Here is a 56,706-nt window from a genome sequence, read left to right as displayed (position 1 = left end):
CTTTATTGCTCGACGCACCAGATGCCGCTTTTCCCCGGCACCGGCGCGAAGGACGAGACCGGGGCCGGTAATATCGTCAACGCGCCGCTCCTGGCGGGCGACGGCAGCCGCGAATTCCGCGAGGCGTTCACCACCCGCGTCCTGCCCGCGCTCGACGATTTTCGCCCGGACCTGATCATCATCTCCGCCGGTTTCGACGCGCACCACCGCGACCCGCTGGCGGAGATCAATCTGGACGAGGACGATTTCGACTGGGCGACGGGCAAGCTCATGGACCGGGCGGAGCGCTTTTCGGGAAACCGCCTCGTCAGCCTGCTCGAAGGCGGCTATGATCTTCTGGGCTTGTCTGGGTCCGCCGCAGCGCATATGACGCGCTTGATGAAAGGGTGAATCATGGCCGACGAAAACGCCAATGCCGACATTGCCGCGATGAGCTTCGAGCAGGCGCTGGAGCAATTGGAACGCATTGTGGAAGATCTGGAGCGGGGGGACGTGCCGCTCGACCAGTCCATCCGCATCTATGAGCGCGGCGAAGCCCTGAAAAAGCATTGCGACGCGCTGCTGAAGGCCGCCGAGGACAAGGTCGAGAAAATCCGTCTCGGGCGCGATGGCCAGCCCGTGGGGGTGGAGCCATTAGATAGTGAATAGTGAGATAGTGAGTAGTGAGATAGAAAATCATCTAATTCACTACTCACTACTCACTCTCTCATCCTCTCATAGAACGGATGAAAGAAATCGCTGAAGAAATAGGGCCCTGCGCCCCATAGCAGCGTCCAGGCGGCGGCGCCTATCGCATTGGCGATGAGGAAATGCGGCCAGGGCATTTTCATCGAACCCGCGACGATCCCGTTCAATTGCCGCAGCACGGGCACGAAGCGCGCGGTGGCGACGATATACGGCCCCTTTTTCGTGAAGACATTTTCGAATTCCTGCAGCCGCTCCGGCGTCAGCCGCACCAGATAGCCATAGCGGGCGATGAGCTTGACCCCGCCGAGATGGCCGATGAGATAGCCCGTGCTGTCGCCCAGCACCGCGCCGCAGAAGACCGCGATCAGCACATGATAGAGGTTGAGGTCGCCATGCAGCGCCAGCAGCGACGAGGCGATCAGCGCGCTTTCGCCGGGCAGCGGCGCGCCGAGCGATTCGAAATAGATGATGACGAACAGCGCAACCGCTCCATAGGCCACAAGGTAGGAATGGATGAGTTCCATTAATTCCTACAACTCCTACTTGTTTTAAACTCGCTCGACCGCGAGCGATGGGGAAGGAATTGCTGAACGAGAACCACTCACTCCCGTCAATAACGGCTCCTCCCGCACCGAGGTTCTCGTTTCCACGATCGTAAATCTCCGCTTCAGCCGATCGATGGGCCGCTCAAGGACATAAAAACTGATGGATGCGGCGATCATTGTCACAGTGAACACCAATGCCAGCACGGTAAAGTATGTGACGGTGGAGGGAGGTTCCGACGGTGACCGAAGTACCCAACCCGCCAATTCGAGCCTTTGTACAACTTGCCAGATAGCCCATACGTGAAACACATATAAGCCGTAGCTGATCTTTCCTAAATATAGGAAAGGTGTCAGACGCAGAATGGCGCCCAGGGGCGCACGAAGCGCAATGTCGATTAGAGCGGCGAGCATAACCGCCCCGGCTGGTTTCCCCAATATAATGCCTGGCATGCTCGTCGTGAATGGATATGGTAGGCGGAAATAGATCAACATGGCCCCGCCGGCTACCAGGGCCGAGATCGTCCAGTGCCAGCGCGGTTTGAATGTGGCCAGCGCTATTCCGACGAGGAAAGGCTCAGGGCTCAGAAATGACAAAGCCTGGAAGGCGAGTTGTCCAATTTGCAGCTTGAAAAAAACGAACCGCAGGGCGAGGCAATATATAAAGACTGCAGCAATAGCCCAAGCAAATTTGACCATGCCGATGCGCTTAAGGAGTATAAGCGCAGCCGGTATGAGAAGGTACACTTGAAACTCGACCGACAAAGTCCAGAAATGCCCGGTGTAGAGAACGGAATAACTAAATGTGGTCATTGCTAGAACGATGCTGTCGATAAGCAATAGTATAGATACGGCACGATAATATTCGGTGGTGCCATATATCACCACTGATCCGAGCACAAAAACAAACAGCAATGGGTAAATCCGCAACAAACGCCTAATAATAAAATCGCGGACGCTGATCCGCCCCCTTGCGTCCCACTCCTTCGGCAAGATCGTAAAAAACAGATAGGTTGAGATCACAAAAAAGAGATTGACACCAACCTCGCCCGCATAAATCGTAATTAGCTTCAAGGTGCTGGAAGTGGTCGTGACGGGAAAATGCGAAACCAGAACTAAAAGAAATGCGATGGCCCTGAGCCCATCAAGTTCTGGAAGATACAGCAACTTTGACATGTTGAAGCCCCCAGAGGTTAAAAATTTTGAAAATGCAACAGCTTTTTGCGCTTTGTTCGGTCTAAAAAACCTATGCACCATGACGATGCATAGGGTTGGAGGCACGATGTCGTCAGGCCCCGCCTAACTGAGGCTGCTACGGCCCGTTATGGCATGATAAATCCACAGCACCGCCACGGAGCCGAGCACGGCGACGATGAGGCTGTAGATGTTGAAGCCCGTGATGCCGGTTGCCCCGAAAAGGCTGAAGACCAGCCCCCCGACGATCGCTCCGAAGATGCCGAGCGCAATGTCCAGGAACATGCCCTGGCCGCTCTTGTTCACGATCTTGCTTCCGATGAATCCGGCAATGAGACCAAGTAGTATCCAGCTTAAGAAGCCCATGGGAATCCTCTCCTATGCGTATTCCTTAAATATATTTTCATACTACGAGGTATTTTGCAACAACACATACTTGCAAAACTGTATTTACTGGATGACTATAAGTAAATGGACGGGTATTTATTTTAAGGAGACATTCCCATGGGACTATTTGACGATGCCTCTGGCCAGGCGGTTCCCGGCGGCGGCCTCGCGAAGCCTCTGATGCTCGCCCTTGGCGCGCTTTTCGTCGGCAAGATGCTGAGCGGCGGCAGCAGCCAGGGTGCGGTGCAGGACACCTCGGCGCCAAGTGGCGGCGGCCTCAGCGGCCTTCTCGACAAGCTGAGCAATGCCGGGCATAGCGACAAGGTGAGCTCATGGGTCGGCAACGGCCCGAACCAGCCGATCGAGCCCACGCAGCTCGGGCAGGCCCTGGGTCCGCAGACCGTGAGCAACCTTGCCCAGCAGTCGGGGCTGAGCGAGGACGACGTGCTGTCGCAGCTTTCGCAGAACCTCCCCGGCATCATCGACAAGCTCACCGCCAACGGCCAGGTTCCGAGCGAGCAGGATCTCGCGAAGCTGCTGTAGGCAGAGCGCGGCTCCGCGAAAACGCGCCCTCCCTCCTCCTTGGGGGGAGGGTGGCCCGCAGGGTCGGGTGGGGGTGGTGACGTTTACACCACGGTCTTCAGCAAAAGCGCAGTCGTCACCACCCCCATCCGCCCGCTAACGCGGGCACCTTCCCCGTAAGGGGGAAGGGGACTTTCCTTCACGAAACACTCCGTCTCCATTCCAGTGACTTGCCCGCCCCGCATCCGCCTATAAAGTCGCCACATATCGGCGCGACAAGCGTCCTCAAACGAATGGCGGACAACCCTCATGAGCTTTTTCCCGGGCACCGATCCCGAGCCAGGCGACTCTCACGCGGTCGATTCCATCGAGACGCTGATCATCCCGCGCACCAGCGACATTGGCGGGCTCGAGGTGCGGCGCGCGCTTCCCACTGCCAAGCGGCGGCTGGTGGGACCGTTCATCTTCTTCGACCGCATGGGCCCGGCCTTGCTGCGCCCCGGCGCGGCCATCGACGTGCGCCCCCATCCGCATATTGGCCTTTCCACCGTCACCTACCTCTTCGACGGCCAGATCCGCCATCGCGACAGCCTGGGCACGCAGATGGTGATCGCGCCGGGCGATGTGAATATGATGACGGCGGGGCGGGGCATCGTCCATTCCGAGCGCTCGCCGGAGGAGCTTCGCGCCGGTCCGCTCTCCATCTCCGGCCTGCAGACATGGCTTGCCCTGCCGGACGCGCTGGAGGAGACGTCGCCCGCTTTCGACCACACTGTAGCCGCCAAGCTGCCGCAGATTCGGGACAAAAACGTTGAGGCACGCCTTATCATCGGCGCGTTGCATGGGGAAAAATCGCCGGTCACGCAATATAGCGACACGCTCTATGCCGATATCCGCATCGCGCCCGGCGGCCGTTTCGTCATCCCCAACGCAGCGGAGGAGCGCGCCATCTATATTCTCGACGGCGCGGTCGAAATTTCAGGCGAAACTTTCCAGTCCGACCGGCTTCTCGCCTTCCGCGCCGGCGATGAGATCATTATATCCGCTGCGGAGGACCATGCGGCGCATGTCATGCTCTTCGGCGGCGCTGCACTTTCCTCGAAGCGCTATATCTGGTGGAACTTCGTTTCCTCTTCGAAAGAGCGCATCGAGCAGGCCAAGGAAGAATGGCGCACCGGCCGTTTCGGCATCGTGCCGGGGGATGAGGAAGAGTTCATTCCGCTGCCGGAAAGTTGAGGGAGTAAGGGAGTAGGGAAGGGGACACATACTCCCCTTCCCTTACTCCCTTCTGCTTGCGACCTCGCCCCGATTGCGTTACGCCTGTCCTTGATCATGAGGAGATAACTGTGACGACGAGACCCGCAACGCCGCTGCTCGACCGCGCGCCGACGCCGGCCGATTTACGCAAGCTGCCTGAGAGCGATCTGCCGCAGCTGGCCGCCGAATTGCGCGCCGAGCTGATCGACGCGGTCTCGATCACCGGCGGGCATTTGGGCGCGGGCCTTGGAGTGGTGGAGTTGACGGTGGCGCTGCATCACGTCTTCGACACGCCGCATGACCGTATCATTTGGGATGTCGGTCATCAGGCCTATCCGCACAAGATCCTGACCGGGCGGCGCGATCGCATCCGCACGCTGCGCCAGGAGGGCGGGCTTTCGGGCTTCACCAAGCGCTCGGAGAGCGAATACGACCCCTTCGGCGCGGCCCATTCCTCCACCTCCATTTCCGCCGGGCTCGGCATGGCTGTCGCAAGCGGGCTGACGGGCGAGATGCGCAATGTCATCTCCGTCATCGGCGATGGGGCCATGTCGGCGGGCATGGCTTATGAGGCAATGAACAATGCCGGTGCGCTCGACGCGCGGCTGATCGTCATCCTCAATGACAACGACATGTCCATCGCCCCGCCCGTCGGCGGCATGAGCGCCTATCTCGCCCGCCTCGTCTCCGGCCCGACCTATCGTAGCCTGCGCGACACCGCCAAGCAGTTGACCCGCCGCCTGCCGAAATTCCTGCAGGAAAAGGCGCGGCTTTCGGAAGAATATGCGCGCGGCTTCTGGACGGGCGGCACGCTTTTCGAGGAGCTCGGCTTCTATTATGTCGGCCCCATCGACGGCCATAATCTCGAGCACCTGCTACCGGTATTGAAGAATGTTCGCGACACCGTGGACGGCCCGGTGCTAATCCATGTGGTGACGCAAAAGGGCAAGGGCTATGCCCCGGCGGAAGCCGCCGCCGACAAATATCATGGCGTCAATAAGTTCGACGTCATCACCGGCGCACAGGCCAAGGCCCCGGCCAATGCGCCGTCCTATACCAAAGTGTTCGCCACCAGCCTCATCGAGGAAGCCCGCCATGACGAGCGCATCGTCGCCATTACGGCGGCAATGCCTGGTGGTACCGGGCTGGACCTTTTCGGCGAGGTCTTCCCGGACCGCACCTTTGACGTAGGCATTGCGGAACAGCACGCCGTCACCTTCGCGGCAGGACTGGCGACCGAGGGGCTGAAGCCCTTCGCCGCGATCTACTCCACCTTCCTGCAACGCGGCTATGACCAGGTGGTCCATGACGTCTCGTTGCAGCAGCTGCCCGTGCGCTTCCCCATCGACCGCGCCGGGCTTGTCGGCGCCGATGGCGCGACCCATGCCGGCTCCTTCGACACCGGCTTCCTCGCTGCGCTGCCCGGTTTCGTGGTGATGGCTGCTTCCGACGAGGCGGAGCTGCGCCATATGGTGCGCACGGCGTCGGAATATGACGAGGGCCCGATCTCCTTCCGCTATCCGCGCGGCGAGGGCGTCGGCGTGGAAATGCCGGAACGCGGGCAGGTGCTGGAAATCGGCAAGGGCCGCATCGTCAAGGAAGGCACCAAGGTCGCGCTGCTCTCCTTCGGCACGCGCCTGCAGGAATGCCTTGATGCCGCCGAGGAACTGGACGCCGCGGGCCTTTCCACCACCGTTGCCGACGCGCGCTTCGCCAAGCCGCTGGATGAAGATTTGATCCGCCGCCTCGCCCGCGAGCACGAAGTGCTCATCACGGTGGAAGAGGGCGCCATCGGCGGCTTCGCCTCGCATGTGCTGCATTTCCTCGCCCATGACGGCCTCCTCGACGGCGGCCTGCGCGTGCGGCCCCTGACCCTACCTGATGTCTATATCGACCACGCCAAGCCCGAGGCGATGTACAAACGCGTCGGGCTGGATAGGGCCGGGATCGTGCAGGCGGTATTCGCGGCGCTGGGGCAGGATGTGGTGGCCGCGCCATCGCGGGCTTGAAGTTTGTAGTTATATTAACGTCCCTCGGCGGGACAGCGCCCCCCTCTGTCCTGCCGGACATCTCCCCCGCAAGGGGGGAGATTGGCTGGCACGGCTCTCCACGCTCATTCTGCAACGTCAGCGATTGGTGCCGGGCGTTCATGACGGCGTAATCTCCCCCCTTGCGGGGGAGATGCCCGGCAGGGCAGAGGGGGGCAACGTAGAGCGCCAGCGTTTCCATCAAAACATTCCCCGCTTGCTCTTCATCGCCCACTCCGTCATGAAGACGCGATGCACGACAACTCCAGTCCCTCCCGTCCCCGCCTCGACCAGCTCCTGGTGGATCGTGGCCTTTTCCCCACCCGCTCGCGGGCGCGGGACGCTATTGCGCGCGGTACGGTGAAAATTGACGGCAAGCCCGCCACCAAGCCCGGAATGCCAGTCGCCGCCGATGCCAAGGTCGAAGTCGATGATCCCGCGAGCGCTTATGTCTCGCGCGCGGCATTGAAGCTCATCGCCGGGCTCGACCATTTCGGCATTGATGTGAAAGGCCGCACGGCGCTCGATATCGGGGCTTCGACCGGTGGGTTCAGCCAGGTGCTGCTGGAGCGCGGCGCGGCGCATGTCGTTGCCGTCGATGTCGGCCACGATCAATTGCATGAGCGCCTGCGCAGCGACCCGGGCGTGACCAATCACGAGGGGCTGAACGCCCGCACGCTCGACCGAAGCCATCTCGCTGGCCGCAAGATCGATCTCGTCGTCTCCGACGTCAGCTTCATCTCGCTGAAACTGGCCCTGCCGCCCGCATTGGCTCTGGCCGAAGCGGGGAGCCACTGCGTCCTGCTCGTCAAGCCGCAATTCGAGGTGGGGCGCGAGGGCATCGGCAAGGGCGGCATTCTGCGCGACCCTGCGGATGGCGAGCGCGTGGCGGACGAATTGGCGGCTTGGCTGGAGACGTTGCCCGGCTGGCGCACTTTGGGCCTCTGCCCGTCACCCATCGAAGGCGGCGACGGCAACCGCGAATATCTTTTAGCAGGAATCAAAGACCAATGACGGTGCGGGTAACGATAGCGGCCATGGGCGCGGGTGGTGACGGCGTCGCCAATCTGCCGGACGGACAGGTCTTCGTGCCGTTCACGCTCCCCGGCGAAGTGGCGAACATCGCGCGCGAAAAGAATCGCGGCACGCTGATGGCGCTGCTCGAAGCCTCCCCCGAGCGCATCGCGCCCGCCTGCGCGTATTTCGAGGCATGCGGCGGCTGCGCGCTCCAGCATTGGCAGGCGCATGACTATCAGGCATGGAAGCGCGGGCTGGTAAATGATGCGCTCACCGGACGCAAGCTCACCTTCGAACTCGATCCGCTCGTTCCCTGCGCCCCGCAAACCCGCCGCCGCGCCGTCTTCGCCGCGCGCCGGACGGATGGCGGAATGCTGCTCGGCTTCAATCGCCACCAGAGCCATGAGATCATTAACATCGAAGAATGTCCGGTAACCGTACCCGCCATTACGGATCGGCTGGCTGACCTGCGCGAACTGGCTTCATTGATCGCGCCCGATGGAAAGCCTTTCCGCCTCACCGTGACGGCCACCGCATCCGGCCTCGACATCGCCGCCACCGGCAGCAAGCTGCCCGACGCCGCGCGGCGCAAGGCGCTGACATCCTTTATGATGGCCACAAAGCAAGTCCAGGAAAAGTGTGAAGCGGTTTTCCGTCCGGACTTGCGGCAAAATAATGTCTTTGCGAGGCTCACCTGCGAAGGCGAGATCGTCCTTGAGCCGAAAAAGCCGCTCGTCCATTTCGGCAAGGTCGCCGTCGAAGTGCCCCCCGGCGGCTTCCTTCAGGCGACGGCAGAAGCGGAAGACACGATGTCCGCGCTCGTCATGGGCCATCTTGCGAAGACGAAACGCGCCGCCGACCTCTTCTGCGGCTCGGGCACCTTCACGTTCCGCATGGCGGAAAAGATGGCCGTCCACGCGGTGGAAAGCGACGCCGCAGCCCTTGCCGCCCTCGACCGCGCCGCCCGCAACACGCAAGGCCTGAAGCCGGTCACGATGGAGCGCCGCGACCTCTTCCGCCGCCCGCTGACGGCAAAGGAACTCGCCCGCTTCGACGGCCTCGTCTTCGACCCGCCCCGCGCCGGCGCCGAGACGCAGGCCAAGGAAATCGCCAAGTCGAACATCGCGAAAGTCGTTGCCGTCTCCTGCAACCCCGTGACCCTCGCCCGCGATCTGGCCATTCTGACCCAAGGCGGCTACCGCATCGACCGGGTGACGCCCATCGACCAGTTTCTGTGGTCCTCGCATGTGGAAACGGTGGCGCTGCTGAGTAAGGGGCGGTAGGGGAGGGGCGGTTATACATAATTTGCGGGAAAATGTATAACCGTCTCAACCCCGTCCCGTACCGGCGAAATCCTCACCGAACCCCAGATCCCTCAACGCCTTGTTCTCTTGCCCTGCCGCCGCCGCAACCGCCTTGTGCAAAAGCGCGGCGCGGTCTTTATCGAGGCGATTCCGCCCGGCGGCCAGCCGGCGCTGCCAGCCGCTTCCGCGCTGCCAGGCCTCCATCCATGCGAAGCCGGTATCGAGCTCTTGCGAATTCAAATCGAGCGCCTCGATGAGCAGGCCCGCCTGCTCGGCATCCTTGCGCGCCTTGATCGAAGCCTCCTTGCCGCGGTCCGCCGAAACGATGAGCTTATGAACGGCATAACGTTCCGGTGCCGGAACGAGAACCGGAATGCCGCCCTTGTGCAGCAGGGCCGAACGGACTGGCCGGTGGATGAGAAAATCCATGAAACGCAAGGGCTGCGCCGCCGCGCCGCCAAGCGCGGGCATCATGGCGGGCTTGTCGGAATATTCGGCCTTGCCCGTATTCGGCGTCAGGAATTCGAGCCTGTAACCTCGCGCATTGACCAAGGCGGAGGAAAAGCGGGAGTCGCTTTGATGCGGCACCTCGCGAAAACTCTGATCCAGTTGACGCAGGGTTTCGAGGATCGGTGGGATGGAATCCTCCACAAACACCGAAATCGAATGAAATTGCGCGATGTCGAGATCGCCGGTCATGATCTGGGCGGAAGGAAGCCGCACACCAAGCAGTCCCGCATAGGTCTGGAAGGCGACGGTTCCCACAAGAACGGCTCTCAAGCGGAACAAGCCAGCTTTCCAAAGCAATTCCGCCAGATCGCCCGTAAGGGCATCCGGGCGGGGCAGTCCCATGCCCGTCAGGGCCGAGACGATCTGCCGCCGCTCCCGGAAATTCTCCCGTATGGCTTTGAAGTCCTCGACCCGCCTGGTGATGTCAGGATCATCGGCCGGACCCACATATTTCGACCATTTCTTGGGCTTATCGCCGCCACCGGCCCCGGTTTGATAGCCCATGTAATACCAATAGGCCCGGCCATTGCGCTTTACTTGAGAAAACGAGCCGTTCTCGGGGAATTGCGTGCTGAACGTCGCGTCCATGCTTTTCTGAAGCAGGTCGGCGAACAGGGTATGCGCCGCAAGCGAAAGCCGTTCCATGGGTGGCCTGTATATGTAAAACCGGAAATTACATATACAGCGCTTCATCACTTGCCGCAACGGCTGTATATGTAAATTCGGATTTTACATATACAAACCGTTACCGCCCGTTACAGACAGAACTCCGCGTTTCGTCAGTAACTCACACCGTCGTTCCGCCCACCGTCATCTGGTCGAGCCGCAGGTGCGGCTGGCCGACGCCGACGGGCACTTGCTGCCCGCCCTTGCCGCACATGCCCATTCCGCTGTCGAGCTTTGTGTCGTTGCCTATCATCGAGACGCGGTGCATGGCGTCGGGGCCGTTGCCGATCAGCATTGCGCCCTTCACCGGCGCGCCGATCTTGCCGTTTTCGATCATATAGGCTTCCGTGCAGCCGAACACGAATTTGCCCGAGGTGATATCCACCTGGCCGCCGCCGAAGGAGACGGCATAGATGCCCTTCTTCACCGAGGCAATGATTTCCTCCGGTGTCTTGTTGCCGGAGAGCATGTAGGTGTTGGTCATGCGCGGCATCGGCACATGGGCGTGGGACTCGCGCCGCCCGTTGCCGGTGGGCTTCATGCCCATCAGGCGTGCGTTCTGCCGGTCCTGCATGTAGCCGACCAGCTTGCCGTCCTCGATCAGCACGGTGCAATTGGTCGGCGTGCCCTCGTCATCGACGGTCAGCGAGCCGCGCCGTTCCGCGAGCGTGCCGTCATCGACGACCGTGACGCCCTTGGCCGCCACCTGCGTGCCGAGCAGACCGGCGAAGGCGGAAGTCTTTTTGCGGTTGAAATCGCCCTCCAGCCCATGGCCCACCGCCTCATGCAGCATGACGCCGGGCCAGCCATTGGCAAGCACGATGTCGAACGTGCCGGCGGGGGCGGGGATGGCTTCGAGATTGACCAGCGCCTGCCGCAGCGCCTCGTCGGCGGCATAGCGCCAGCTGTCGCTTGCGATGAATTCGCCGAAGGCCTTGCGCCCGCCCATGCTGTAGGAGCCGGATTCCTGCCGGTCGCCATGTCCCGCCACGACGGAAACGGAAAGCCGCACCAAGGGGCGGATGTCGCGCACGAAATGGCCGTCCGCGCGCAGGATCTCCACATGCTGCCACGAACCCGCGACCGAAACCGACACCTGGCGTACCTTCGGGTCTTTCGCGCGCAAATATGCGTCGATCTCCTGCAGCAGCTTCACCTTCGCCTCGAAGCTGGGGCTGCCGAGCGGGTTTTCGTCGCCATAAAGATGCAGGTTGGTGCCGGGGGGAGGGGCGGCATAGATGCCCGAATAGCCGGTCGCCACTGCCGAGGCCGCATCCGCCGCCCGTTTTAGCGCCGCATGCGAAAGCTCGCCGGAATGCGCATAGCCGACCGCCTCGCCCGCGACGGCGCGAAGCCCGAAACCCTGTTCCTGGTTGAAGGAGCCGTTCTTCAGCCGTCCATTGTCGAAGACGAGCGATTCGGCCTCGCGATATTCGACGAACAACTCGCCATCGTCGCTACGCTTGAGGCTATCGGCCACCGTCTTGCGGATTTCGTCCTGTGAGACGTCGAAACTGTCGATCAGGCTTTTCATGGGGCACATCCGTTCTTGTCGTTATGAACGGATGTAAGGTGTCAAGGCGGTGGGGGCAACCCACCATTTCCCTCCCCTTTGCGGGGAGGGTGGCCCGAAGGGTCGGGTGGGGGTGGTGACGCTTGCACTTCTGCTGAAGATCGTTGCGCAAACGTCACCACCCCCATCCGCCCGCTCTGCGGACACCTTCCCCGCAAGGGGGAAGGAGGGTGCAAACCTTAAGGCAGCTTGTCAAACCCTTCGCCAAACCCGTTCAGTTCCACGGGAATGCCGATGCCTTCCTCCGGCGTCTGGAAGACGATGAAAGTGGCGTTCTTGCCGGTGCGCAGGGTCTGGATCAACTGGTCCTCCAGGATCACCTCCGCGTAGCAGCCATCCTCGAAGCAGCGCACGAAATAGGCGCGCCCGATATCCTTGCCGTCGACATTGAGGCCGAGGCCGTTGGGCAAGAGCACGCCGAGCGGCGCGAGCACACGCAGGATGCGCGCCTTGTTGTCCGCCGTCTTCAGCACCACCACCGAGAGGCCCACTTCCGGACGGTCGGCGGCGACCACGTTCTGGATCAGCGCGCATTGCTCGCTCTTCGCGCCCGCCGGTGTGTCGCACAGGATCGACCACGCCCCATGCGTCGAGCGCATGGTGCCCTTCTGCTGCGGCGAGGCCGCCTGGGCCTGCTGATTCTGCTGGGCGAACGCGGTTGCCGGAACAAGCGCCGAAACAAGCGTGGCGGCAACAGCGAGACGCGAGACAAGGCTACGAAGGGTCATGAAAACTCCAGATCGAATCACATGGAACGTTAACGCGCTATGCCGGGGAAGAAAAGGGATCGCTTAATTGCTCCGTGCCGGGAAAACATGGCTGGATTATGGGCCGCTTCCCTTTCCCGCAAAGGAGGAGGAAACTTGGCTCTTCATGCAAATCTGTCCATAATGACGCGCATATCTATATCGGGAGTTCCGGCATGACTCATGTTCGCCTGACCGAATTTCGGAAAAACATCGCGTTTCACTTTGACAGCGTCATTGCCTCCCGCGCTCCGTTGGTCGTGACAAGGCAAGGGGCGGAAGCTGTCGTGGTGATCGCCCAAGGTGAATTTGAAAGCATGCAGGAAACATTGCATCTGCTCTCCACCCCCGCCAATACGGAACGCTTGAGAGAGGGCATCCGGCAGCTCGGTACTGAGTCGCCAATACAAAAAGACGCGCCTCTTTAATGGGCTGATCAGAATACGAAACGAGCCCGGGGCAGTGTCGTTTTCATTATCGATAAGGCAGTCTTCGCGATCGTACGCTGCCTCCATTGCCTTGATATAAAGCAAACGCGCAAAAATGCCGCATGGGATGATCTTCGCCTTCCTTGCGGTGTGGGATATTGTGTGGTTTGAACACGGGCGAGAACCGGGCAGCATTGTGACGCCCGGCCAAAGAATATGGAAGCAGGCCTGCAATCGGGAGAATCTTACGTGAATAAGAACATTGTCACGACGATGGGTGCTTTGGGGGGCGCTCTCGCGGTGCTCTTGTCCAGCCCGGCCGCGCATGCGGATCAGCCCCGGCCATGGGAGTGGAGGTTTCAGGAGGCGGCCACCGGCATCGCCGCGCAGATTCACTGGTTCGAGGCTTATACGCTCTGGTTCATCGTCCCGATTACGGTTCTCGTGCTGGTGCTGCTCATCTGGTGCATCCTGCGCTATCGCGCCAGCGTCAATCCCGAGCCGTCCAAGGTCAGCCACAACACGCTGATCGAGGTGGTCTGGACCGTCGCCCCGGTGATTGTACTCCTGTTCCTCGCCATCCCGTCCTTCCAGTTGCTCACGGCGCAATATTCCCCTGACGAGGCGAAGCTGACCGTCAAGGCGACTGGCTACCAGTGGTACTGGGGCTACGAATACCAGGTCGATAACCCGGTCAGCTTCGATTCGCTGCTGCTGCAGGATGGCGACCGCGCGGCCGCCGGCAAAGAAGACCGCGCCGTCTATCCGCGCCTGCTCGCGGTGGATAATGAAGTGGTCGTTCCTGTTAACACCACCGTCCGCCTCCTGGTGACGGGCGCCGACGTGATCCACTCCTGGGCGATGCCCGCCTTCGGCGTGAAGATGGATGCCGTTCCCGGACGCATCAATGAAACCTGGTTCAAGGCCGACAAGCCGGGCCTTTACTACGGCCAGTGCTCGGAGCTGTGCGGCAAGGACCATGCGTTCATGCCCATCGCCGTGCGTGTCGTCAGCCAGGAGCAATATGACACATGGCTGACCGCGGCCCGCAACGACCTGCAGGGCGCAAACAAGGCGCTGATGGCCTCCATCGACGCGGAAAAGAATGTTAAGGTGGCTGGTAACTAAGCCGACCTTTGAAAGGGAATAGAGGAATAAGGGAGTAGGGGAATAAGTGGGAGCAAACATACTCCCTTACTCCCCTAATCCCTTACTCCCTTAAAGAGATCAACGGGAGCGATTTCATGGCAGGCACTGCTGCTCACGCGGCCCATGACGACCACAAGCCGCATGGCTGGGTCCGCTGGGTCTATTCGACCAACCACAAGGATATCGGCACGCTCTATCTGATCTTCGCGATCATGGCGGGCATCATCGGCGGCGCGCTGTCGATCGCCATGCGCGCCGAATTGCAGGAGCCGGGAATCCAGTTCTTCCACGGCTTTGCCTCCATGGTCTATGGCGTCGAGGGCGATGCCGCGCTCGATGCCGGCAAGCACATGTTCAACGTGTTCACCACGGCGCACGCGCTGGTCATGATCTTCTTCATGGTCATGCCCGCCATGATCGGCGGCTTCGCCAACTGGATGATCCCGCTGATGATCGGCGCGCCCGACATGGCGTTCCCGCGCATGAACAACGTGTCGTTCTGGCTGCTCCCGCCGGCGCTGCTGCTCGTCATCATCTCCATGTTCGTTCCCGGTCCCGCCGGTGCGTGGGGCTCGGGCGGCGGCTGGACGATCTATCCGCCATTCTCCACCTCCGGCCAGCCGGGTCCCGCGATGGATTTCGTCATCCTCGGCCTGCACATCGCCGGTGCGTCGTCGATTCTTGGCGCGATCAACTTCATCACGACGATCCTCAACATGCGCGCCCCCGGGATGACGCTGCACAAGATGCCGCTCTTCGCCTGGGCCGTGCTCATCACCGCCTTCCTGCTGTTGCTGTCGCTCCCGGTTCTCGCGGGCGGCATCACCATGCTTTTGACCGACCGCAATTTTGGCACGAGCTTCTTCGCGCCTGACGGCGGCGGCGACCCGATCCTGTTCCAGCATCTGTTCTGGTTCTTCGGCCATCCGGAAGTGTACATCCTGATCCTGCCGGGCTTCGGCATCGTCAGCCACATCGTCTCGACCTTCTCGCGCAAGCCGGTCTTCGGCTATCTCGGCATGGCCTACGCCATGGTCGCCATCGGCGTCGTCGGCTTCATCGTCTGGGCGCACCATATGTATACGGTCGGCCTGTCGCTCGACACGCAGCGCTATTTCGTCTTCGCGACGATGGTGATCGCGGTTCCCACCGGCATCAAGATCTTCTCGTGGATCGCGACGATGTGGGGCGGCTCGATCACTTTCCGCACCCCGATGGTCTGGGCGATCGGCTTCATCTTCCTGTTCACCGTCGGCGGCGTGACGGGCGTGCAGCTCGCCAATGCCGGTCTCGACCGCGCCCTGCATGACACTTACTATGTCGTCGCGCACTTCCACTACGTGCTGTCGCTCGGCGCCGTCTTCGCCATCTTCGCGGCCTGGTACTACTGGTTCCCGAAGATGACCGGCTACATGTACAATGAGTTCATCGGCAAGCTGCATTTCTGGGTCACCTTCGTCGGCGTGAACCTGATCTTCTTCCCGCAGCATTTCCTCGGGCTCGCGGGCATGCCGCGCCGCTACATCGACTATCCCGATGCGTTCGCCGGCTGGAACATGGTTTCGTCATATGGCTCCTATATTTCCGGCTTCGCGGTGCTGATCTTCCTCTACGGCGTGTTCGAGGCTTTCGCGAAGAAGCGCGAGGCCGGAGCCAATCCATGGGGTGAAGGCGCAACCACGCTGGAATGGCAGCTTTCCTCCCCGCCGCCGTTCCACCAGTGGGAACAGCTGCCGAGGATTCGGTAAGGAATACATCGAGGTCGGAGTCGGGCGATTGCAAACGGCGCAATTGCCCCTCACCCTTACCCTCTCCCCGCACGCGGGGAGGGGAGAGGGGGACAGGAACGTTCCACGCTTCTCCTCCTGCCAGGTGCAGGGTGAGGCGAAAGGAGCGATAACGATGACGCCCCCCTCTCCCCGTCCTTCACGGGGTTGAGGAGCGGCCCGCGTAGCGGGACAAAAAGCCAATGATTTGGCTTTTTGAGCGACGAACGGTAAGGGTGAGGGGCAATCACGGTGGGGCGAAGAAAACGTAAGGCAAGTTGAAGTAGAATGGCACTCATCGAGCAAAACCAGACCGGCGAAAACGGCGCCCGCCTTTCCGAGGCGTCTGCCCGTGATTACCTCGCCCTGTTGAAGCCGCGGGTCATGTCGCTTGTCGTCTTCACCGGGCTGGTGGGGCTCATGCTTGCGCCTGCTCATGTGAACCCGGTGCTCGGCACCATCGCGATCCTCTGCATCGCGGTCGGCGCGGGCGCGTCGGGCGCGCTCAACATGTGGTATGACGCGGATATCGACGCGGTGATGAAGCGCACCCGCAACCGTCCGATTCCGGCGGGCGTCATCTCGCGTGAGGAAGTGCTCGTCTTCGGCCTCATCCTCTCGGCCTTCTCGGTCGTGACGCTGGGCCTCTTCGTCAACTGGCTTGCCGCCGCGCTGCTTGCTTTCACCATCTTCTTCTATGCCGTCGTCTACACGATGTGGCTGAAGCGCTCGACGCCGCAGAACATCGTCATCGGCGGCGCGGCGGGCGCATTCCCGCCCATGATCGGCTGGGCCGCCGCCACCGGGCAGGTGAGCTGGGAAAGCCTGACGCTCTTCATGATCATCTTCCTGTGGACGCCGCCGCATTTCTGGGCGCTGTCGCTCTTCACCACCAATGACTACGCCGCCGCCCGCATCCCGATGATGCCGAATGTGCGCGGCGAGGCGTCCACCAAGCTGCAGATCCTGCTTTATACGCTTCTCGTCGCCCCGGTCGGCGTGCTGCCTTGGGCCATGGGCTTCGCCGGGCCGGTCTATGGCGTCGTGTCAGCGCTGCTGGGCGTCACCTTTTTTGCCTATGCCTTCCGTCTCTGGCGCGCGCCTTCGCCCGAGCTGGCGTTGAAATCGGCGAAGAAACTTTTCGGCTTCTCGCTTCTTTATCTCTTCGGCCTGTTCGCGGTTCTCCTCGGTGAGACCATCGTGATGAACGCCGCGCATTGGATGGGTGCATGAGGATGACGGAAATGCCGAACCAGCTCGAGACCATCAGCCTCACCGACAAGCAGAAGAAAGCCCAGCGCAGCCGTTCGCTCGCGATTGCCATCGCGCTCGCGCTGTTCGTGGTGCTGGTCTATGTGGGGACGTTTGCCAAACTGGGCGCGAATGTGTTCGTAAGGCCGATGTAGGGATGGTGTTTTGATGGAAGCGCTGATCACCCCCCTCTGGCCTGCCGGACATCTCCCCCACAAGGGGGGAGATTGGCTGACATCGCCCTCCATCTCTACTTTGCGACCTCTGCGATTGGTGCCGAGCGTCTATGAAGGCGTAATCTCCCCCCTTGTGGGGGAGATGCCCGGCAGGGCAGAGGGGGGTACTGTCCCGCCAGCGTTTCAGGTGATCCCATGACCGATGCATCACCCGCAGTCCGGTCGGACAGCACCCAACGTTCCAACCGCAAGGTGGCCATCGCCTGTGTCGCACTCTTTTCGTCGATGGTCGGGCTCGCCTATGCCTCCGTGCCGCTCTACCGGCTGTTCTGCCAGGTGACGGGCTATGGCGGCACGACGCAGCGGGTCGAGCAAATGTCGGACGTTATCCTCGACCGCACCATCAATGTCCGCTTCGACGCCAACACCTCCGGCTCGCTGCCCTGGAACTTCAAGCCGAAAGAGCGGCAAGTGACGCTGCGCATCGGCGAGACGAAGCAGATCAGCTATGAGGGCCGTAATGTCGCCGGGCAGCCGACATCCGGCCGCGCCACCTTCAACGTGACGCCGGAGCGCGCCGGGGCCTATTTCAACAAGGTGCAGTGCTTCTGCTTCACCGATACGACGTTGCAGCCCGGCGAGGACATGGACATGCCGGTGGTGTTCTTCGTCGATCCTGACATCGTCAACGATCCGGACTTGAAGGACATCCGGACGATCACGCTGTCCTATACGTTCTTCCCCATCGACAAGCCGCAGCCGGTGGCCCAGAGCGCTGGGGGCGGGAATGGGAAACTATAAAAGCTGGTCCGGGAAAGGACTGGCGTTAAGTAAGAGCCAGTCCAGGAAAAGTGTGAAGCGGTTTTCCGTCCGGACTGGCGTTAGGTAAGAGCCAGTCCAGGAAAAGTGTGAAGCGGTTTTCCGTCCGGACTGGCGTTAGGTAAGAGCCAGTCCAGGAAAAGTGTGAAGCGGTTTTCCGTCCGGACTGGCGTTAGGTAAATGAGAGAGCCGGCTTCGCCTCGGCGGAGCGGGGGATAAGATGAACCTTGGGGATTGAAATGGCTGACGTCCACCAGAAGAATCACGATTACCACATCATCGAACCAAGTCCGTGGCCGTTCCTGAGCTCGGTCGGCTCGTTCGTGCTGGCGCTGGGCGGCATTGGCTATATGCGCTGGCTGAATCAGAGCGACCTGCACCTGTTCGGCATCAATTTCGTTGGCCCGTGGCTGTTCATCATCGGCCTCATCCTCGTGCTCTACACCATGTATGGCTGGTGGGCGGCGGTCATCCGCGAGGGCCGCGAGGGGCACCACACCCGCGTCGTCGCGCTGCACCTGCGCTATGGCATGATCATGTTCATCGCCTCGGAGGTGATGTTCTTCGCCGCCTGGTTCTGGGCGTTCTTCGATGCGAGCCTGTTCCCGAACGAGGTGCATCAGGTCGCCCGCGCCGCTTTCACCGGCGGCGTCTGGCCTCCGAAGGGCATCGAGGTGCTCGACCCGCTGCACCTGCCGCTCTACAACACCGTCATCCTGCTGCTGTCGGGCACGACGGTCACCTGGGCGCACCATTCGCTTCTGCACAATGACCGCAAGGGCCTGATCTGGGGCCTCGCCCTGACCGTTGCGCTGGGCTTGTTCTTCTCCTGCGTGCAGGCTTATGAATACATGCACGCGCCTTTCGAGTTCAAGAATTCGATCTACGGCGCGACCTTCTTCATGGCCACCGGCTTCCACGGCTTCCACGTCGTCGTCGGCACGATCTTCCTCGCCGTCTGCCTCATCCGCGCCATTCGCGGCGACTTCACCCCGAAGAACCATTTCGGCTTCGAGGCGGCGGCCTGGTATTGGCATTTCGTCGACGTCGTCTGGCTGTTCCTCTTCTTCGCCATCTATGTCTGGGGCGGCTGGGGCGCTCCGATGGTCGAGGGCTGATCGGTTCGGTAATCCAGGAAAAAGGCGGCTGTGGCGACATGGCCGCCTTTTGTGTTTCGTTCGATTGGACACGTCGCGGGACAGCGTGTCCGCTTAAGACGTGAAAAGAAGGATTGCAGCGATGCCGAACGCCCATCTACCCGTCGAGCCCATCCGCGCCGGCATCCTCGGGCGTTGCCCGCGCTGCGGGGAGGGGCGGCTGTTCGATGGCTATCTGTCAACCGCCAAGCAATGCGATCATTGCGGCCTAGACTATTCCTTCGCCGATTCGGGCGACGGCCCGGCGGCTTTCGTCATCCTCATCATCGGCTTCGTCGTGGTTGGCCTGGCGCTGTGGATGGAAGTGACGTGGAACCCGCCGCTCTGGCTGCATTTCCTGCTCTGGGTGCCGCTGGCTATCATTCTTAGCCTCGCCCTTCTGCGCTGCATCAAGGGCATTCTCATCACCCTGCAATACCGCAACAAGGCGGCGGAAGGCCGTCTCGACCAATGACCGCGGTCGCCGGAAAAAGGGTAGGGCGGTTTCCCTGGCTGGTCGCCGCCTTGAGCCTCACCGCCTTCTGCGTGCTCATCGCGCTCGGTACATGGCAGGTGGAGCGGCTCAAATGGAAGGAAGCGCTGCTGGCGACCATCGCCGAGCGCGTCGCATCTGTGCCCCGCCCGCTGGCCGAAATCGAAGCGCTCTACGCCAAAACCGGCGATGTCGAATATTGGCCGGTGACGGTGACGGGCCGGTTTCAGCACCAGGGCGAGCGGCACTTCTTCGCCACCCATCATGGGCAGTCGGGTTTCTATGTCTATACGCCGCTCGAAATAAACGATGGCCGCGCCGTCCTGGTCAATCGCGGCTTCGTCCCCTATGACCGCAAGGACGCCGCCACGCGAACGGAGGGCCAAGTCGCCGCAGATGTGACGATATCAGGCCTCGCCCGCAATCCGCTGGCGCAGAAGCCGTCCTCGCTCGTGCCGGACAATGACCCGGCGAAGAACATGTTCTACTGGAAGGACTGGGCGGCGATGGCGCAGACGGCGGGTCTCGATCCATCAAGGACGGTGCCCTTCTTCATCGACGCCGACACCGCGCCCAATCCGGGCGGGTTGCCTGTCGGCGGTGTCACCATCATCGACCTGCCCAACAACCATCTGCAATATGCAGTCACGTGGTATGGCCTCGCTGCTGCTCTGGCGGGCGTGGTTGGCGTATGGGTCTGGCGTCGGCGTTCTGACGGGCGGGGTTGACAGCGACGCATTCACGCGGAATGGAAATATCGGCGGGACAGCGCCCCCCTCTGTCCTGCCGGACATCTCCCCCGCAAGGGGGGAGATTGGCTGATATGAGCTTCGGTCCTCTCATTCGACTTCTGCGGTTGATGCCGGCGTCGATGAAGGCGTAATCTCCCCCCTTGCGGGGGAGATGCCCGGCAGGGCAGAGGGGGGCGCTGTCCCGCCAAGGTTTCTATCTGAAAATGGAATGGTTCAATCATGATCGCCAAACACCCCCTGACCATTCGCCTGTGCGGACCGCGCGGCTTTTGCGCCGGCGTGGACCGGGCGATTCAGATCGTGGTGCTCGCGCTCAAGAAATATGGCGCGCCGATCTATGTGCGCCATGAAATCGTGCATAATCGCTATGTCGTGCAGGGCTTGCAGGCGCGTGGAGCTGTCTTTGTCGAGGAACTGGACGAAATCCCGGAGGCGCATCGCGGCCAGCCGGTCGTCTTCTCCGCCCATGGCGTGCCGAAATCCGTGCCCGAGGACGCGATGGCGAAGAATTTGTTCTATCTCGACGCCACATGCCCGCTCGTCTCCAAGGTCCACAAACAGGCCATGCGCCACCAGCGCCTTGGCCGCCATGTCATCCTCATCGGCCATTCCGGCCATCCCGAGGTTATTGGCACCATGGGCCAGCTCCCCGGGGGTTCGGTGACGCTCATCGAAACGCTTGACGATGCCGAAGCCTACCAGCCGGAGGATCCGTCGAAGCTCGGCTTTGTCACCCAGACCACGCTTTCGGTGGACGATACGGCGGGCATCATCGCGGTGTTGCAGCGCCGCTTCCCGGAACTGACCGCCCCATCAGCCGAATCGATCTGCTACGCCACAACCAACCGGCAGGAGGCGGTGAAGGAAGCCGCCCCCGGCTGTGATCTGTTCCTCATCGTCGGCGCGCCCAATTCCTCCAATTCCAAGCGCCTCGTCGAAGTGGCCGAGCGCGCCGGCGCCCGCCAGTCCATGCTGGTGCAGCGCGCTGCCGATATCGAGTGGGACCGCATCGGCGACATCTCGGTCGTCGGCCTCTCCGCCGGTGCGTCCGCTCCTGAGATCATCGTGGATGAGATCATCGAAGCCTTCTCCGACCGCTACGACGTGACGATCGAACTCGCCGAAACCGCCATCGAGACCGAGAATTTTCTCGTCAATCGCGAGCTGCGCGATGTGGAACTGACGCCGCGGGATATGGCGTTTGTGAATGGGGAGAGGTAGTGAGGTAGTGAACAGTGAGATAGTGAGGTAGGGCTATTTTACTATCTCACTACCTCACTATTCCCTATCTCACTGGAATCCCCATGGCCGTCTACACCGACATCAACGAGATCGAACTCGCCGCATTTCTGGACCTGTACGACATCGGCTGCCTCATGTCTTACAAGGGCATTGCCGAGGGCGTGGAGAATTCCAACTATCTGCTGCGCACGGACAAGGGCTCCTTTATCCTGACGCTCTATGAAAAGCGGGTGAACCGGAACGACCTTCCGTTTTTCCTGGGGCTGATGCAGCATCTGGCGAAAAACGGCATCGACTGTCCCCTGCCGGTGCATCGCAAGGACGGCGCTGTCATCGGCGAGCTTGCCGGACGGCCCGCCGCCATCGTCACCTTCCTCGAAGGCATGTGGATGCGCCGCCCGACCGTCGCCCATTGCCATGCGGTCGGCGAGGCGCTGGCGCGGCTGCATCTGGCGGGGCAGGATTTTCCCATGCAGCGGGAGAATGCGCTCTCCGTTTCCGGCTGGCGTCCGCTCTGGGAGAAGGCGAGGGACCGCGCCGACGAGGAGGAGCCGGGGCTGGTGGCGGAAGCAGAAAGCGACCTTGCCTTTCTCGAAGCGAACTGGCCGTCGACGCTGCCATCAGGCGTCATCCATGCCGATCTCTTTCCGGATAATGTCTTCTTCCTGGGCGACCGGCTTTCCGGCCTTATCGACTTTTATTTCGCCTCGACCGATCTGCTCGCCTATGATGTGGCGGTCTGCCTTAATGCCTGGTGCTTCGAGAAGGATTTCTCCTTCAACCTGACCAAGGGCACGGCGCTGCTCAAGGGCTACAATTCCGTCCGCCCGCTTTCTCCTGAGGAGGCAGCGGCGCTGCCCATTCTGTCGCGCGGCGCGGCGCTGCGCTTCATGCTGACCCGGCTTTACGACTGGCTGACGGTTCCCGATGGCAGTTTCGTCGTCAAGAAGGACCCGATGGAATATGTCCGCCGCATGCGGTTCCACCGCCAGATCAACTCGCCGGCCGAATACGGTCTGGTGCTTTAAAGTTCGCATGAACTTGTCCGAAAAGTCTGCAACTTTTCGGGATCATGCTTTAATGGAGTGAACACATGAAGACGGTGGAAGCTTATACGGATGGCGCTTGCTCTGGCAATCCGGGACCGGGCGGCTGGGGTGCGGTCCTGCGCTGGAACGGGCAGGAGAGGGAGCTCTCCGGCGGCGAGCCCAACACCACCAACAATCGCATGGAACTGATGGCGGCGATATCAGCGCTCTCCTCGCTGAAGGAGCCCTGCGAGGTGCAGCTTTATACCGACAGCAAATATGTCATGGACGGCATTTCCAAATGGATCCATGGCTGGAAGAAGAACGGCTGGAAAACCGCCGACAAGAAGCCGGTGAAGAATGGCGAGCTATGGCAGGCGCTGGATGAAGCCAACCGGCGGCATAAGGTGACGTGGCATTGGGTGAAGGGCCACGCCGGCCATCCGGAGAATGAAAGGGCTGACGCGCTGGCGCGGGCGGGGATGGAGCCGTTCAAGCGGGGCGGGACGCGGGCTTCTACGACGGTGGTGGGGTAGGGGAATTGTCGGCGAATGAAGGCGCCTGAACACCCCCCTCTGCCCTGCCGGGCATCTCCCCCACAAGGGGGGAGATTGGCCTGCATCGATGACGGCGCTCGATTCTGAAATGTTGACGATTGGCGAAAGCGGAGCTCCCAGCCAATCTCCCCCCTTGTGGGAGAGATGTCCGGCAGGACAGAGGGGGGTACTGTCCCGCCGACGCTTCCAGTACTATAGCAGCTTCAACATCTCCGCCGCCCCTGACGTCACCGCCTGTCCCGGCTTCTCCTCGATATTCAGCGCCTTCACCGCGCCATCCTCAACCAGCGCCGAATAGCGCTTGGACCGGGTGCCGAAGCCCGCGCCGGACATGTCCGCGTCAAGGCCCATGGCCTTGGTGAAAGCCGCATTGCCATCGGAGAGATAGACGATCTTGCCTTCGCCGCCGGTGCTCGCCGCCCATGCGCCCATGACGAACGGGTCGTTGACCGCCACCACGGCGACCGTATCCACGCCCTTGGCGATGATGGCGTCGTAATTTTCCAGATAGCCCGGCAGATGGTTCAAGCTGCAGGTCGGCGTGAATGCGCCGGGAACGGCGAACAGCACCACCTTCTTGCCTTTGAACAGCTCGTCGCTGGTCATATCCTTGATGCCGTCGGCGGTCTTGACCTTGAACGTCGCCTCGGGAATTTGGTCGCCAACCTTGATCGTCATGAAACCCTCCATTGAAACTATCGGATGGGCTAGAGATATAGCCTGCCTCTTTTCCGTCAAGGCAATTCCACTATGCCTGAAACGGCCTTGTCGCCCTGCACGAGGGTGTATTCGACTTTCGCCGGCTTGGCCCATTTGTCGGAAGCACTGAGAATTTCGCTGGAGAAGCGCTCGCCTTGAAGCTTTGGCGCCGCGAATCCCAGCGTTTCGCTGGTGATGTATAGTTCGGCGGGGCCGTCCTGATCCGGCAGCCGGACGTCGAAAATCGCCTTCCCATCTTTGCGGGTTGCCTGCAGGATGCCGAATTCCGGTGAGGCAGGCAGAGGCAGACGGTCGAAGGCGGCGGTGACCAAAGTATGCGCCAGCGCATCCTTGTCCCCCGGCTTTACCGGCAGATCGAACTCCGCCTGCATGGGAATGCAGATCGTCTCGCATAGGCCGAGAAATACATGGCCCTTGAGGCGCGTCGGCGCATCCGCCTTATCGAGTTCAAAGCTAACAGGCAGCAGCACCGAATGCTTGTAGCCCGTCGTCCCATCGGGGAAGCGCTGCGGCGCAGGAAAGGCGATTTCGCTGCCCGCTATATTGCTGCTTGCCGAAAGGTCGAACTGCGGCGGCACGCCCGCATCGCCCGGGTCGCGCCAATAGGTTTTCCAGCCATCGGCAAGGTCGATCTGGATCGCCCCGCGCAAGCTCTTCTCTGGCTTTTCCGGCACGTCGATGAGCAGCCGCACCTTGCCGCCCGCCGCCTCCACGAAGGGAGAACTGGCGGCAAAGCCGACGCTTGGCGCAAAGAAGACTGCGAGCAGGAGAGCGAGGAGGATAAAGCTATTTTTCATCGCCGGAAATTGCCGTGGAACGATGGCATTATCAAGCCATTTGCTAACAAGAATAAACCGCGTTTGCGGAAATCCCTTTGCCATTTTCCGATCCGTTGCTACCTTTGTCTCCATGGATATTCTCAACACGACACCAGGAAACAGAGGGTTTCTAAACGGGCAGTTCCTCATCGCCATGCCGAGCATGGGGGATGACCGGTTCGCGCGTACGGTTGTCTATATCTGCGCACACTCAACCGAAGGGGCGATGGGCTTCATCATCAATCAGGTCCAGTCGCTGCGCTTTTCCGATTTATTGGTGCAACTCGGCGTCATCGGCGAAGAAGAGGCGATCAGCCTGCCGGACGCGATGCGCCAGATTCATGTCCGCAATGGCGGGCCGGTGGATCAGAGCCGGGGCTTCGTGCTCCATTCGGATGATTACATGGTCGATTCCACCGTGCCCGTGGCCGACGATATCTGCCTGACCGCCACCGTCGATATCCTGCGCGCCATCGCCGGCAATGGCGGCCCTTCGCAGGCGCTGATGGCGCTGGGCTATTCCGGCTGGGCGCCGGGCCAATTGGAAGCCGAAATCGCCGGCAATGGCTGGCTGACCTGCCCCGCCTCGCGCGACCTGCTCTTCGACGGCGACATCTCCACCAAATATGAGCGTCTGCTCGCCCATCTCGGCATTGATCTGTCCCGCCTGGTCAATGATGTGGGGCATGCGTGACGGCGCTTAGCTACGTCCGTTTCGAAAGCCTCAACATTCCCGCCGCTCGTACGTCAGTCACTGCACGGATGAGCTTGTCGGTGAATGCCTGGCTGAATTGTCCACGAGGCGTACGATCCTCCAAAGTATAGGACTTTTCCAAAATATCGGCATTCAACTCGTCGACCATGACCCAGAGGCGCAAATCACGGTCGAGATTGGCCCTGAGCGCTTCTGTCTCCGGGATCAGGACAGCCTGGCGACCCGTTGCAGGCTCCTTGCTTGTTATCGGCGCAATGAACAGCAAATGGTTTCCTGCATGGTCTTGCACCACCAGAACGACGCAACTCGGTCTCTTTTAACGGCCTTCGGTTTCGCCCCGATCCGCCTGCCATTTCCAGAGATAATGATATTCAATGATCTGTCCGGCCTTGGGAAAATCAGCGGCCACGGAAATGGTCCTCGACCCCCTTATCCCAAAGCTTGCCCAGCTCTTCCGGCATGTCTGCCACATCGATAGCGACTTGCGAATTTGCGCTTTTCATAAGCGCTTCGTAGCGTTCCATGGACATGACCACATAACGGGGCTTCCGATGCTTGGTGATAGCGACGGGAGCAACGGCCGCGGCCTCGAACAGATCGCCTGTGTTTCGGGTAAGGCCGCCTGCTGCAAACTCGCGCATGATTGCCTCCAATTGCCAGAATATCAAGAATATACAGAATTCCTTAATGTTCGACAAGGAGCGTATAATTCCGGTACATGGTGGACCGCATCAAGCTCTACATCACGCCGCCGCGGGCTCCAGCTGCTCCTTCAGCAGGCGGCTTGCCGCGTCGGCGGACATGGGCTGGCCGAACATGAAGCTCTGCACATATTCGCAGCCGAGCTGGCGCAAATGCAGGGCGTCTTTTTCGTTGTCCACGCCTTCTGCCACCGCTGCCAGCCCTAGATCGTGCGCCATCGAGACGATGGAGCGCAGCAGCGTTGCCTTCTGCGCCTGGTCGCTGCGCACGAAGGAGCGGTCGATCTTGATCATGTCGAAGGGGAAGCGGGTCAGATAGGAGAGTGAGGAATAGCCCGTGCCGAAATCGTCGAGCGACAGGCCCACGCCCATGTCCTTGATCGCCGAAAGCACATGCGCGGACTGCTCGGGGTTTTCCATGATCACCGATTCCGTCAGCTCCAGCTTGAGACTTCCCGGCGCGATATGAGTGCGCGAGAGGACGGAGCGGACGTCGCTGATCAGATCCTGCCGGATCAGCTGCGTGCTCGAAAGGTTGACCGAGACGAAGATGTCCATGCCGGGAAAGCTTTCACGCCAGCTGAATACATCCTGCGCCGCCTGGCTCATGGCAAAAAGGCCGAGTTGGACGATGAGGCCGGAGCTTTCGGCGACCGGGATGAACTCCGAAGGCGGCACCGCGCCGCGCCGTGGATGCTCCCAGCGCAAGAGCGCCTCGAAGCCGGCGATGCTGCCATCGTCCAGCCGCACGATCGGCTGGTAGACGAGGGCGAGTTCCTGACGCTCGATGGCGCGGCGAAGGTCCGATTCCATCTGCAATTTGTCGCTGCCAATGGCCCGGAAGGCGGGGCGGAACGGCTCGATCCGGTCGCCGCCATAGCGCTTGGCCTGATACATCGCCAGTTCCGCGTCCTTGACGAGGTCTTCGGCATTCGTCGCTGCGCTCGTCCAACTGATGAGGCCGATGGAGGCGGTCAGCACGATCTCGCGCTTGGCATAGGCGATGGGCGCGCGCACGGCCTGCTTCAGCGCCTCGGCGAAGGCGGCGATGCGGGCCGGGTCGCTTTCGGAGGTGAGCAGGAGACCGAACTGGTCCGAGGCAAGGCGCGACAGCGTATCCTGCGGTTTCAAGAGGCGGTGCAGGCGGCGCGAAATGGTGAGCAGGATCGTATCGCCCGCCGACATGCCAAGGCTGTCATTGACCTGCTTGAAGCGGTCGATATCGATGACGAAGACGGTGGGCCGCAGCTTGCTCTCGTTGCGCGCCATATGGATGACGTTGCCCAGCCGGTCGAGGAACAATTCGCGGTTCGGCAGCCCGGTCAGGTTATCATGCACGGCGTCGTGCAGCAGCCGCTCCTCCGCCTTCTTCTGCTCGGTCACGTTGATGAGCGTGCCGACGCAGCGGACGATTTCGCCATCCGAGCCGATCACCGGCCGGGCGCGCAGGGCGAACCAGTGATAATGCCCGTCGCTTGCCCGCAGGCGGAAGGTCTGCGCAATGCGCCCGCGCCGGTTTTCGAGAATGGCGTCAAGGGTGGAGCGGAAACGGTCGCGGTCGTCGGTGTGCATGGCGGGCAGCCAGTTGCGCACCGGCCCCTGCAACTGGCTGGCGCTCGCGCCGAGCAGATTGTCGATGTCGGGCGTCGTCACCACCCGGTCGCGCGGCACGTCCCAATCCCAGACGATATCGCCGGAGCCGATGATGGCGAGCGCCTGCCGCTCCATGTCGGAGAAGAGCCCGTGATGCAGCGCCCCGCCGGCAAAGGCGTGCTGCATGACGGTGAAGCCGATGAGCAGCACGATCAGCACGAGGCCGCCGCCCAGCGCCGGCTGCACGATGTCATTGTCGAGACGGCCGGAAATGGTCAGCCACGCGCCCGCGATCCAGATCAGGATCAGGATCCAGGTGGGGATTAGCATGATCGCCCGGTCATAGCCCTTGACCGCGAGATAGCCGATGATGGCGACACCGGCGACGCCCGTGAGCGCGAAGGAGATGCGCGCGATGCCCGAGGCGATCGGCGGGTCGAAATAGGCGACCCCGATCAGCGCCATCAGGCTCAGCACCCAGGTCAGCGCGCCATAGCTGAAATGGTCGTGCCAGCGGTTGAGATTGAGATAGGTGAAGAGGAAGATCACCAGCGTCGCCGCAAGGCCCACTTCCGTTCCCGCGCGCCAGATCTGCTCATTGCCGGGCGTGATCTCGATCAGCTTGTTCCAGAAGCCGAAATCGACGCAGATATAGGCAAGCACCGCCCAGGCGAGCGCGGCCGTGGCGGGAAAGAGCGATGTGCCCTTGACGACGAAGAGGATGGTCAGGAACAGCGCCAGAAGGCCTGAAATGCCCAGGATGATGCCGCGATAGAGCGTGTAGGCGTTGATCGTGTCCTTATAGGCCTCCGGCTCCCACAGATAGACCTGCGGCAGGTTGGGAGAGCCGAGTTCGGCCACCAGCGTCACCACCGAGTTCGGATTGAGCGTGATGCGGAAGACATCGGCGTCCGGGCTCGCCTGCCGGTCGAGCGCGAAGCCTTCGCTGGGGGTGATGGAATTGATGCGGGTCGAGCCGAGATCCGGCCAGACGAAGCCCGAGCCGACGAGACGGAAATGTGGCGCGACGATCAGCCGGTCGATCTGCTCGTCGGTTGGGTTGGCGATGGCGAAGACCGCCCAGTCGCCCTGGCTGCGCTTGTCATTGGCTTGCACCTCGATGCGGCGCACGATGCCGTCAGCGCCCGGCGCGGTCGAAACCTGGAAGCTTTCGCCCTGGTTCCGGAAGATTTCGACCGCGCGGGAAAGATCGAGCGCGGTGTCTTCCTTGGAAATCTTGATGGGCTCGAACGCAAACGACGGACCGGCGCCGCTGACGGCAAACAGCACGAACAGAAAAATGCGGGAGAGCATTTTCAGCGGGCTGTAAGAGAATCGTGACACTATCGGGCGCCTCTAATCATGCGTCTGTCATCTTCGATGAGCGAGTAGAGGACATGGTCCTGCCACAGGCCATTGATCTTGAGATAGGAGCGTAACAGCCCCTCTCTCTGGAATCCGGCTTTTTCGAGAAGCCTTGTGGATCGCTTATTATTGGGAATACAGGCAGCTTCGAGGCGGTGCAATCTCAACTGGTCGAATGCAAAGGGGATAACCAGTTCCAGAGCCTCGCTCATGTAGCCCTGGCCGGCGAATGGTACGCCGCACCAATAGCCGATCATGCCGTTCTGCCCGACGCCGCGCCTTATATTGCCCAGCGTGATGCCGCCGATGAGTCGGTTATCGGAATTGCGGAAGAGGAAGAACGGATAGCCCGTTCCCGCCTGCGCTTCTTCCTGATAGCGCCGGATGCGCAGGCGGAAGGCCCCGCGCTCCAGATCGTCCTCGCTCCAGCGCGGCTCCCATGGCGTGAGGAATTCGCGGCTCTCGGCCCGTAAGGCCGCCCATGCCTTGTAATCGCCGCCTTGCGGCGCGCGGAGATAGATACGCGCCCCGCGTAAGGAAAAATGAGTGCTGCTCCTGGCGAAGGGCAGGGCGATCATGGCCGGAGGCCCTAAACCAGTTTGGGTTTGAATGGAAACGTCGGCGGGACAGTACCCCCCTCTGTCCTGCCGGACATCTCCCCCGCAAGGGGAGAGATTACGCCTTCATGGCCGTTCGGTACCAATCGCAGACAATGTGGAATGGACGCGGCGAGTTGTGTCAGCCAATCTCCCCCCTTGTGGGGGAGATGCCCGGCAGGGCAGAGGGGGGTGTTTGGCGCCAGCGTTTCCATCTCAAGCGCTTTAAACCGCCATCTTCCGCGTCTGCGCCCGTGTCGACAGCGCATCGCTCACGCCCTCGAAATGCATCAGTTTTCCCACCGGGCCCACGGCGGCGACGGTCGGCTTGGTATCGAGGAACATCCGTCCGGCGAGGTCGGTGAGCCGCTCGGCGGTGATGTGCGAAAGCCGGTCCAGAAGCTCGTCATTGGTCACCGGGCGGCCATAGAGCAGGATTTGCCGCGCCATCTGCCCGGCGCGGCTCGCCACGCTCTCCTGCGACATCAAAAGACTGGCGCGGTACTGGGCGCGGGCGCGGTTCACTTCTTCCTCGCTGATATTCTGCGAAGCCTCATGTAGCTCGTTGAGGATGACGGGCACCAGTTCGGTCAGATCGTCGCGCCCCGTCGCGGCGTGGATGCCGAAGAGGCCGGTATCGGAAAAGCCCCAATGGAAGGCATAGACGGAATAGCAAAGGCCGCGCTTCTCGCGCACTTCCTGAAACAGCCGCGAGGACATGCCGCCGCCGAGAGCCATCGCCAATATCTGCGAGGCGTAGAAATCGCGCACATGATAGGCGCGGCCCTCGAAGCCGATCAGCACCTGCGCATCCATCAGATCGCGATGCTCGCGGAAATCGCCGCCGACATAATGCGCCAGGTCCGGCAGCGGCCCGGTGGAATGCGAACGGAAGCCGCCCAGCCGCGACTCCACCTCGCGGACGAAATCGTCATGGTCGATTGCGCCCGCCGCCGTCACCACCATGCGGTCGGCGCTATATTGCTGTTCCATATAGGTGCGCAAATCGGCTGACGTGAAGGCCTCCACCGTTTCCGGCTCGCCCAGGATGGCGCGGCCCACCGGCTGGTGGCGGAAGGCGGTTTCGGTGAAGCGGTCGAAGACGATATCGTCGGGCGTGTCATGCGCCGCGCCGATCTCCTGCATGATCACATGCTTCTCCCGTTCCAACTCGTCCGCGTCGAATTTGGAGGAGGTCAGGATATCGGAGAGAATATCGATGGCCAGCGGCACGTCGTTGCGCAGCACGCGGGCGTAATAGGACGTGGTCTCGACGCTGGTGGCGGCGTTGATCTCGCCTCCCACATTCTCGATGTCAGCCGCGATCTGCCAGGCCGTGCGGTTTTCGGTGCCCTTGAACGCCATATGCTCGAGGAGATGGGCGATGCCGTGCTGGTCGTTCGCCTCGTTGCGGGAACCGGCCTTGACCCATATTCCGAGCGCGACACTCTCGACATTCGGCATCGCCTCGGTGGCAATGGCCAGCCCGTTTGATAGACGGCTTACTTCAACACCCATGCTTTTTAGACTCCCTCCCGCACGCATGATCCCGAAAAGTTGCAGACTTTTCGGATAAGACTCATGCGGATAAAAAACAAATTGGTAGAGGATATTCGTCTCAATGTGGTTCTAACCTACCCTGGATTTGCGGCTGATATGATCTTCCACGATTTTAAGATCGTTGGGAAGCACCGTGTAATTCTCTTTTCTCGTCATGAGATCGCCAAGCCATGCGGGAAGCTGCGGCGTCGCGCCGCTCGCCTCCGCCACGGCTTGCGGAAATTTGGCCGGATGCGCGGTGGCCAGCGCCACCATGGGCTCATCACCGGCATGGTCGCGCCCAACCTTGACGCCGATGGCCGAATGCGGATCGAGCAGGTAGCCGCTGTCATGAAGCACGGAGCGGATCGTCTTGGCCGTCTCGATCATGGTGGAGCGGCCCGCGCCGAATTCCGCGCGAATGCGCTCAAGCGCCGCCTCGCCGATGGAGAAGCCGCCCGATTGCTTGAGCCCGTCCATCAGCCGGCGCACTGCCGCCGCGTCGCGCCCATGCGCCTCGAAGAGCAGCCGCTCGAAATTGGAGGAAACCTGGATGTCCATCGAAGGCGAGGTGGTCTGGATGACGCCGCGCGTCTCATAGGCGCCCGATTGCAGCGTGCGGTAGAGAATATCATTGTCATTGGTCGCCGCGACAAGGCGGTTTATGGGCAGGCCCATGCGCTTGGCGACGTAACCGGCGAAGATGTCGCCGAAATTACCGGTGGGAACGGTGAAGGAAACCGGACGGTCCGGCGCGCCCAGCGCCAGCGCGGCGGTGAAATAATACACCACCTGCGGCATGATCCGCGCCCAGTTGATCGAATTGACCCCCGACAGCGACAGCGCATCGCGGAATTTCAGATCGTTGAACATGCCCTTCACCAGCGCCTGGCAATCGTCGAAATTGCCTTCGATGGAAAGCGCATGGACATTCGCTGCGGTCGAGCTCGTCATCTGCCGCTGCTGCACCGGCGAGACGCGGCCATGGGGGAAGAGGATGAAGATATCCGTCCGGTCGCGGCCCGCGAAGGCCTCGATGGCCGCTCCGCCCGTATCGCCCGAGGTTGCCCCGACGATGGTCGCCCGCTCGCCCCGCTCGGCAAGCACATGATCCATCAGCCGCGCCAGCAATTGCATCGCCACATCCTTGAAGGCGAGCGTCGGCCCGTGGAAGAGTTCGAGAACAAACTCATTCGCACCGGTCTGCACAAGCGGGCAGACGGCCTCATGGCGGAAGCTGGCGTAGGCTTCTCGGATCATCCGCTCGAAATCCGCCTGCGGAATCTCGCCGCCGGTAAAGGGCGAAAGCACGTGTATTGCGATATCGGCGTAGGACTTGCCGCGCAGTGAACGGATTTCCTCCGGCGAGAAGACCGGGAACTCCTGGGGAAGATAGAGACCCCCATCACGCGCGAGCCCCGCCAGCAGCGCATCGGAAAATCCCAAAACCGGCGCTTCGCCGCGGGTACTCACATATTTCATGTCATCCTGGCCCTTTACAGCATTATCCCGAAATGTTGCGCACATTTGAATATGATCATGCTGTTAAAAAATCCTGCAGATCGGTCGCGCGGGGTTCAAGACGGCTTGCCCTCTGCGGCAAAAAACGGGAAAACACCGTCGCGCGGCCCCATTGGCGGTGGTCCATGGCGTGGTATAGAACAGGTTCATCAGTGCAGGGAAGTCCGGTTCATGAATAAAGCATCATACAATCGTTCCGCGTTCCATCAAGTTTTTGCGATGGCGCTGGTTCTGGCAGCCGCCGGATGCACGACCAAGGGCGGATCGGAAACGCCCAGTGAGCCGAAAATCACGGAGGCCGAGCTGCGCGCCTGGTGCCCCGGCGTGGTGCTGCGCGAAGGAACGGCCTTCTTCAACACCTATGAAAAAGGCGGCGAGCAGGACAAGTCCCGCATCGTCTATCAGGCCTCCATGGCCGATGTGACGCGCGCCTGCCAATACGGCCCCGGCACGATCACCATGGACGTCGCCGCTGCAGGCAAAATCGTCCCGGGCCCGCGCTTCAAAGCCGGCACCATCACCATGCCGATCCGCGTCGCAGTGATGCAGGGAGACGCGGTGCTTTATTCGAAGCTGCATAAATATCAGGTCAGCGTCACCGATCCCACGACGGCAACCCAGTTCATCTTCAACGACAAGGGCATCACCTTCCCGGCTCCCGCCCAAAGAAACGTGCAGGTTTTCGTCGGTTACGATGAAGGGCCGGCTAACGCGAAGTAATGCGGCTCCTGTTTTGATGGAATTGCCTGAATTCCGTTCGGGACCGCGTTGTGGAGACGCAGAGGAATGGATCCCAGTGACAAGCACTGGGATGACGGGGTGGTGATGTTTTTTCCGCTACCGGATATGCTTCTGCCAAGCGGAGAGATCGAAGGTTGGCTGGTGACAGCAAAGCAACCCGCCATCCCAGTGCTTGTCACTGGGATCCATTCCTCTGCGGCGGCATGGCCGTAACGATAAAGAATGGTCCATTGTTTCCATTTAGAGTCGTTCATGTTTTGATAGATCAAGTTGGATGCCATTTGGCGCCGTTGCTGTAACACGGCTGTTGAGGCATGGATTCCTGTGACAAGCACAGGAATGACGGGGTGGAGATTTTCTGCGCTATCGAGGACCGTTCTTGCCCAAGCGGAGAGGCCCGGGTGGCGGGTCGCCAACAGCAAAGCAGGCGTCATTCCTGTGCTTGTCACAGGAATCCACGCCTCAACGTGGAAGTAACCGCAGCAATTCACCTTTGAATGACAACTTTAATCATGAAAATCCATAATTTTCAATGTGATCGCCTCTCTCTGGCCACATTCATTAATTCATATGGTATATGAATACTTCCGCATCAAAGTATTTTTTGAGTATACCTGAAGTAATTTTATTAAAATTCTAATGTTTGTAAGCTTTTATCGCCCCTGAATGGCAGGGTTGCAAAATTTTCTTTCCATGACAGGCAGTGAATTCAGTGATCGATCGTTTGCGCCCCATTTTCCGGACTTCCCCCATTTTCCTGGTGGTGCTTCTGGCTGCATTGCTGGGGGGAGGGCTTGGCCATCTGCTGGGCACGCGCATGCGCCTGTCCCATGACCAGGCGGAACTTACCGCCTATTCGAACCAGCTCCTGACCCATGCCATCGCCGTCGTCAACGAGGCCAACGGCGCCATAAACGTCGCCAACACGTCGCCCTATCCCTTCTGCTCGGATACTGAAATCCAGCTGCTGCGCAACATGCTTTTCGAGACACGCAATGCAAAGGATATCGGGCGTATCAGGAACGGCGCCGTCGTCTGCTCCACGATATTGGGCACGCCCAGCAAACACGTGCATATGCCGAAATTCGCGCCCGTCGTGCTGGCGGACGGGACGCAATTTTATCCCGACTCGCCATTGACGGTTTCCTCCGGCCGGGCTCCGATCCTGGCCAAGGGAAACACCGATGTCGTCATCGACCCTCGGGCATTCGACACGTTCAAGCAGGAACCTTATCATTTCGCCGTCTTCTACGGCAATCTCGAGACGCGCAGCTTCGGCCAGATGTTCGGTGACGAGGATGGAAGCAGTCCGCAATCGACGGGTCCCGCCACCTGGGCATCGAAGGGCGATGTGCTCCGCCGCGACAGCTGTGACCGGTCGGGCCTGTGCGTCGCCGTCTGGGCCGGTGTCGGCGCGCTCGACAGCACGAGCTATGTCAACGCCATCACTATGCTCGGGGCGGCGCTCGGCGCGCTTGCCGGGCTTGGCTGGGTCGATTTCCGCCGCCGCGACCAATCGCTGATGGCCCGGCTCAACCGGGCTCTTTCGCGCGAGGAGCTGACCCTCGTCTACCAGCCGGTGGTCGATGTGACCGATGGCAGGATCGTTGCCGCCGAAGCGCTGATAAGATGGCAGAGCAATGGCGATTTCGTTCCCCCCGATGTCTTCGTCGCCATCGCCGAGCAAAGGGGAATGGCCGGGCGCATCACCCGCTATGTGCTAGACCGTGTCATCAAGGAAATGGGCGAGACGCTGCGTCTGCACCGGGATTTCCGCATCACCATCAATGTGACGGCCTCGGATCTCGACGACCCGAAATTCCTTGTCGCGATCGAGGAGGGGCTGCACTACGCCGATATCGAGCCCCAGCAGATCGGCATTGAGCTGACCGAGCGCTCTGCCGCCGACTCCCGCGCCGCCATCGAGGGCATCGCCCGCCTGAGGTCGCGCGGCCATTCGGTTTATATCGACGATTTCGGCACCGGCTACTCGAGCCTCTCCTATCTGGGCGAGCTCAATGTCGATGCCCTGAAGATGGACCGCGCCTTCACCCGCACCGTCGGCACCGATGCGGTGACGGTCTCGATCGTGCCGCAGATCATCGACATGGCGCTCAAGCACAAGCTCGACATCGTCGCCGAAGGCGTCGAGACGGAAGCGCAGGCCGATTATTTCCGCAACCTGCCCGTCCAGGTGATGGGGCAGGGATGGTATTTCGGCCGCCCCGTCCCCGCCGCCAGGTTGATCCGGCGGCTGGAACAGCAGGACGGTATTATCGCGCTGAGAAGGCGGCGCAAGAAAAATAGGCCGGGGACAAAGGTCGGCTGATCAGTTTTACGCTTAATATTTAAACCAAATTTGATTAAAAAATGAGCGTGGGTGTGAGGATTATATCAACCGGTTCGAATATAGGATGCCGCCCATGACACCACGATACGAACGCATTCTCGAACCGACTGACACCTGGGCCATTTTCGATACGGTCACCGGTGTTCCCGTCATTATAGGCACCAAGCTGATGATCGGCCTCTCGCTGGAGCAGGCGGAGGAGACCCTCGCGCACCTCAACGAGCCGCCGAGGAGCAGGAAGAAATCAGCGGCGTGAAAAACAGTGAGATAGGGAATAGTGAGATAGTGAGGTAGTTGCAAAACGGCTTCACTACCTTACGGTTCACTATCTCACTATCTCACTATCTCACTATCTCACTATCTCACTATCTCACTAAATCGCCTCCGACCACTCCGCCATCGCCTCGATAACAGCAGGCAAATCCTTGTGCCGGTTGATCACTGTTTCCGCGCCTGCTTCCGTCAGGCGGTCGGCGTGTCCCGGATAGGTGTGCGCTCCGCCAGTGAAGCCGATGACGCGCATGCCCGCGGCGCGCGCGCCATGGATGCCGTGCACCGAATCCTCGATCACGATGACGTTCTTCGGATCGACGCCGAATTTCTCCGCCGCGTAAAGGAACACGTCCGGCGCAGGCTTGCCCTTCTTCGTGCCCACCTCGCCGGCGGCGAAGATGTCGGGCGCGAAGAGATCGTATAGTCCTGTTCGTTTCAGCATCAGTTCAAGCCGCTTGGTCGAGGAGTTCGAGCAAATACATTTGGGCAACTTCAGCGCCGAAACCACCTTGGCGATGCCCTCGACCGCTTCCACCTCGTTCGCCAGCCGCTCATCCAGGATTCGGTCGGATTTATCGATCAGCGAGGCGGAAATGGGAATTCCGGCTTCCCGCTCCACCAGCAGCAATATGCTCGGCCAGGTCAGGCCGGAAAATCGCTCGGCGATCTCGTCCGGCTCGATGGCGTAGCCCGCATCGGTCAGGAGCTCGGATTCGACCCGCGCCGCGATGATTTCCGAATCGACCAGAACGCCGTCACAGTCGAAAATGATGAGCTCCGGTGCGGCCATGTTGCGATATCCTGTTCAATGGCGGGGAGAGATTTGCGGGCCTCGGGCTACACCTTAATTGGCCGGGCGTCAAAGTTTTATGGCGGGGGAGCGCTTCGCTTAACGCCATATTTACCCTGTCCGGTAACCATAAGGGCAATTCAGTAACGCGTCCGGTGCGGTGAGAACCGCACCCCAGTAGCCGAGTATCCAATGTCCTTAGTCCGTAAAGTGAATGAGCTGCCTCATGCAGCGCCACAGTCCTCCTGGCTTGACACGATCCTCAAGGGCGATTGCGTCGCGGCGCTGGAGCGGCTTCCCGACCATTCCGTCGATGTGATCTTCGCCGACCCCCCTTACAACCTCCAGCTCGATGGCGACCTGCACCGGCCCGACCAGTCGAAGGTGGATGCCGTCGACGATCATTGGGACCAGTTCGAGAGCTTCCAGGCGTATGACGCCTTCACCCGCGCCTGGCTGCTCGCCTGCCGCCGCGTGCTGAAGCCGAACGGCACCATCTGGGTCATCGGCTCCTATCACAACATCTTCCGCGTCGGCACCTCGCTGCAGGATCTGGGCTTCTGGATGCTGAACGATATCGTCTGGCGCAAGACCAACCCGATGCCGAATTTCCGCGGCCGCCGCTTCCAGAATGCGCATGAGACGCTGATCTGGGCCTCCCGCGACCAGAAGGCCAAGGGCTACACCTTCAATTACGAAGCGCTGAAGGCGGCCAATGACGATCTCCAGATGCGCTCCGACTGGCTGTTTCCGATCTGCACCGGCCACGAGCGTCTGAAGGACGGCAATGGAGACAAGATCCACCCGACCCAGAAGCCGGAAGCGCTGCTGGCCCGCGTGCTGATGGCGTCGTCAAAGCCGGGCGATGTGGTGCTCGATCCCTTCTTCGGCTCCGGCACGACCGGCGCGGTGGCCAAGCGCCTCGGCCGCCATTTCGTCGGCGTCGAGCGCGAGCAGGCCTATATCGACGCCGCCATGGCCCGCATCGAGGCGGTCGAGCCGCTGGGCAAGGCGGAACTGACTGTCATGACCGGCAAGCGCGCCGAGCCGCGCGTCGCCTTCGTCAGTGTGGTCGAGGCAGGCCTGCTGCGCCCCGGCACGGTGCTGACCGACTCCCGCCGCCGCCACGCCGCCATCGTCCGCGCCGACGGCACGCTCGCCGCCAATGGCGAGGCCGGCTCGATCCACCGCATGGGCGCCAAAGTGCAGGGGCTCGACGCCTGCAATGGCTGGACCTTCTGGCATTTCGAGAATGGCGGCACGCTCATGCCCATAGACGAGCTGCGCGGGCAAATCCGCCGGCAGATGGCGTCTGCGGGAGCGTAAGAAAGCCGGCAGATCGCGAAAAGTTGAAAGCTTTTCGCGTAAGACCAGACCGCTGACACAAAGTCTGGTCACTATTCGGAGTCACACTCCTCATCAATCGGACGACCTCCAGTCAAAGTCCTGATCATGGAGCGCTCGGGGCGTAATGTCCCGGGCGCTTCGTGTTGTTGGGGGCGGCGTATCGCAGGAAATCGCCGTCGGCATTGACGTACCCATCCACATCGCCGAAATACGCATCATCCTCGACACGCAGGCAAAGATACAGGGTGACTGGATCCTGGCTCGCACTGTTGGTGTATTGGAAATACGCGAGGATCGGGTTCGTGTTTCTGTAGCTGGTATAGGCGCTCTGCGACCAGGCCAGGTTTCCATCGAATGTCGCGCCGGCGGGGTAGAAATGGAAGGGGTAGGGACGTTGCCTGCGATGGTGTTCGCCAGCGTTGCCGATACGGTTACCGTTTCCGGTTGACCATCGATAAAGGCTGCATCCGCGAGCTCCTTCGTCACCGAAACGGTCTTGCGTTGCGGATAGCCGGAATCCGCATCCACGAATGTCGCGAACAACCGGAACCGGCCAATAAAACACTAAAGCGCCCGCGGCGGGAGCCGCGGGCGCTTCAATGATCAGGACTTTGACTGGAGGTCGTCCGATTGATAGGGAATGTGCCTCCAAATAGTGACGAGACTTTGTTTTCGCCGCCCAGCCCGCAACCGAAAAGCCTTCAACTTTTGGTGATTGCTCCTGGGTTCCACGTGGCGCGCGCTACGCTCCCTGTCTCGTGCACCCCTGGCACCGGCGTGAGGCTGATCCTCATCAAAGACATACACCAGATGGCGTATTGCACTTAACGGTGTTCCCCGGTCTTCCGAGAAGTCAACAATGCCGACCATGGGATAGACATCGCAACGACCATTATTCTGGTACAATGATTGATCTCACAGCCGAGGGGCCATAGGCTTGGCACCGCAATGACACTTAGTGTGGCGCCGGATATTGCGGTTCCTGGAAAGTTAACAGCGTCGAAGCATGGATGGAACCATCTATACTTCGATACCGCATGCCCGGAGATCCGCTCGCAATTTCCCTGCCCCGGTAAACTGCACCGCCTGCCAGCCGGCCTTTCGGGCGCCTTCGACATTGGCGGGGGAGTCGTCGATGAACAGCGTCGCCGCCGGCTCGAGATCGAATGCCTTGGCATGGTGCTCGTAGATCGCCACATCGGGCTTGATGAGGCCGATATCGCCCGAAACGGTCACGCCGCGGCTGATCGTCAGGAAGGGAAAGCGCGCCTGCGCCTCGCGCAAGGTATCTGAGGCGAAATTGGTCAGCATCGTCACGTCGCGGCCATCGGCGACGAGCTTTTCCAGGATCGCGACGCTGTCCTCATAGGCGTAAGGCACCATCTTGTGCCAGTTCTGTCGGAAGGCGCGGATGTGGTCGGTACGGTCGGGGTGCGCCTCGATCAGCAAGGCTTCCGCTTCTTCCCAGGTGCGTCCGCGATCCTGCTCCAGGTTCCAGTCATGCGTGCAGATATTTTCCAGGAACCAGCGCCGCTCGTTTTCATCGGGGATGATGTCGGCAAAGCCCAGATGCGGGTCGTAATGGATCAGCACCTTGCCGATGTCGAAGACGATGTGTTTGACGGGCTGGCTCATGCTTTCCTCCTGGCGAATGCATCCGGCAATGCTGCCGCTATCGCTTTTTTCATGACTGTCGGCAAGGCTTCGCGCGGCAATTCATGCGGAGGTGACCACCACCCGTCATCGAGCGCGCCTTCGGGGACATTGTCCGCCCGGTAGACGGCAAGCCGTAATTCGAAATGGGTGAAGACATGGACGATGCTGCCGGATGCCGTCCATCGCGCGGGGAAGGGGGCCGCGTCCAAGGAACTATCGCCATCCGCACGCGCCGTCCAGCCCGAGCACGGTATCTCCGCCATGCCCCCGAGAAGGCCTTTCGCGGGACGTTTGCGCAAATATACAGAGCCGGCGGTCGATATCGCGACGAACGCCGCGCCGGTCCGCACCGGCTTCTCCTTTTTGGCGGCCTTAACCGGAAACAGCTCCGGATCGCTGGTGCGAAGCGCCCTGCAATCGTCGTTGACGGGGCAGAGCGCGCAGGTGGGACGCCGGGGAGTGCAGACCATGGCGCCCAGATCCATCATCCCTTGCGCGAAATCGCCGGGACGGCTCTCCGGCGTCATCGCCTGCACCGACGCACGGATCTCGGGCTTCGCGCCGGGCAACGGCGTCGATATGGCGAAAAGCCGGGTGACGACGCGCTCGACATTGCCGTCCACCACCGCCGCCGGCTTGCCGAAGGCGATCGCCGCGATGGCTGCCGCCGTATAGTCGCCGATGCCGGGCAGCGCCTTAAGCCCCTCGACGGTCGAGGGAAACGCGCCGCCCATCTTTCCCGCGATGATTTCGGCGCATTTCTTCAGATTGCGTGCGCGCGAATAATAGCCGAGCCCGGCCCATGCCCGCATCACATCGTCGTCGCTTGCCGCAGCCAGCGCGTCAACCGTCGGCCAGCGGGCGACGAAAGCCTGGAAATACGGCTTCACCGCCTCCACCGTGGTCTGCTGCAGCATGATTTCCGAAAGCCACACGCGGTAAGGGTTGGCAGCCTCCCCACTCATTCGTTGCTTGGGCGTCACGCGCCATGGCAACAGGCGATGGTGATCGTCATACCATTGAAGAAGATACCGGACCCTGCGGTTCATCCAAATCCTTTACGCATGGAATGGGCATCCATGGGCAATGTCACAAGAATCGACCAATTCCAATCGCCTGTTCTCTGCGCCCTGTTGACTTTCGCGGCTATGCGTTCCACCGCTGATAAGCAACGAACCAGCGTAAAGGCGCCACATTGCCGTTTCAGTCCACGTTATCAATCTTGATCGCTCGCATGAGCGGCTCCCTATGCGAGGGTCAGACTGCTACCATGGAAGCGAATCGGGACATTGATGTTCAAGGTAAGCGACTGTCAACACCCTATGCTTTACGCTACCCTAAAACGCCTGACGGATGGGATGGGATGAGCCTGTTGCAAAAATCCTTTTTGCGGCGGCGGCGGCTCGATTCATGGATATTGGGCGTCGGTGCGGCGGCCATGCCGATGCGCGTCGGTCTAGGGCCCGTCATCCTGTTCGTCTTTTCCTGCATCGGAATCTATCTGGCTTGTGGGCGGCACAGTACGGCGCGCCTTTTTGCGCGTAATTTCTATATTTGTGCGGTGCTTTACGGTGTGTGGTCGCTCGGGCTTGTCCTCGCGAGGGGCGAGCCGATTATTGATAACAGGCAGGTCGGCTATACGCTGCTTTTCGTCGTGCTTTCGTTTGCCGGCCCGGGCATGGTCCTCATGCGCGATCCCCTCAAGGTTTTCGTGCTCGGATCCCGAATAGGCGTGGTCATGGCTTTTCTTGCCTCCATCATGCTGGCTGCCCTTCACGGCGGCCGTATCGGTGTCGGCGGCAATGCGGCCGTTTTCGCTTTCATCGTGGGTGTCGCTGCAATCGGGGCCGCCATTCCGGTAAAGGGAGCGCCGCGTTTCCTGCCCAATGGCTCGCTCTGGCTCATACTGGGAACAGCTGCCGTGCTGACCTCGCAGACGCGCGCCGTCCTCGCCGTCCTGCCGGTCTTCGTGCTTGTCGAGACATGGATATGCTTGCGCCATTTCGCCCCGAGATTCCGAACGGCATCCTATGTTGTCCTTTGCCTGGCCGGGGTCTGCCTTGCCTCATTCGGCCCTGTGGACCGTATCGTTGACGATCGCTTTGCCGGAATTGTGCAATATTATAACACAGGCAAAATGAGCAATTGGCAGGACAAGTTGTCCTCCGGAATCCGCTTCAGCCTGTGGGATAGCGCGATACAGGTCATAAGGGAGCACCCGTTGATCGGCGTTGGGCCTACCGCGAAAATGGCTGAGGTTCGCGCCAAGGCCGGCGCGGATGCCCCAATGCTTGAAGGGTTCCGACATGTGCACAACACCGTTCTCGATGAATTGCTCAATGACGGCGTGATCGGCCTCATCCTTCTCTCGGCCTGCGCATGGTTCGGCCTGTCGCACCTTTTCCGGCATTCCCAAGGTCCTGGCATGACGCGGTGCATGGTCTATTTCATCGTGATCTGCGCGACCTATGGAATGCTGCATAACCCGCTGCTGCATGAAGCGACGATCTCGGCGATCTTCTTTTTCTTGGGTGCGCTCAATGCTGCCACCTCCCGTCGTATCATGGCGGAGCGGCGCAGCATGGCGGTGGGAACGAATTGACATGAAAGCGATTGTAACAGGCGTGGCCGGGTTCATCGGCTTCCACACGGCCAGGGCCTTGCTCAGCCAAGGCTGGCAAATCGTGGGAATCGATAATCTCAACGCCTATTACCCGGTGGCGCTGAAGGAGACGCGCCTTGTCGCTTTGCACGGGCTGGATGGCTTCCGCTTCGCCCAGGCCGATATCGCCGACCCGGCAGCGCTGAAGGCCGCCATCGGGCCGGACATGGACGCCGACATCATCATCCACCTCGCCGCGCAGGCCGGTGTGCGCTATTCCATCGAGAACCCCTCCGCCTATGTCTCGGCCAATGTGCAGGGGCAGGTGACGATATTCGAGCAGGCGCTCACCATGCCCAAGCGCCCGCCCGTCGTCTATGCCAGCTCGTCCTCGGTCTATGGCGCGAATGACAAGATACCGTTCAGCGAGGCTGATACGGTGGATCGGCCCGTCTCCGTCTACGCCGCCACCAAGCGGGCAGGGGAGTTGCTCGCCCATTCCTACGCGCATGTGCACAAGCTCCCCTCCGCGGGCCTCCGTTTCTTCACCGTCTACGGCCCCTATGGCCGCCCCGACATGGCGCCCTGGCTCTTTACAAGCGCCATCCTGAAAGGTGAGCCGATCCGCGTCTTCAACAATGGCGAGATGATGCGTGATTTCACGTATATCGATGATATCGTCGCTGGTGTGCTTGGCGCGGCAAGGCGCATTCTGGAACGCCCCGACGACACCGCTCCGGTCTATAATCTCGGCAACAGCAACCCCGTCGCCCTTGGGGATTTCATCGTCGAGATCGAAAAGGCGACCGGCCGCGAGGCGATCAAGAAGCTCGAGCCGATGCCGCCTGCCGATGTGCCGCGCACCTATGCCGACATTGAACTCGCCGCCAGGGATTTGGGCTTCGCCCCGGTAACGCCGCTTTCGAAGGGCATTCCTCTATTCGTCGAATGGTTTCGCGCTTATAAAGCATGATCCCAAAAAGTTGCAGACTTTTTGGACAAGATCATGCGGCTGAAATTGGAGAGAAATGAGCAAGGGTCCGGGCTATACCGGTTTCAGGCCGCTGGCGGACATGGCTTCGGGCGTCATCGACCCGGTGCTGCAGAAGCGTGCGGGCATCAATCTGGCGCTGGTGCAGTCCTGGGAGGATATCATCGGTTCGGCGCTCGGCTCCCAGTCGCGCCCGCTGAAGATCCTCTGGCCGCGCCGCGCCCATGAGGACGACCCGTTTCAGCCTGCCACGCTGGTGATCGCCTGCGAGGGCTTCGCCGCCATCCGCATCCAGCACGAGACGGGCGAAATCATGAGCCGCGTCAATGCCTTCCTCGGCTTTGCCGCCATCGGGCGCATCAAGATCGAGCAGAAGCCCGTGACCTCGGGCAGGCCGGTTCGTCCCAGGCCGCCGGTCATCGACGCCGCCGCCGAAAAGCGCATCGAGGCGGTGACGAAGGATATCGAGGACGATGGCCTGCGCGCTGCGCTTGCCCGGCTTGGCCGTAGCGTGGTTGCCGAGAAGATTAAAAAACGGTAATCTGACGAAAATCCAAAGACTTCGCGTCCGCGCTCGCATAGAAAAGAGCCAAATTGGACGAACCATATGGGTGATTCGGATGGCTGCCAAGTTGAACCGTAGAGACATTCTTTCCCTTGCGGCCATTTCCGCCGCCGGCCTGACGCTCGCTGCCTGCAGCGACTCCTCGGACGCCGCTTCCTCGACGCCGTCGAAGGAGACCACGGGCGCCACGACCGCTGACGCGCCGGAGCCCCAGGGCACGGTGGACACCGCGAAGCTTTACGAGCCGGGCAAGCTCAAGGATGAGGTGCTGGGCAAGGCCGACGCGCCTGTCACCATCGTGGAATATGCCTCGATGACCTGCCCGCACTGCGCCGAATTCTCGGTCAACACGCTGCCGGAGATCCAGAAGAAATATATCGACACCGGCAAGGTGCGGCTGATCTTCCGCGAGTTCCCGTTCGACCCGCGCGCCTCCGCCGCCTTCATGCTGGCGCGCTGCGCGCCCGACGGCCGTTATTTCCCGATGGTCGAGGTGCTGTTCAAGCAGCAGATGCAATGGGCCGCCGCGCAGGACGCCGAGGCGCCGCTGCTGCAGATCGCCAAGCTCGCCGGTTTTACACAAGAGTCCTTCAAGGCTTGCTTGACGAACCAGCAACTTCTCGATGATCTGAACGCAACGCGGGAGCGCGGCGAAAAAGACTTCGGCATCACCGCGACCCCGACCTTTTTCATTAACGGGAAGAAATACGTTGGAGCGCTGTCGGTTCAGCAGATGTCGGCGATCATCGACGGCCTTCTCTGATAGGGGGAGGGGCGGGCGGAGCTTACTTGTCACCCACTCCCCTCTGGCCTGCCGGCCATCTCCCCCACAAGGGGGGAGATCGGCTGTGTATTGCGTTTTTGCCAATCCCCAACGCAGCAGAATAAGAGCCATCCCCGATGAAGGCCAATCTCCCCCCGTGTGGGGGAGATGCCCGGCAGGGCAGAGGGGGGTGTTCGCGCGCCAACCTCTCCGCAGAGGAGCTCACTAATGCGCTTCTCCAAACTCCGCCTCGTCGGCTTCAAATCCTTCGTCGAGCCGATGGAGTTCGTCATCGAGAGCGGGCTGACCGGCATTGTCGGCCCAAATGGCTGCGGCAAGTCCAATCTGGTGGAAGCGCTGCGCTGGGTGATGGGCGAGAACTCCTATAAGAACATGCGCGCGTCCGGCATGGACGACGTCATCTTCTCCGGCTCCGGCAACCGGCCCGCGCGCAACACCGCCGAGGTCACGTTGTTCCTCCAGAACCATGACCGCACCGCCCCCGCGCCCTATAACGATGCCGACGAATTGCAGGTCTCCCGCCGCATCGAGCGCGAGGCCGGCTCTGTCTATCGCATCAATGGCAAGGAGGCGCGCGCAAAGGACGTGCAGCTTCTCTTTGCCGACCAGTCCACCGGCGCGCGGTCGCCTTCCATGGTGGGGCAGGGGCGTATCGGCGAGCTCATTCAGGCCAAGCCACAGGCGCGCCGCGCGCTTCTGGAAGAGGCGGCAGGCATTTCCGGTCTCCACACCCGCCGCCACGAGGCCGAGCTTCGCCTGCGCGCCGCCGAGGGCAATCTGGAGCGGCTGGAGGATGTGGTCGGCGAACTGGGAACCCAGTTGGAGAGTCTCAAGCGCCAGGCGCGGCAGGCCAACCGCTTCAAAACGCTCTCCGCCGATATCCGCAGCGCCGAAGCCATCCTGCTGCACCTGAAATGGACGTTGGCGAAAACGCAGGAAGGGGAGGCGCAAAGCGCACTGTCGGCTGCCACCGTGCTTGTCGCCGAGCGCGCGCAGGCGCAGATGGCCGCGGCGAAGGAGCAGGCGGTCTCCGCCCACCGCTTGCCGGATTTGCGCGAGGCGGAAGCCAAAGCCGCCGCCGCATTGCAGCGCCTCACCATCGCCCGTAGCCAGCTTGATGAGGAGGCCGAGCGCATCCGCGCCCGGCGCTCGGAACTGATGAAGCGGCTGGAGCAGCTGGCGAGCGATATCGTCCGCGAAGAGCAGATGGTGCGCGAGAACGCCGATATTCTGGCGCGCCTCGAAGAGGAGGAGCGCGCGCTCCATGACGACAACGACACCGCCGGCGACCGCGAGATCGAAACCCGCGCCGCCTTCGAGGAGGCAGATAGCAGGCTGAAGGAGAGCGAAGCGGCGCTGGCCCGTGTGACGGCGGAGCGCGCCGAGGCCGCCGCCGGCCGGGCGCAGGGCGAGCGCTCCTTGCGCGAGGCGGCTGACCGCCGCGACCGGCTGCGAAACCAGATGCAGGATGTGGAACGCGAAATCGCCACCCTCGCGGCGCAGATTTCCGGCCTGCCGGACCCCGCGGAAAAGCACCTCGCCGTCGAGGCGGCGGAGGAGGCTGTCGTCGCTGCCGAGGAAGCCGCGATTATGGCCGAGGAGCAGGTCGAGCAGGCGCGTGCCAGCGAAGCCGCCCTGCGCCAGCCGCTGAATGACGCGCGCGGCGAGGTCAGCCGCATCGAGACTGAGGCGAAGACGCTCGCCCGGATCATCAATGCCGACGCATCCGGCGAGTATGCCGCCATCGTCGAGTCCGTCCGGGTGGACAAAGGCTTCGAGACGGCGCTGGGCGCGGCCTTGGGCGAAGACCTCGACGCCCCTGCCGATACGAACGCCCCGGTCTTCTGGGCCGGAGCTGGCGTTGATGAGAATGACCCATTCTTGCCGGAGGGAGTGGACGCGCTCGTTTTCCATGTGAGCGCCCCGCGTGAGCTCTCCCGCAGGCTCAAGCAGATCGGCGTGGTGGACGAGACCGACGGCCCCCGCTTGCAGAAGCTTCTGAAACCCGGCCAACGCTTAGTGAGCCGTGCAGGGGCCCTCTGGCGCTGGGACGGCTATACCGCCAGCGCCGACGCGCCGACCCCTGCCGCGCAGCGCCTTGCCCAGAAAAATAGGCTGGCCGAGCTGGAACTGGAAGCGGTCGAGGCACGGCAGCGCCTGCACGAGATCGAGGCGAAAGTTGCACGCGGCGAGGCGGCAGTGCGCGAGGCGGTGGACCGCGAGCGCATGGCGCGAGATCATTGGCGCGCCGCGCAACGCGCGCTGGACGACGCGCGCGAGGCCTTGGCCGCCGCCGAACGCGCCGCCGGTCAGCTGTCGAGCCGCCGCGCCGCGCTGGATGAGGCGAGGAACCGCATCGTCGATTCGCTGGAGGAAGCGCAGGCCCAGCTGGTGGAAGCCGAGGACCGCCTCGCCGCCATGCCCGACATCGCCGAATTGACCGCGCGGCTCGATGCGCAGACCGGCGAGGTCATGGCCGGTCGCGCCGCGCTGGCCGAGGCGCGGGCGGCCTATGAAGGGTTGCGCCGCGAGGCGGAGACGCGCATGAAGCGGTTAGAGGCCATCGACCGCGAGCGCAGGAGCTGGATTGCCCGCGCCGCCAATGCCGACAGGCAGATCGAGTCGCTCTCGGAGCGCCGCGCCGAGACCGCCGCCGAAGCGGAAGAACTGGCCGACGCGCCCGACGAGATCGAGGAGCGCCGCCGCGCACTCATGACCGAACTGACCGAGGCGGAAGCGCGCCGCCGCGAGGCCGCCGACCGGCTGGCGCTGGCCGAAACCAAGCAGGCGGAACTCGACCGGCTCGCCACCGAGGCGATCCAGAACCTCGCCATCTCGCGCGAGGCCCGCGCCCGCGCCGAGGAGCGGGTCACCGCCGCCGAGGAGCGCCGTAAGGATGCCGAGCGCCGCATCGCAGAAGCGCTCAACTGCGCTCCCCATGAGGCCTTCCGCCAGACCGGCCTGAAACCCGGCGACCCGCTGCCCGATGTCGAGGATGTGGACCGGCGGCTTGAACGGCTCAAGCTCGAGCGCGAGCGGCTTGGCGCGGTCAATTTGCGCGCTGAGGAGGAGCAGCAGGAACTCGCCGAGCGGCTGGAGGCTATCGTCGGCGAGCGCGAGGACGTGATCGAGGCGATCAAGAAGCTGCGCCAGGCGATCCAGAACCTGAACCGCGAGGGCCGCGAACGCCTGCTTGCCGCCTTCGACGTGGTCAACGCGCAGTTCCAGCGCTTGTTCACCCATCTTTTCGGCGGCGGCACGGCGGAATTGCAGCTGATCGAATCCGACGATCCGCTCGATGCCGGCCTCGAAATCCTCGCCCGCCCGCCCGGCAAGAAGCCGCAGACCATGACACTGCTGTCAGGCGGCGAGCAGGCGCTGACGGCGATGGCGCTGATCTTCGCGGTGTTCCTCACCAACCCCGCGCCGATCTGCGTGCTCGATGAGGTGGACGCCCCGCTCGACGACCACAATGTCGAGCGCTTCTGCAATCTGATGGACGAGATGGCCGCCTCGACCGAAACCCGCTTCGTCGTCATCACCCATAACCCAATCACCATGGCCCGCATGAACCGCCTGTTCGGCGTCACCATGGCCGAGCAAGGCGTCTCGCAGTTGGTGTCGGTCGACCTGCAAATGGCGGAACGGCTGCTGGAGGCGAGTTAAGGCATTGCATCTTTGGGCGAAAAAGATGGCTCGTTTATTGATCATAGCGGCAGCTCAGCCGTAGAGGCATGGATCCCAGTGACAAGCACTGGGATGACGCGTGCAGATGTTTTGTCCGATACCGGATATGCTTCTGCCAAGCGGAGAGGTTGAAGATTTGGTTGCCAACAGCAAAGCAACCCGTCATCCCAGTGCTTGTCACTGGGATCCAAGCCTCTACCTCTCCATGACAGCAACGGCCCTAAACCGGAAACAGCCGATTCCACCAAACATATGGCGCATTGTATAGGCTTCCCCATGTTTAAACGGTTTCGCTTGACGATACCCCCCTCTGCCCTGCCGGGCATCTCCCCCTCAGGGGGGGAGATCAGGCCGTCATCAATCATTTAGGTTTAAGAATGAGCGGTAACGGCCCTATCAGCCAATCTCCCCCCTTGAGGGGGAGATGGCCGGCAGGCCAGAGGAGGGGGGTGGTGACGCGCGCAAACCTCTCCACCCGCTTTCCGAGCCCGGCCATTGCCGCCTCGCTCGCCCTCCACGCCCTTCTCCTCATCCTTCTCTTTTCCCTCCCTAAAACACCCGCAACAATACCGCTTCCCGAAGAAGCCATCTCCGTCGAGCTTCTCCCTCCGCCTCCACCCGCCCCGGTGATGCGCGAACTCACCGCGCCGCCAAAATCCCTCGCGCCATCAAAACCGCCCGCGCAAGCCACCGCCGCGCCAGCTCCCATGATCCGCGCCACCAGCCTCTACGCCGCGCGGATGCTGGCTGGCCCGCGCAGCCGGCAGGCGCGGGAGGCGCTGGCGCAGCTCTCCGGTCCTGACCGCATGGAGCAATTATGCGACGCCGAGGCGATGGAGCAGATCGCGCGTTGGAAGCAGGAGTTCCAGCCCGACCGCCTCATCGCCTATGCGATGGACGACACGAGGATCGACGGCGCAATTGTCATCGCCGACAGCGCGGCATTCCGCAGCAAGGGCCGATGGTACCACGTCAAATTTCGCTGCAGCCTGACCGTCGATCTCAAAACCGTCGCCTCCTTCGAATTCCAGGTCGGCGAGCCCATCCCAAGGGAGCAATGGGCCGCGCATTATCTTTCGGTGGATGATACCGGCGAATGACGAGGCGTGGAGACCTTGCCGGCCGTCTTACGTCCCCCACACCGCCAGCTCATTCCCCGCCGGGTCCGTGAAGTGAAACCGGCGTCCACCAGGGAAGGAAAAGATGGGCTTCACGATTGTGCCGCCGGCCTTTTCCACCGCATCGAGCGTTTCCTCCAGATTTTCGGAGTAAAGCACCGGCAGCGGCTTTGTCGCCGGTTCCAGTGATGCCGCGTCGAAGCCGCCTTCAAGCCCCTCGTCGAACGCCGAGTAAGTGGCCCCGTAATCGGTGAAGGTCCAGGCAAAGGCCGCGCTGTAGAAATTCTTGACCATATCAAGCGTTCCGCCGCCGGCCGGCAATTCCAGATAATCGAGCTTTCCCGTCTTGCGCATGATCACCTCCAGATTTGTTCGCTTTATGTTCTAGACAGGGCCCGCGAAAAATGCAAGAGATGAAATGCAGGGTTTGAATAGAGGGAAGCGTGAGCGGCGGTGGACGGGGAGGGGACCGACGCTAATCGATTTGATTATGCAGTGCAGCATTTTTCCGGTTGTGGCCTGTTGCGTCCATCGCTTAAAGCTTGGAGCGGACGAGGGTTTGGAGGGAAGCGCGATGGCGAAGTGGGTGTACACATTCGGCGACGGCAAGGCGGAAGGCGCGGCGCGGGACCGTGAACTCCTGGGCGGCAAGGGCGCCAATCTGGCCGAGATGGCGAGCCTTGGCCTGCCGGTTCCGCCCGGCTTCACCATCACCACGGAGGTCTGCCGTTATTATTACGACCACGACCGCACCTATCCCGATGAGCTGGAGCGCCAGGTCGAGACGGCGCTCGCCCACATCGCCGCGCTGACCGGCCGGACCTTCGGCGATGCGATGAAGCCGCTGCTCGTCTCGGTGCGCTCGGGCGCCCGCGCGTCCATGCCGGGCATGATGGATACCGTGCTCAATCTCGGCCTCAATGACGAGACGGTCGAGGCCATCGCGCGCGAGTCCGGCGACGAGCGCTTTGCCTATGACAGCTACCGCCGCTTCATCCAGATGTATTGCGATGTCGTGCTCGGCGTCGATCACTCCTATTTCGAGGAAATCCTTGAGGACGCCAAGGCCAATCTCGGCGCGGATGTCGATACGGACCTCACCGCCGGCGACTGGAAGGATGTGATCGCGCGCTACAAGGAAAAGGTAGAGGAAGAGCTGGGCGAACCGTTCCCGCAATCGCCCCAGAAGCAGCTTTGGGGGGCGATCGGCGCGGTTTTCTCCAGCTGGATGAACGCCCGCGCCATCACCTATCGCCGCCTTCACAACATTCCCGCCGATTGGGGCACGGCGGTCAATGTGCAGGCGATGGTGTTCGGCAATATGGGCGAGACGTCCGCCACCGGCGTCGCCTTCACCCGTAATCCCTCCACGGGCGAGAAGAAGCTCTATGGCGAGTTCCTCGTCAATGCGCAGGGCGAGGATGTCGTCGCCGGCATCCGCACGCCCCAGAACATAACCGAGGCGGCGCGCATTCAGGCAGGCTCCGACAAGCCTTCGCTCGAGAAGGTGATGCCCCACGCCTTCGCCGAATTCGTCCGCGTCGCCGAGACGTTGGAAAAGCATTACCGCGACATGCAGGACCTCGAATTCACCATCGAGCGCGGCAAATTGTGGATGCTCCAGACCCGCTCCGGCAAGCGCACCGCCAAGGCGGCGCTGAAGATCGCGGTGGAGATGGCCGAGGAGGGGCTGATTGCCAGGGAGGAGGCGGTGCTGCGCATCGACCCCGCCTCGCTCGACCAGCTTCTGCACCCGACCATAGACCCGAAGGCGGAACGCAAGATCATCGGCAGCGGCCTGCCCGCCTCGCCCGGCGCGGCGACGGGAGAGATCGTATTCTCGTCCGAGGATGCGGAGGCCGCGAAGGCGGAGGGGCGCAAGGTCATCCTCGTGCGGGTGGAGACGAGCCCGGAGGATATTCACGGTATGCACGCCGCCGAAGGCATCCTTACCACGCGCGGCGGCATGACCAGCCACGCCGCGGTGGTCGCCCGCGGCATGGGCAAGCCCTGCGTGTCGGGCGCGGGAAATTTGCGCGTCGATCACCGCAACGGCACGATGATGGCCATGGGCGTGACGCTGAAAAAGGGCGATGTCGTCACCATCGACGGTGGCACCGGGCAGGTGCTGAACGGCCGGGTGCCGATGCTCCAACCGGAGCTGTCAGGCGATTTCAGCCGCATCATGGAATGGGCCGATTTGGCGCGCCGCATGAAGGTACGCGCCAATGCCGAGACGCCGGCGGATGCCCGCACGGCCCGCTCCTTCGGTGCGGAAGGCATCGGCCTCTGCCGCACCGAGCATATGTTCTTCGAGGGAACGCGCATTCTCGCCATGCGCGAGATGATCCTGGCCGATACGGAGGAGGGCAGGCGCGCGGCGCTCGCCAAGTTGCTCCCGATGCAGCGCTCGGATTTCGTCGAGCTTTTCGAAATCATGCACGGTTTGCCCGTCACCATTCGCCTGCTCGACCCGCCGCTGCACGAATTCCTGCCCAAGACCGAGGCTGAAATCACGGAAGTGGCTGAGGCTATGGGGGTAGACGCAAGAAAACTGCGCGAGCGGACGGAAGCCTTGCACGAGTTCAACCCCATGCTTGGCCATCGCGGCTGCCGGTTGGCGATTTCCTATCCCGAGATTGCCGAAATGCAGGCCCGCGCCATTTTTGAAGCAGCCGTGGAAGCAGGCCGCAAGACGGGCGCGCCCGTGGTGCCGGAAATCATGGTGCCGCTGGTCGGGCTCAAGGCCGAGCTCGATTTCGTCAAGGTGCGCATCGGCGCCGTCGCTGCGGAGGTCGCCAGCGAGACCGGCGCGCGGATAAATTATATGGTTGGCACCATGATCGAGCTGCCACGCGCCGCCCTGCGCGCCGGGGACATCGCGGAGACGGCGGAGTTCTTCTCCTTCGGCACCAACGATCTGACGCAGACCACCTTCGGTATCTCCCGCGACGACGCGGCCTCCTTTATCGCCACCTACCAGCGCAAGGGCGTCATCGAACGCGACCCCTTCGTCTCGCTCGATTTCGAAGGCGTGGGCGAACTGATCAGGCTTGCCGCCGAACGCGGCCGCGCCGTGCGCTCTGGGCTGAAACTAGGCATCTGCGGCGAGCATGGCGGCGATCCGGCATCGATAAGTTTCTGCGAGGAGGCGGGGCTGGATTACGTGTCCTGCTCGCCGTTCCGGGTGCCGATCGCCAGGCTGTCAGCGGCGCAGGCGGCGGTGAGGGCGAGGGGATAAACATTTGAAGTAACCCCTTCTTCTGCCCTGCCGAGCCAGTTGGGCGCCCTCCTTTCCCCTTGCGGGGAAGGAGGGCGCGTTAGCAGGCGGATGGGGGTGGTGGCGGGTGCGCTTTTGCTGGAGACAGTGGCGTGTGCGTCACCACCCCCACCCGACCCTTCGGGCCACCCTCCCCGCAAGGGGGAGGGAGGGCGCGAGGCCGTCCGGCGGAGCAGAGGGGTGGTGAAGCGCGCAACGAGGCAGAATATTCACCATTAATTTAAATTGATTGCTGAAAGTATTTCCCAGGTGTTATTCTCTCAATAACCAGTAAACATCACAAATAAGTGAATAATATGCGATTAAATATTTTCGCAACGCCCCTCATCCTCCTCGCCCTATCCTTCTCCCCCGCCCAAGCATCCGATATCGTCGAGCCCCAACTCCACATCGCCAAGGGCGGCGCGAACGGTCCGCAGGTGGCGCTGACGCTGGATGCGTGCATGGGGCAGACGGACCGGCGCATTCTCGACATGCTCGTGGAAAACAAGATCCCGGCGACGATTTTCATCACGGGGCGCTGGATCAAGACCAATCCGGAAGCCCTCGGCATCATGAAGGCGCATCCGGACCTGTTCGAGCTGGAGAACCACGGCCTCAATCATGTGCCGCCCATCGACAGCGTGCCGACCATGTATGGCATCAAGACGGCGGGCAGCCTGGAGGCGGTGCGGGCGGAAGTGCAGGGCGGCGCAGACGCGGTGAAGGCTGCGACGGGCGTGACCCCGCACTGGTATCGTGGCGCGACGGCGCGCTATTCGCTCGATGCCGTCAAGCTCATCAAGGAGATGGGCTACAAGATCGCCGGCTATTCGCTCAACGGCGACCAGGGCGCCTCGCTTCTGGCGGCGGCAGCAGAAAAGCGTATCGCTGCGGTCAAGGACGGCGATGTCATCATTGCCCACATCAATCAGCCCACCCATTCGGCAGGGGCGGGCGTGGTCAAGGGTGTTCTGGCGCTGAAAGCCAGGGGCTTCCGCTTCGTGCGGCTGGAGGATGTCGAGACGTCGGAAACGATGAATCCGGTGAAATAGTGAAGGTCGTGAACAGTGATAGTGAACGGAGCCACTATCTCACGACTCGCTCTTCCCTATCTCACTGTTTTCACCACTCCCTATCTCGCTCACCTTCTTCATCACATCAGCATAATTCCGCCCGAGGCTTTCGAACAGCGCGTTGCCGCCCTTCAGCGGCGAAAGCGAGAGCGTCATGCCGTCATTGAGCAGGGTTACGAAAATGATCTGGTCGTGCGGCGTGCCCGGAATGGCGATGGCACCGATCCGCTGCGCCTCGCTGGTGTCGAGCGCCGGCATGTTGAACAGCACCTCGCCATTTACCAGCTTCGCCGCCTTGGCCAGCGCGCTGTCGAACCCGTCGGACAGCACATCCTGTGCGCCAAGCGCGAACTCGACCTCGACCGCTTCCAGCGTGGTTTGGTTTTCGTCTTTTGGTGTCTCCCGCAGGAGGCTGGGTATCGGGGGTTGATTCATGTCCCACACTTTTCTTACTCGACTCGAACAAGGCCCCCACTCTCATATGCGTGTTGAAATATGGCATCGCAATGAGTCTTTTCAATTAGCCACGAATGTTTGTTTTCCCCTTCCATCGTCATCCTCGGGCTTGACCCACTGCTGTCCGGTTTAAACCTGTGTCAGGTCTAATAGCATTTGCCTTTGGTCGCACGGGGTCGGTGGGAGTGGCGTTTTGAGGGCGGTGATTGAGCGCCGGTGCATGAGATTGAGGCGCACGGGGCAAGTGAAGGCGCGCGGCTGCGTTATGGTTTGTTGTGTTGCCTGGGCGGAGCGCAGCACGAGAAGGGCGATCAGGGCGACAAAGACCTGGATGCGCACGGCATTCTCGGACGTGCCGAGAAAGTGGCGCAGCTTGAGGTTCTGCTTAATCCATTTGAAGAACAGCTCGATTTGCCAGCGTTCCTTGTAGAGATCGGCGATTTCCTCGACGGGTGCGTCCAGATCATTCGTGACAAGGCGTATGATTGTGCCTGTGTTCATGCGCACGGTGACTTCACGCACCGGGTCGGCGAAGGGGTTGCGGCGCGAACTGGCCATGCGCTGGGGCAGAAAGCCGATACGGTCGCTGAGGATATTGCTGTCCATGGGGACTGCCTGTTCGGCCATGACGTCGAGCAAGGTGTTGCTTTTCAGACGCGAGACGAAGCGGCAGCCTTTGGCGTCCAGTTCAGCCCACCAGTGGAAGTCATAATAGCCCAGATCGAACACATAGGTCATGCCCGGTTCGAGCGGCATCGCCTTGGCCGGGGTGATGTCGCCCGCCCTTTGGCTGGTGAAGGTGGCTGCCCGAACAGTAGCGCCACGAACTGGCTTTTCGTGTCGAGCCGCCGGATCCGGCGGTCGGCCTTGTACTTCTCCACAAGTCGGTCGAAAACATGCCGGCGGACAAGCCAATACAAGCACATTGATTCATGATCCCGTTGCGGGTGATATTACCGCTTCCGCCACCTAGCCGTGGATCCTCGGGTCAAGCCCGAGGATGACGACTGGAGGAGGGGAGATGCCCGTCCGCCCTTCGAATAACTAAGGAGGGGCGAGTGGGAATTCGGATGCGGCAAGGCGCGAGGCCGGACGGATGAGATCATTCACGCAACGAGGGCACCGGTGAAAAAACTACGCTATGAGCGTCGAAAATCGCGCTCCGCCATATGGGCGTTGCGGCTGGCGGTGTTTTCTGCCGTGCTGTTCGCCCTTTCCACGGCTGGCCATCATTTCGAGGCCATCCGCACGCCGGATTTCACCATCCTCGCCGGGCTGGTAGCGGCGCTGGCGCTTCTGGCGCTGGCGCTGGCGTTGAAGGGCTTCGTCAATCTCTGGAGAAATGGCGACAAGGGCGGCGTGCGCTCCCTCTGGGGCGCGCTGATTGCGATCTGCGTGCTCGCCCCGTTCGGCGGGGTCGCCTATCAGGCCTATGTGACCCCGCCGCTCTACGACATCTCCACCGATCTCGATGCGCCGCCCAGGTTCCACGCCGCTTACCCGCGGGAAAACGGAATGAACCCGATTGATGACGATGTGTCCGCCCGCGCGCCCCTGCAGGTGGCGGCCTATCCGCAGGTGACCGGGCGGCGCTATGAGGGCTCGCCCGACCGGGTTCTCGAGGCGGTGATGGCGGTTCTGAAGGACAAGGGCTGGACCGTCACCGGCCGCTTCGGCATGCCGGGCGAGCAGCTCGAAACCACCGTGGAGGCAGTGGCGCACGGCCTCATCCCCGGCCTCACCAGTGACGTCGCTACCCGCCTGACGGATGAGGGGGATACGACCTATGTCGATATGCGCTCCGTCTCGCGCTACGGAAAGCGGGATCTGGGCGCGAATGCCCGCTATGTGACTGATTTCATGAACGCGCTCGACGAAAAGCTGCAGGGCGCGCCGCCGGAGGGGTGAGAGGCCGGTTAGCGCCCCCTTCCCCCTTGCGGGGATTGAGGAGCGTTCGGCCGAAGGCCGAGGAAAAGCCAACGATTTGGCTTTTCCAGCGACGAACCCCGCGTTAGCGGGCGGATGGGGGTGGTGACGTTTGCGCTTGCTTCGAAGATCGTCGCGCAAACGTCACCACCCCCACCCGACCCTTCGGGCCACTTGCCGGGGCCGAGCCACGGGTCTCGGCCCGTCCTTCGGCCCCCCGCAAGGGGTAGGGGAATCGCACATGAGTATAAAAGCGTTGTTGCAAGTTAGCGGAAAATAGATTCTGAG

53 protein-coding genes and 2 pseudogenes (1 of these 55 only partly in view) are annotated in these 56,706 nt (G+C 61.6%); 34 read left to right on the top strand and 21 right to left on the bottom strand.

Annotated elements, in window-relative coordinates:
- Both IEX53_RS20130 and IEX53_RS20125 read left to right on the top strand, forming a co-directional pair.
- Positions 1-390 carry the final stretch of a histone deacetylase family protein gene (locus tag IEX53_RS20130; RefSeq protein WP_188825972.1) on the top strand. It extends 558 nt beyond the left edge of the window, so the window shows 390 of its 948 coding nt (coding positions 559-948); its start codon lies off the left edge, out of view; its stop codon occupies positions 388-390.
- Between the two features lie 3 nt (positions 391-393).
- Entirely contained in the window at positions 394-648 is a 255-nt protein-coding gene (locus tag IEX53_RS20125; RefSeq protein ID WP_188825971.1) for an exodeoxyribonuclease VII small subunit, read from the top strand.
- A gap of 50 nt (positions 649-698) precedes the next feature.
- Here IEX53_RS20125 and IEX53_RS20120 read toward each other — a convergent pair whose 3' ends face one another.
- The 3 genes from IEX53_RS20120 to IEX53_RS20110 all read right to left on the bottom strand — a co-directional run bounded on the left by IEX53_RS20120 (position 699) and on the right by IEX53_RS20110 (position 2,789).
- Positions 699-1,211, bottom strand: a complete 513-nt coding sequence (locus IEX53_RS20120) for a DedA family protein (protein WP_188825970.1) — start codon at positions 1,209-1,211, stop codon at positions 699-701.
- Positions 1,212-1,235: 24 nt separating this feature from the next.
- Positions 1,236-2,405, bottom strand: coding sequence for an acyltransferase family protein (locus tag IEX53_RS20115; RefSeq protein WP_188825969.1), 1,170 nt, complete (start codon positions 2,403-2,405; stop codon positions 1,236-1,238).
- Positions 2,406-2,528: 123 nt separating this feature from the next.
- Complete coding sequence (locus tag IEX53_RS20110; protein WP_188825968.1) at positions 2,529-2,789, bottom strand: GlsB/YeaQ/YmgE family stress response membrane protein; 261 nt, start codon at positions 2,787-2,789, stop codon at positions 2,529-2,531.
- A 138-nt stretch (positions 2,790-2,927) separates the two neighbouring features.
- Between IEX53_RS20110 and IEX53_RS20105 the strand changes: the two genes are divergently transcribed.
- The 5 genes from IEX53_RS20105 to IEX53_RS20085 all read left to right on the top strand — a co-directional run bounded on the left by IEX53_RS20105 (position 2,928) and on the right by IEX53_RS20085 (position 8,916).
- Complete coding sequence (locus IEX53_RS20105) at positions 2,928-3,353, top strand: YidB family protein (protein WP_188825967.1); 426 nt, start codon at positions 2,928-2,930, stop codon at positions 3,351-3,353.
- Positions 3,354-3,641: 288 nt separating this feature from the next.
- On the top strand, positions 3,642-4,568 hold the full coding sequence (locus IEX53_RS20100) for a pirin family protein (protein ID WP_188825966.1): 927 nt from the start codon (positions 3,642-3,644) through the stop codon (positions 4,566-4,568).
- Positions 4,569-4,678: 110 nt separating this feature from the next.
- Positions 4,679-6,598, top strand: a complete 1,920-nt coding sequence (gene dxs / locus IEX53_RS20095) for a 1-deoxy-D-xylulose-5-phosphate synthase (protein ID WP_188825965.1) — start codon at positions 4,679-4,681, stop codon at positions 6,596-6,598.
- Between the two features lie 270 nt (positions 6,599-6,868).
- Complete coding sequence (locus tag IEX53_RS20090; RefSeq protein WP_188825964.1) at positions 6,869-7,630, top strand: TlyA family RNA methyltransferase; 762 nt, start codon at positions 6,869-6,871, stop codon at positions 7,628-7,630.
- A complete protein-coding gene (locus IEX53_RS20085) occupies positions 7,627-8,916 on the top strand; it encodes a class I SAM-dependent RNA methyltransferase (RefSeq protein WP_188825963.1) in 1,290 nt (429 codons plus the stop codon). Before IEX53_RS20090 ends, IEX53_RS20085 begins: the two co-directional genes overlap by 4 nt.
- Positions 8,917-8,961: 45 nt before the next feature.
- On the opposite strand, the gene IEX53_RS20080 is transcribed toward IEX53_RS20085, so the two are convergent.
- From IEX53_RS20080 to IEX53_RS20070, 3 genes are all read right to left on the bottom strand, one after another.
- Positions 8,962-10,092 carry a nucleotidyltransferase family protein gene (locus IEX53_RS20080; RefSeq protein ID WP_188825962.1) on the bottom strand — a complete coding sequence of 377 codons (1,131 nt, stop codon included), beginning with the start codon at positions 10,090-10,092 and terminating at the stop codon, positions 8,962-8,964.
- Positions 10,093-10,234: 142 nt separating this feature from the next.
- Positions 10,235-11,647 carry a metalloprotease TldD gene (tldD, locus tag IEX53_RS20075; RefSeq protein ID WP_188825961.1) on the bottom strand — a complete coding sequence of 471 codons (1,413 nt, stop codon included), beginning with the start codon at positions 11,645-11,647 and terminating at the stop codon, positions 10,235-10,237.
- 218 nt (positions 11,648-11,865) lie between these two features.
- Positions 11,866-12,414 (bottom strand): invasion associated locus B family protein, encoded by a 549-nt coding sequence (locus IEX53_RS20070; RefSeq protein WP_188825960.1) that lies wholly within the window; start codon positions 12,412-12,414, stop codon positions 11,866-11,868.
- Positions 12,415-12,608: 194 nt separating this feature from the next.
- On the opposite strand from IEX53_RS20070, the gene IEX53_RS20065 reads away from it, so the two are divergent.
- From IEX53_RS20065 to rnhA, 12 genes are all read left to right on the top strand, one after another.
- Complete coding sequence (locus IEX53_RS20065) at positions 12,609-12,860, top strand: type II toxin-antitoxin system Phd/YefM family antitoxin (RefSeq protein ID WP_188825959.1); 252 nt, start codon at positions 12,609-12,611, stop codon at positions 12,858-12,860.
- A gap of 249 nt (positions 12,861-13,109) precedes the next feature.
- Entirely contained in the window at positions 13,110-13,988 is an 879-nt protein-coding gene (gene coxB, locus IEX53_RS20060; protein WP_444542152.1) for a cytochrome c oxidase subunit II, read from the top strand.
- Positions 13,989-14,104: 116 nt separating this feature from the next.
- Positions 14,105-15,757 (top strand): cytochrome c oxidase subunit I, encoded by a 1,653-nt coding sequence (ctaD, locus tag IEX53_RS20055; protein ID WP_188825958.1) that lies wholly within the window; start codon positions 14,105-14,107, stop codon positions 15,755-15,757.
- A 306-nt stretch (positions 15,758-16,063) separates the two neighbouring features.
- A complete protein-coding gene (locus IEX53_RS20050; protein ID WP_188825957.1) occupies positions 16,064-17,008 on the top strand; it encodes a heme o synthase in 945 nt (314 codons plus the stop codon).
- 2 nt (positions 17,009-17,010) lie between these two features.
- Complete coding sequence (locus IEX53_RS20045; protein ID WP_505815850.1) at positions 17,011-17,181, top strand: cytochrome c oxidase system small membrane protein; 171 nt, start codon at positions 17,011-17,013, stop codon at positions 17,179-17,181.
- Positions 17,182-17,397: 216 nt separating this feature from the next.
- Positions 17,398-18,003 carry a cytochrome c oxidase assembly protein gene (locus tag IEX53_RS20040; protein ID WP_188825956.1) on the top strand — a complete coding sequence of 202 codons (606 nt, stop codon included), beginning with the start codon at positions 17,398-17,400 and terminating at the stop codon, positions 18,001-18,003.
- A gap of 257 nt (positions 18,004-18,260) precedes the next feature.
- Positions 18,261-19,139 carry a cytochrome c oxidase subunit 3 gene (locus IEX53_RS20035; protein WP_188825955.1) on the top strand — a complete coding sequence of 293 codons (879 nt, stop codon included), beginning with the start codon at positions 18,261-18,263 and terminating at the stop codon, positions 19,137-19,139.
- Positions 19,140-19,260: 121 nt separating this feature from the next.
- A complete protein-coding gene (locus IEX53_RS20030) occupies positions 19,261-19,632 on the top strand; it encodes a DUF983 domain-containing protein (RefSeq protein WP_188825954.1) in 372 nt (123 codons plus the stop codon).
- The gene (locus IEX53_RS20025; RefSeq protein ID WP_188825953.1) at positions 19,629-20,378 is read left to right on the top strand and encodes an SURF1 family protein; all 750 of its coding nucleotides are present in this window, start codon (positions 19,629-19,631) and stop codon (positions 20,376-20,378) included. The genes IEX53_RS20030 and IEX53_RS20025 overlap by 4 nt, the downstream gene beginning before the upstream one ends.
- A gap of 243 nt (positions 20,379-20,621) precedes the next feature.
- Positions 20,622-21,623 (top strand): 4-hydroxy-3-methylbut-2-enyl diphosphate reductase, encoded by a 1,002-nt coding sequence (ispH, locus tag IEX53_RS20020; protein WP_188825952.1) that lies wholly within the window; start codon positions 20,622-20,624, stop codon positions 21,621-21,623.
- A gap of 83 nt (positions 21,624-21,706) precedes the next feature.
- Positions 21,707-22,672, top strand: a complete 966-nt coding sequence (locus tag IEX53_RS20015; protein WP_188825951.1) for a homoserine kinase — start codon at positions 21,707-21,709, stop codon at positions 22,670-22,672.
- 65 nt (positions 22,673-22,737) lie between these two features.
- Positions 22,738-23,208: a ribonuclease HI gene (gene rnhA, locus IEX53_RS20010; RefSeq protein ID WP_188825950.1), complete on the top strand. Its 471-nt coding sequence runs from the start codon at positions 22,738-22,740 to the stop codon at positions 23,206-23,208.
- 213 nt (positions 23,209-23,421) lie between these two features.
- Here rnhA and IEX53_RS20005 read toward each other — a convergent pair whose 3' ends face one another.
- Both IEX53_RS20005 and IEX53_RS20000 read right to left on the bottom strand, forming a co-directional pair.
- Positions 23,422-23,907: a peroxiredoxin gene (locus IEX53_RS20005; RefSeq protein WP_188825949.1), complete on the bottom strand. Its 486-nt coding sequence runs from the start codon at positions 23,905-23,907 to the stop codon at positions 23,422-23,424.
- 56 nt (positions 23,908-23,963) lie between these two features.
- Positions 23,964-24,746: a protein-disulfide reductase DsbD domain-containing protein gene (locus IEX53_RS20000; protein ID WP_188825948.1), complete on the bottom strand. Its 783-nt coding sequence runs from the start codon at positions 24,744-24,746 to the stop codon at positions 23,964-23,966.
- 112 nt (positions 24,747-24,858) lie between these two features.
- Here IEX53_RS20000 and IEX53_RS19995 point away from each other — a divergent pair, with 112 nt between their 5' ends.
- A complete protein-coding gene (locus IEX53_RS19995) occupies positions 24,859-25,461 on the top strand; it encodes a YqgE/AlgH family protein (protein WP_188825947.1) in 603 nt (200 codons plus the stop codon).
- A gap of 10 nt (positions 25,462-25,471) precedes the next feature.
- Here the strand turns inward: IEX53_RS19995 and IEX53_RS19990 are convergent, their stop codons facing one another.
- From IEX53_RS19990 to thrC, 6 genes are all read right to left on the bottom strand, one after another.
- Complete coding sequence (locus tag IEX53_RS19990) at positions 25,472-25,747, bottom strand: hypothetical protein (RefSeq protein WP_210311674.1); 276 nt, start codon at positions 25,745-25,747, stop codon at positions 25,472-25,474.
- A 133-nt stretch (positions 25,748-25,880) separates the two neighbouring features.
- On the bottom strand, positions 25,881-26,123 hold the full coding sequence (locus IEX53_RS19985) for a type II toxin-antitoxin system Phd/YefM family antitoxin (protein WP_188825946.1): 243 nt from the start codon (positions 26,121-26,123) through the stop codon (positions 25,881-25,883).
- A gap of 102 nt (positions 26,124-26,225) precedes the next feature.
- Entirely contained in the window at positions 26,226-29,090 is a 2,865-nt protein-coding gene (locus IEX53_RS19980) for a putative bifunctional diguanylate cyclase/phosphodiesterase (RefSeq protein WP_188825978.1), read from the bottom strand.
- Between the two features lie 29 nt (positions 29,091-29,119).
- Positions 29,120-29,719, bottom strand: a complete 600-nt coding sequence (locus tag IEX53_RS19975) for a GNAT family N-acetyltransferase (protein ID WP_188825945.1) — start codon at positions 29,717-29,719, stop codon at positions 29,120-29,122.
- 243 nt (positions 29,720-29,962) lie between these two features.
- The gene (locus IEX53_RS19970; RefSeq protein ID WP_188825944.1) at positions 29,963-31,255 is read right to left on the bottom strand and encodes a M16 family metallopeptidase; all 1,293 of its coding nucleotides are present in this window, start codon (positions 31,253-31,255) and stop codon (positions 29,963-29,965) included.
- A gap of 111 nt (positions 31,256-31,366) precedes the next feature.
- Entirely contained in the window at positions 31,367-32,758 is a 1,392-nt protein-coding gene (gene thrC, locus IEX53_RS19965) for a threonine synthase (protein WP_188825943.1), read from the bottom strand.
- 210 nt (positions 32,759-32,968) lie between these two features.
- Between thrC and IEX53_RS19960 the strand changes: the two genes are divergently transcribed.
- From IEX53_RS19960 to IEX53_RS19950, 3 genes are all read left to right on the top strand, one after another.
- A complete protein-coding gene (locus IEX53_RS19960; protein ID WP_188825942.1) occupies positions 32,969-33,517 on the top strand; it encodes a hypothetical protein in 549 nt (182 codons plus the stop codon).
- Positions 33,518-34,250: 733 nt separating this feature from the next.
- Positions 34,251-35,867: an EAL domain-containing protein gene (locus IEX53_RS19955; RefSeq protein WP_188825941.1), complete on the top strand. Its 1,617-nt coding sequence runs from the start codon at positions 34,251-34,253 to the stop codon at positions 35,865-35,867.
- Between the two features lie 94 nt (positions 35,868-35,961).
- Complete coding sequence (locus IEX53_RS19950) at positions 35,962-36,144, top strand: hypothetical protein (protein ID WP_188825940.1); 183 nt, start codon at positions 35,962-35,964, stop codon at positions 36,142-36,144.
- 117 nt (positions 36,145-36,261) lie between these two features.
- Here the strand turns inward: IEX53_RS19950 and IEX53_RS19945 are convergent, their stop codons facing one another.
- Positions 36,262-36,951, bottom strand: a complete 690-nt coding sequence (locus IEX53_RS19945) for an HAD family hydrolase (protein ID WP_188825939.1) — start codon at positions 36,949-36,951, stop codon at positions 36,262-36,264.
- Between the two features lie 192 nt (positions 36,952-37,143).
- On the opposite strand from IEX53_RS19945, the gene IEX53_RS19940 reads away from it, so the two are divergent.
- A complete protein-coding gene (locus tag IEX53_RS19940) occupies positions 37,144-38,277 on the top strand; it encodes a site-specific DNA-methyltransferase (RefSeq protein ID WP_188825938.1) in 1,134 nt (377 codons plus the stop codon).
- A gap of 145 nt (positions 38,278-38,422) precedes the next feature.
- The gene (locus IEX53_RS19935; RefSeq protein WP_188825937.1) at positions 38,423-38,746 is read left to right on the top strand and encodes a hypothetical protein; all 324 of its coding nucleotides are present in this window, start codon (positions 38,423-38,425) and stop codon (positions 38,744-38,746) included.
- Between the two features lie 572 nt (positions 38,747-39,318).
- Here IEX53_RS19935 and IEX53_RS19930 read toward each other — a convergent pair.
- Both IEX53_RS19930 and mutY read right to left on the bottom strand, forming a co-directional pair.
- Positions 39,319-39,933: an HAD family hydrolase gene (locus IEX53_RS19930; protein ID WP_188825936.1), complete on the bottom strand. Its 615-nt coding sequence runs from the start codon at positions 39,931-39,933 to the stop codon at positions 39,319-39,321.
- On the bottom strand, positions 39,930-41,003 hold the full coding sequence (gene mutY, locus IEX53_RS19925) for an A/G-specific adenine glycosylase (RefSeq protein WP_188825935.1): 1,074 nt from the start codon (positions 41,001-41,003) through the stop codon (positions 39,930-39,932). The genes IEX53_RS19930 and mutY overlap by 4 nt, the downstream gene beginning before the upstream one ends.
- Positions 41,004-41,317: 314 nt before the next feature.
- Between mutY and IEX53_RS19920 the strand changes: the two genes are divergently transcribed.
- From IEX53_RS19920 to IEX53_RS19895, 6 genes are all read left to right on the top strand, one after another.
- A complete protein-coding gene (locus IEX53_RS19920; RefSeq protein ID WP_188825934.1) occupies positions 41,318-42,556 on the top strand; it encodes an O-antigen ligase family protein in 1,239 nt (412 codons plus the stop codon).
- A 1-nt stretch (position 42,557) separates the two neighbouring features.
- Positions 42,558-43,529 carry an NAD-dependent epimerase/dehydratase family protein gene (locus IEX53_RS19915; protein ID WP_188825933.1) on the top strand — a complete coding sequence of 324 codons (972 nt, stop codon included), beginning with the start codon at positions 42,558-42,560 and terminating at the stop codon, positions 43,527-43,529.
- 55 nt (positions 43,530-43,584) lie between these two features.
- On the top strand, positions 43,585-44,088 hold the full coding sequence (locus IEX53_RS19910) for a DUF721 domain-containing protein (RefSeq protein WP_188825932.1): 504 nt from the start codon (positions 43,585-43,587) through the stop codon (positions 44,086-44,088).
- 79 nt (positions 44,089-44,167) lie between these two features.
- Positions 44,168-44,875 (top strand): DsbA family protein, encoded by a 708-nt coding sequence (locus tag IEX53_RS19905; RefSeq protein WP_188825931.1) that lies wholly within the window; start codon positions 44,168-44,170, stop codon positions 44,873-44,875.
- Between the two features lie 228 nt (positions 44,876-45,103).
- Positions 45,104-48,562: a chromosome segregation protein SMC gene (gene smc / locus IEX53_RS19900; protein ID WP_188825930.1), complete on the top strand. Its 3,459-nt coding sequence runs from the start codon at positions 45,104-45,106 to the stop codon at positions 48,560-48,562.
- A gap of 473 nt (positions 48,563-49,035) precedes the next feature.
- Positions 49,036-49,683 carry a DUF930 domain-containing protein gene (locus IEX53_RS19895; protein ID WP_188825929.1) on the top strand — a complete coding sequence of 216 codons (648 nt, stop codon included), beginning with the start codon at positions 49,036-49,038 and terminating at the stop codon, positions 49,681-49,683.
- Positions 49,684-49,710: 27 nt separating this feature from the next.
- Here the strand turns inward: IEX53_RS19895 and IEX53_RS19890 are convergent, their stop codons facing one another.
- On the bottom strand, positions 49,711-50,055 hold the full coding sequence (locus tag IEX53_RS19890; protein ID WP_188825928.1) for a VOC family protein: 345 nt from the start codon (positions 50,053-50,055) through the stop codon (positions 49,711-49,713).
- A 220-nt stretch (positions 50,056-50,275) separates the two neighbouring features.
- Between IEX53_RS19890 and ppdK the strand changes: the two genes are divergently transcribed.
- A complete protein-coding gene (gene ppdK / locus IEX53_RS19885) occupies positions 50,276-52,942 on the top strand; it encodes a pyruvate, phosphate dikinase (protein WP_188825927.1) in 2,667 nt (888 codons plus the stop codon).
- A 335-nt stretch (positions 52,943-53,277) separates the two neighbouring features.
- Complete coding sequence (locus tag IEX53_RS19880) at positions 53,278-54,015, top strand: polysaccharide deacetylase family protein (protein WP_188825926.1); 738 nt, start codon at positions 53,278-53,280, stop codon at positions 54,013-54,015.
- Between the two features lie 39 nt (positions 54,016-54,054).
- On the opposite strand, the gene IEX53_RS19875 is transcribed toward IEX53_RS19880, so the two are convergent.
- The 3 genes and pseudogenes from IEX53_RS19875 to IEX53_RS24420 form a co-directional block, all read right to left on the bottom strand.
- Positions 54,055-54,471: a hypothetical protein gene (locus tag IEX53_RS19875; protein WP_188825980.1), complete on the bottom strand. Its 417-nt coding sequence runs from the start codon at positions 54,469-54,471 to the stop codon at positions 54,055-54,057.
- Positions 54,472-54,621: 150 nt separating this feature from the next.
- A pseudogene (locus tag IEX53_RS19870) lies at positions 54,622-55,338 on the bottom strand (IS4 family transposase); the annotation flags it as partial.
- Between the two features lie 8 nt (positions 55,339-55,346).
- Positions 55,347-55,418 (bottom strand): annotated as a pseudogene (locus IEX53_RS24420) (hypothetical protein); the annotation flags it as partial.
- Positions 55,419-55,617: 199 nt separating this feature from the next.
- Here IEX53_RS24420 and IEX53_RS19865 point away from each other — a divergent pair.
- A complete protein-coding gene (locus IEX53_RS19865) occupies positions 55,618-56,400 on the top strand; it encodes a DUF1499 domain-containing protein (protein WP_188825924.1) in 783 nt (260 codons plus the stop codon).
- Positions 56,401-56,706 lie beyond the last annotated feature (306 nt).

It is taken from the genome of Paramesorhizobium endophyticum (genome assembly GCF_014640615.1).
Lineage (GTDB): Bacteria > Pseudomonadota > Alphaproteobacteria > Rhizobiales > Rhizobiaceae > Paramesorhizobium > Paramesorhizobium endophyticum.
This window is presented reverse-complemented; position numbering and strand designations above follow the sequence as displayed.

Excerpts from the sequence above, each read along its gene's own strand:
- IEX53_RS20125 (WP_188825971.1), top strand. The coding sequence starts at position 394 with ATGGCCGACGAAAACGCCAATGCCGACATTGCCGCGATGAGCTTCGAG.
- IEX53_RS20120 (WP_188825970.1), bottom strand. The coding sequence starts at position 1,211 with ATGGAACTCATCCATTCCTACCTTGTGGCCTATGGAGCGGTTGCGCTG.
- IEX53_RS20115 (WP_188825969.1), bottom strand. The coding sequence starts at position 2,405 with ATGTCAAAGTTGCTGTATCTTCCAGAACTTGATGGGCTCAGGGCCATC.
- IEX53_RS20110 (WP_188825968.1), bottom strand. The coding sequence starts at position 2,789 with ATGGGCTTCTTAAGCTGGATACTACTTGGTCTCATTGCCGGATTCATC.
- IEX53_RS20105 (WP_188825967.1), top strand. The coding sequence starts at position 2,928 with ATGGGACTATTTGACGATGCCTCTGGCCAGGCGGTTCCCGGCGGCGGC.
- IEX53_RS20100 (WP_188825966.1), top strand. The coding sequence starts at position 3,642 with ATGAGCTTTTTCCCGGGCACCGATCCCGAGCCAGGCGACTCTCACGCG.
- IEX53_RS20090 (WP_188825964.1), top strand. The coding sequence starts at position 6,869 with ATGCACGACAACTCCAGTCCCTCCCGTCCCCGCCTCGACCAGCTCCTG.
- IEX53_RS20085 (WP_188825963.1), top strand. The coding sequence starts at position 7,627 with ATGACGGTGCGGGTAACGATAGCGGCCATGGGCGCGGGTGGTGACGGC.
- IEX53_RS20080 (WP_188825962.1), bottom strand. The coding sequence starts at position 10,092 with ATGGAACGGCTTTCGCTTGCGGCGCATACCCTGTTCGCCGACCTGCTT.
- tldD (WP_188825961.1), bottom strand. The coding sequence starts at position 11,647 with ATGAAAAGCCTGATCGACAGTTTCGACGTCTCACAGGACGAAATCCGC.
- IEX53_RS20070 (WP_188825960.1), bottom strand. The coding sequence starts at position 12,414 with ATGACCCTTCGTAGCCTTGTCTCGCGTCTCGCTGTTGCCGCCACGCTT.
- IEX53_RS20065 (WP_188825959.1), top strand. The coding sequence starts at position 12,609 with ATGACTCATGTTCGCCTGACCGAATTTCGGAAAAACATCGCGTTTCAC.
- ctaD (WP_188825958.1), top strand. The coding sequence starts at position 14,105 with ATGGCAGGCACTGCTGCTCACGCGGCCCATGACGACCACAAGCCGCAT.
- IEX53_RS20050 (WP_188825957.1), top strand. The coding sequence starts at position 16,064 with ATGGCACTCATCGAGCAAAACCAGACCGGCGAAAACGGCGCCCGCCTT.
- IEX53_RS20045 (WP_505815850.1), top strand. The coding sequence starts at position 17,011 with ATGACGGAAATGCCGAACCAGCTCGAGACCATCAGCCTCACCGACAAG.
- IEX53_RS20040 (WP_188825956.1), top strand. The coding sequence starts at position 17,398 with ATGACCGATGCATCACCCGCAGTCCGGTCGGACAGCACCCAACGTTCC.
- IEX53_RS20035 (WP_188825955.1), top strand. The coding sequence starts at position 18,261 with ATGGCTGACGTCCACCAGAAGAATCACGATTACCACATCATCGAACCA.
- IEX53_RS20030 (WP_188825954.1), top strand. The coding sequence starts at position 19,261 with ATGCCGAACGCCCATCTACCCGTCGAGCCCATCCGCGCCGGCATCCTC.
- IEX53_RS20025 (WP_188825953.1), top strand. The coding sequence starts at position 19,629 with ATGACCGCGGTCGCCGGAAAAAGGGTAGGGCGGTTTCCCTGGCTGGTC.
- ispH (WP_188825952.1), top strand. The coding sequence starts at position 20,622 with ATGATCGCCAAACACCCCCTGACCATTCGCCTGTGCGGACCGCGCGGC.
- IEX53_RS20015 (WP_188825951.1), top strand. The coding sequence starts at position 21,707 with ATGGCCGTCTACACCGACATCAACGAGATCGAACTCGCCGCATTTCTG.
- rnhA (WP_188825950.1), top strand. The coding sequence starts at position 22,738 with ATGAAGACGGTGGAAGCTTATACGGATGGCGCTTGCTCTGGCAATCCG.
- IEX53_RS20005 (WP_188825949.1), bottom strand. The coding sequence starts at position 23,907 with ATGACGATCAAGGTTGGCGACCAAATTCCCGAGGCGACGTTCAAGGTC.
- IEX53_RS20000 (WP_188825948.1), bottom strand. The coding sequence starts at position 24,746 with ATGAAAAATAGCTTTATCCTCCTCGCTCTCCTGCTCGCAGTCTTCTTT.
- IEX53_RS19995 (WP_188825947.1), top strand. The coding sequence starts at position 24,859 with ATGGATATTCTCAACACGACACCAGGAAACAGAGGGTTTCTAAACGGG.
- IEX53_RS19985 (WP_188825946.1), bottom strand. The coding sequence starts at position 26,123 with ATGCGCGAGTTTGCAGCAGGCGGCCTTACCCGAAACACAGGCGATCTG.
- IEX53_RS19980 (WP_188825978.1), bottom strand. The coding sequence starts at position 29,090 with ATGCTCTCCCGCATTTTTCTGTTCGTGCTGTTTGCCGTCAGCGGCGCC.
- IEX53_RS19975 (WP_188825945.1), bottom strand. The coding sequence starts at position 29,719 with ATGATCGCCCTGCCCTTCGCCAGGAGCAGCACTCATTTTTCCTTACGC.
- IEX53_RS19970 (WP_188825944.1), bottom strand. The coding sequence starts at position 31,255 with ATGGGTGTTGAAGTAAGCCGTCTATCAAACGGGCTGGCCATTGCCACC.
- thrC (WP_188825943.1), bottom strand. The coding sequence starts at position 32,758 with ATGAAATATGTGAGTACCCGCGGCGAAGCGCCGGTTTTGGGATTTTCC.
- IEX53_RS19960 (WP_188825942.1), top strand. The coding sequence starts at position 32,969 with ATGAATAAAGCATCATACAATCGTTCCGCGTTCCATCAAGTTTTTGCG.
- IEX53_RS19950 (WP_188825940.1), top strand. The coding sequence starts at position 35,962 with ATGACACCACGATACGAACGCATTCTCGAACCGACTGACACCTGGGCC.
- IEX53_RS19945 (WP_188825939.1), bottom strand. The coding sequence starts at position 36,951 with ATGGCCGCACCGGAGCTCATCATTTTCGACTGTGACGGCGTTCTGGTC.
- IEX53_RS19940 (WP_188825938.1), top strand. The coding sequence starts at position 37,144 with ATGTCCTTAGTCCGTAAAGTGAATGAGCTGCCTCATGCAGCGCCACAG.
- IEX53_RS19935 (WP_188825937.1), top strand. The coding sequence starts at position 38,423 with ATGTCCCGGGCGCTTCGTGTTGTTGGGGGCGGCGTATCGCAGGAAATC.
- IEX53_RS19930 (WP_188825936.1), bottom strand. The coding sequence starts at position 39,933 with ATGAGCCAGCCCGTCAAACACATCGTCTTCGACATCGGCAAGGTGCTG.
- mutY (WP_188825935.1), bottom strand. The coding sequence starts at position 41,003 with ATGAACCGCAGGGTCCGGTATCTTCTTCAATGGTATGACGATCACCAT.
- IEX53_RS19920 (WP_188825934.1), top strand. The coding sequence starts at position 41,318 with ATGAGCCTGTTGCAAAAATCCTTTTTGCGGCGGCGGCGGCTCGATTCA.
- IEX53_RS19915 (WP_188825933.1), top strand. The coding sequence starts at position 42,558 with ATGAAAGCGATTGTAACAGGCGTGGCCGGGTTCATCGGCTTCCACACG.
- IEX53_RS19910 (WP_188825932.1), top strand. The coding sequence starts at position 43,585 with ATGAGCAAGGGTCCGGGCTATACCGGTTTCAGGCCGCTGGCGGACATG.
- IEX53_RS19905 (WP_188825931.1), top strand. The coding sequence starts at position 44,168 with ATGGCTGCCAAGTTGAACCGTAGAGACATTCTTTCCCTTGCGGCCATT.
- smc (WP_188825930.1), top strand. The coding sequence starts at position 45,104 with ATGCGCTTCTCCAAACTCCGCCTCGTCGGCTTCAAATCCTTCGTCGAG.
- IEX53_RS19890 (WP_188825928.1), bottom strand. The coding sequence starts at position 50,055 with ATGCGCAAGACGGGAAAGCTCGATTATCTGGAATTGCCGGCCGGCGGC.
- ppdK (WP_188825927.1), top strand. The coding sequence starts at position 50,276 with ATGGCGAAGTGGGTGTACACATTCGGCGACGGCAAGGCGGAAGGCGCG.
- IEX53_RS19880 (WP_188825926.1), top strand. The coding sequence starts at position 53,278 with ATGCGATTAAATATTTTCGCAACGCCCCTCATCCTCCTCGCCCTATCC.
- IEX53_RS19875 (WP_188825980.1), bottom strand. The coding sequence starts at position 54,471 with ATGAATCAACCCCCGATACCCAGCCTCCTGCGGGAGACACCAAAAGAC.